This is a genomic window from uncultured Parasphingorhabdus sp., assembly GCF_963975735.1.
Lineage (GTDB): Bacteria > Pseudomonadota > Alphaproteobacteria > Sphingomonadales > Sphingomonadaceae > Parasphingorhabdus.
The window spans coordinates 512,457-568,019 of sequence record NZ_CAXBIA010000001.1; the positions used below are offsets into that span (position 1 = coordinate 512,457).

Below are 55,563 nucleotides of genomic sequence, written 5' to 3' on the forward strand. Positions count from 1 at the left end.
GTCCTGCTCGACCGTGCCGGAGCGCGCGGCGTCAAACAGGCCGTCGATATAGGCTTCCTGTTCGCCAGCGGTCAGCGCGTCGGGGGCCAGTTTGCCGCTCAATGCCTCGACCACCCGCGACTGGTCGAAGAAACGGGATTTCTCGATGCTCATCCCGATCCGCACCCAGTGGCGGACCTGTCCAGCCAAGGAGCGGCTCATCATCTCGGCCTCGCGGCCGATAACTTCCATGAGTTCGTCGTCAATTTTGATCGTCTTTGCCATGGTGTCAAAATGACACCTAAGTGACCAATTGTCAAGATGCTTGGCTTGATGCAGGATTTGTTGACATCCGCAGCCTCCCTATTAAGCTTTAGTTTAATTGAACAATTAAAATCAGGAGAGACCCGCCATGAAAGCCATCCAACTCCACGCCCCCGCATCGCTCGACAATCTCAAGCTGGTCGACCTGCCGGAACCCGTAGCGCCCGGCCCCGGCGAAATCGCGGTGCGGTTGCGGGCGTCCAGCCTCAACTATCATGATTATGCGGTGGTCAAGGGGATGATCCCTACCGGCGAAAACCGCATCCCGATGTCCGATGGGGCGGGCGAGGTCACCGCCGTGGGCGAGGGCGTCAGCGATTTTGCGGTGGGCGATCTGGTGGTCTCGACCTTCTTCCCCGAATGGATCGACGGTGCGCCGCCCGAAGGCGGTTTCAAGCGCGTGCCCGGCGATGGCATTGACGGCTATGCGGTCGAGCAGGCGGTCAGTCTGGCGACGGCGTGGACCAGGGCACCCGAGGGCTATAGCGCCGCCGAAGCAGCGACCCTGACCTGCGCCGGTCTGACCGCTTGGCGGGCCCTGTTCGTCGATGGCTGCGTGAAGCCGGGCGACACGGTGCTGGTGCAGGGCACTGGTGGTGTCTCGATCTTCGCGCTGCAATTTGCCAAGGCGGCTGGCGCGACGGTGATCGCGACGTCTTCGTCCAATGACAAGCTGAAGCGGCTGAAGGAACTCGGCGCTGACCATCTGATCAATTACAAGGAAGTCGAAGCATGGGGGCCGAAGGTGCTCGAGCTGACCGGCGGCAAGGGCGTCGATTGCGTCGTCGAAATCGGCGGGCCGGGTACGCTCGACCAGTCGATGATGGCGACGCGCATCGGTGGCCATGTCGCGCTGATCGGCGTGCTGACCGGTTTTTCCGGTCCCGTGCAGACGGCACTGCTGATGGCGAAGAACCTGCGCGTGCAGGGTCTGACCGTGGGCAGCCGGGCGCAGCAGCAGGACATGATCGCTGCAATCGAGGCCAATGGCCTGAAGCCGATACTGGACAAATCCTTCCCGCTCGCCGATCTTGGAGATGCTTTCCGTCATCAGGAGTCGGGCAAGCATTTCGGCAAGATTATCGTCGATATCTGACGACATCCGGCGAACGGAAGGAAGTGAAAATGATCTACGGAAGCTGTCTTTGCGGATCGGTCACATATGAAGCGGATTGTGACCCCGGGCTGATCCTGCACTGTCATTGCCAGACCTGCCGGAAAGCCCATAGCGCCGCCTTTTCCAGCGTCATGCCGATCGCATTTGATGCCTTTAAATGGACGAGCGGAGAGGATCTTCTCAGCCATTTCGAATCGTCGCCCGGCAAGGAACGCTATTTCTGCTCGCGCTGCGGGTCGCAACTGATCGCCGAGCGGCGGTCAGCGAATATGATCATGCTCAGGATGGGCTGTGTCGATACGGAAATCACGCAAAGGCCCGACGCCCATATCTGGCGTTCGGATGGCGCGCCATGGTATGATCCGGACCATGACATCCGCCAGCTGGCGGAAGGCTATGTGAAGGCCTAGCATCGCTATGCAGATTTCCGCCGCCACAGAGGCCGACATGGACGAGGTCATCGCGCTCTGGAAGGCCTGTGGCCTCACGCGCCCGTGGAACGATCCGGCGGCGGATTATCGTCTGGCCGTGGCGAATGAAACGTCCGTGATATTGCTTGCCCATAGTGAAGCTGAGCTGGTCGCCAGCGTCCTGACCGGTTTCGACGGCCATCGCGGTTGGGTCTATTATCTCGCGGTCGCTCCGGATGCCCGGAAACGTGGCTTGGGCAAAAAGATGATGGAAGCCGCCGAGGCCTGGCTGCGCGAACGCAATGCCCCGAAAATCCAGCTGATGGTGCGCGACGACAATGAAGCCGCCATCGGTTTTTACAAGGCGCTGGGCTATGAGGTGCAGCCGGTTGTGACCATCGGCCGCAGGCTGGGCTGATCGGGCAAGGGGCGGCGGTCGCCGGCGCCGGAGTCTTGCTACTGGCCAGTTGCTCGCCCATATTCCGCTGATGCAACTCGACCTGGGACCCGATCATCGCACGGAAATATTGCGCCGGATGCACAGCAGGCTGATCGGGCAGTTCGGCCGGGTGATCCGGTCTGTCGACAAGCGCCGCGATCCGGTGTGGACCCTGGTGCAGGGCGTTATCGGCGCGCGCGCGAAAACCGCCGTGTCCAATGCCAATGCGGATCGATTGATCGCCGAATATGGGTCGTGGGAGCGCGTCGCAGCAGCTCCCCTCGATGAATTGAAGGCCCGTCTGCAAACCGCCACTTTTCCGGCGATGGCGGCGGACCGGCTCAAAGCCTGTCTCAACGAAATTATCGCCCGGCGCGGCAAGGCCAGTCTGGATCATCTTGAGTCCATGGAGACGGCTGAAGCAATGGACTGGCTGGAGACCTTGCCCGGGATTGCGCGGAAGATCAGCGCCGGTATCATGAATACCAGCCAGTTTAATCGCAAAGCGCTGGTGCTGGATTCGGGTCACCGGCGGGTGGTGCAGCGCATGGGGCTGGTGCCGGTCAAGGCGGATACGACGCGGGCATATGACGAGCTGATGCCGCTGTTGCCGCCCGAATGGTCGGCGGAAGATCTGGACGAGCACCATCTGCTCGGAAAGCGCCTTGCCCAGACATTTTGCCGCCCGAAACGACCCGATTGTCCGTCCTGTCCGGTGCGCGCAGACTGCGAGACGGGAAGGACCTTATGATAAGCGATCAGCAGGTCGAGACCGTTTACCGCCGTCTCTCTCAAGCCATGCCGGGGCGGACGAAGGACGCCAAAGGTCCGAAGGGGCAGCCCGATGCCTTCCGGTCCTGCATCTCCTGCATGCTCTCGGCCCAGTCGCTCGACCGAAATACCGCCAGGGCCGCCCGCGCTCTATTCGCACTCGCGCAAACGCCGGAAGCGGTGCTGGAACTGGACGACCGCGATATTGCCGCAGCCATCAAACCTTGCGGGCTTTATAATATGAAAACCCGCAATATCCGGAAATTCTGCCAGCATTTGCTCGCCGAACATGGCGGTATCGTGCCCGATACGCGCGAAGGCCTGCTTTCAATGCCGGGCATCGGCCGGAAATGCGCGGATATCGTGATGAGCTTTACCTTCGGGGCAGATGTGATCGCCGTGGACACCCATGTGCACCGGGTCTGCAACCGAATCGGCTTGACCGATGCGAAAACTGCGGACAAGACCGCGCAGCAGCTGGAAGCGCGCAGTCCCGATTGGGCCTTGCACGATGGCCATTTCTGGCTAATTCAGCTCGGGAAGCGAATCTGCACTTCCCGGAACCCCAAATGTGACAGATGTCCGGTCAATGACATCTGTCTCTGGCTCGAAGCGCAGCAGAAACAGGACCAGACTCATGAGTAACGAAACCAAGATGTACGGCATTTCCAATTGCGACACCGTCAAGAAGGCGCGCAACTGGATGGAGCGCAACGGCATCAACTATGTCTTTCACGATTACAAGAAATCCGGAATTACCCGCGAGAAGCTGGAGATGTGGGTGATGATGGTTGGCTGGGAGGCGCTGGTCAACAAGCGCGGCACCACTTTCCGCAAATTGCCCGACATGGTGAAGGAAAATATCGGCGACGATACTGCGGTGATGGTGATGATGGAAAATCCCAGCATGATCAAACGCCCTGTGCTGGAACATGGCGAAGAGCTGGTCGTCGGATTCAAGGCATCGGATTATGAAGCCGTGGGACTGACCGCGCGCAACAGCTAGCGCCGACGATCCTGTTCCATGCAGCTGTGCCATGGGCTGGCACGTTGACATTGGGATGAAACAGGCTTCCTTGACCGCTGTTCGACATTTCGCTCCGCATACCCCGATTGCCGTATCGCCGATCGGCATTTCTGATTTTATCAGCGCTTGTGGCATCAAACTGTTATATTCCGGACCTATCGGGGTTTGGATATCAATGACTGGTTGCTGCCGCAGTTTTTGGTATCAGGAAAAGGACAAGCAAATGGTTCAGGCAAAATGGAATGGCACGGTGATCGCGGAAAGCGACGATATAGTGGTGGTCGAGGGCAATCATTATTTCCCGCGGGAGGCCGTCTGGTCGAAATATCTGCTGCACAGCGACGCCACCAGCCACTGTCCGTGGAAAGGCGATGCGTCTTATCACAGCCTGATTGTCGATGGCGAAACCAATGAGGATGCCGCCTGGTATTATCCGGCACCCAAGGAAGCCGCCGCCGAAATAGCCGGACGGATCGCCTTCTGGAAAGGCGTCGAGGTCGGCTGATGGTACGCGCGCGGCAGGCTTTGATGATCATGTTCGCACTGGCCGTGGCCGGATGCAGCGCGCAGAGCGAACAGGCGGGAGAAGCGACCATGAACGTCAAGACACTCACCGGGGCACCACCCGTCATTATCGCCCATCGCGGTGCCAGCGGCGAACGGCCGGAACATACGCTGGCCGCCTATCAGCTGGCGATCGAGCAAGGCGCGGATTTTATCGAGCCCGATCTGGTGCTGACCAGGGATGGCGTGCTGGTGGCCCGGCACGAGAACGAGATTAGCGAGACCACGGATGTCGCCGACAGACCCGAGTTTGCAGCGCGCAGGACCAGCAAGACCATTGATGGCCAGGAATATTCCGGCTGGTTCACCGAAGATTTCACCCTTGCCGAGCTGAAGATGCTGCGCGCCAGAGAACGGTTGCCCGAATTGCGGGCTGCGAATATGCAATATGATGGCCAGTATGAGGTGCCGACCTTCGAAGAGATTCTGCAGCTGCTGCAGAAGCATGAAAAGAAGAGCGGCAAGCGAATCGGAGTCTATCCCGAGACCAAACATCCGGGATATTTCGCGACTTTCGGGCTCGACCATGACGAACAAATGCTCAAATTGCTGAAGACATATGGCTATGATGGCCAGGATGATCCGGTGTTCATCCAGTCATTCGAGGTTGGCAATCTTCAGGCGCTCAACGACAAAACCGGGATTCGGCTGGTGCAGCTGGTCGCCAGCGAAGGCGGGCCACCGGATCGTGCCGACCTGAGCTTCGCATCGATGCTGACCGCCGATGGCCTGAAAGAAATTGCCACCTATGCCGACGGAATCGGGCCTTCCAAAGATCTGGTGATCGGCCGCAATGCGGTCGGCCTTCTTGGCAAGCCGACCGGACTGGTGGATGCAGCGCACAAGGCAGGCCTGCTTGTCCATCCCTGGACCTTCCGCCGCGAGAACCATTTCCTCCCGACCGATTTCAAGAGCGGCATCGATCCGCGCGACGCAGGCGATCTGGCAGGTGAAATCCGCGCATATGTCGCGGCCGGAGTGGATGGCCTGTTCAGTGACAATCCGGCGCAGGCGGTGTCCGCCGTCAAGCAATAATCGCGAAGCTGGCCTTATCCTGCATCGTCGCTTATCAAGGCCGGTCTTTCAACGTCACTGCTGAGGCTTGCCATGTCCACGACCTTCAAACTCGATACGTCCACCAGCCGCGCGCATCCCCGGCCACAACCGATGCGGCGTCTGTCGGTTCCCAAAATCCAGGGCCGCAAGGTTGACGGAGTGACGGCCGAGCCGGTGGTCATGCTGACCGCTTACACCGCGCGGACGGCACAATTGCTCGATGCCCATTGCGACATGCTGCTGGTCGGTGATTCGCTGGCGCAGGTGATTTACGGTCTCGATTCGACGATCCCCGTGACCCTCGACATGATGTGCAACCATGGCGCGGCGGTTGTCCGGGGCAGCTATCACAGCGTTGTCGTCGTCGACATGCCGTTCGGCTCCTACGAAGCCTCGCCGGAGAAAGCCTATGAAAGTGCAGCCCGTATCCTGAAGGAAACCGGGGCGGCTGCGGTCAAGCTCGAGGGCGGCGAAGTGATGGCCGAAACCGTCGCTTTCCTGGTCCAGCGCGGGATACCGGTGGTCGGCCATGTCGGTCTGACACCACAGGCGATCAACGTGCTGGGCGGCTATGCCGCGCGCGGACGCAGCGACGCAGAGGCGAAGAAGATCGTCGGCGACGCGGTGGCGCTGGACAAGGCCGGCGCCTTTGCAATCGTGCTTGAAGGCGTGCTGGAGCCGATCGCGATCGAAGCGACCAAGGCGGTGGACGCGATCACCATCGGCATCGGCGCGTCGGCACAATGTGACGGTCAGGTACTGGTCACCGAAGATATGCTCGGCATGTTTGACCGCACCGCCCGCTTTGTAAAACGCTATCATAATATTGCAGAGCAGATTGATCAGGCGGCCGAACAATATGCCGGAGAAGTCCGCGAGCGCAGCTTTCCCGGGCCGGACCAGCTCTATCAGCCGAAGAAATAGCGGAAATTCCGACTTTGGGGCGATCCGCCGTTCAGCCTGTGGAAATGGTCAATAGACTTTTACATTTGCTATTGCGGACGCTAAAGGACAGCCGATTGCCATGAGCGCTCGTCTGATCGGCGAAACAGGCACGTGAAACAGATTTGAGGAAGCCACATTGGCCAAAGACAAAGACCAAGCACCAGAAGAGCAACCGGATCGTCAGGAACAAGTGTTTCTGCGCGAAGTCGATGAAGCGGTGCGCGAGGACCAGCTGAAGAATTTCGCTGCGCGTTACGGACTGTGGATTGTCGCAGCCCTTGTCATCGGTCTCGGATCGCTGGCCGGCTGGATATTCTGGCAAAACAGCCAGAATGAGGATTCCGGTCTCCGCAGCGAGGAATATGTCGCTGCGATCGACAGTGTCCGCCAGAATAATCTGGACGGCGCTGCGACCGCGCTCGAACCATTGACCGAGGCCAAGCAGGAAGGGTACCGGGCTGCGGCAATATTGATGCAGGCCAATATCGCGCTGGAAAAAAATGACCCCAAAAAAGCCATCGCTGGCTATGGCAAGCTTGTTGCGGACGAGAGCCTGCCGAAGCCGTTTCGCGATCTGGCGCTGGTTCGTCAGACGGCCGCAGAATTTGATACGCTGAAACCACAACAGGTGGTCGACCGGTTGAAGCCGCTGGCGGTCCCGGGCAACCCATGGTTCGGCAGCGCTGGCGAAATGGTCGCGCTGGCCTATCTGAACATGAATAAATCCGATCTAGCGGGACCATTATTCGCCCAGCTGGCGAAAGACGAAGGCGTTCCGGCCACGATCCGGTCGCGTGCGTTGCAAATGGCGGGCGTTGAAGGCATTGACGCTGTGGAAATGGACGGCGATGACAAAAAAGCGACACCGCCGAACGCGGGCGCGGCTAAGGGAGAAGCTAAGGAATGATTTCCGGTAAGAAACTGATCACCGGCCTGCTGGCCCTGTCTTTGCTATCCGGCTGCGGCATTTTGGGCGGCGGCGATGGTGAAGACAAGAAAAACACGCCGACACTAGGCAAGCGCACGCCGATATTGAGCGGCGAAAGCGGCGCGGAAGTTGATCCGGCGCTGGCATCGATTTCTGTGATTTTGCCCGCTCCGGTCGCCAATAGCGAATGGGCACAATCGGGTGGTAATCCGAGCAAATCAATCGGCCATGTTGCGCTCGAGGGCAATCTCGCGAAAGTCTGGACCGCCAATATCAGCGGAACGACGAAACGGGAACGGCTGGCGGCAGCGCCAGTAGTGTCCGGCGGACGGCTGTTTGTCATTGATACCGAAGCCATGGTGCATGCTTTTGACGCCGTATCAGGCGCGAAAATCTGGACGACCCAGATCGAAGTCAAGGGCGACGGAGAATCGTCGCGTTTTGGCGGTGGAGCCAGTGTATTTGATAATATCGTCTACGCGACCAATGGCGTTGGCGATGTCGTCGCGCTGAACGCTGCAGATGGCAGCCAGATATGGAAAGTACGTCCGGCCGGACCTTTGCGCGGGTCGCCGACGATTTCCAATGGCAATGTCTATGTGATGACCCAGGATAACCAGATTTATGCGCTCAATATGGTGGATGGATCGGTGCAGTGGAACGAGGCGGGCACGCTTGGTCTGGCCGGAATTTTCGGCGTCGCCGCGCCAGCAGCCGGACAGGGTACGGTTATCGCCGGTTATTCCTCCGGCGAGCTGACCGCTTATCGCTATGAAAATGGCCGCAACCTCTGGAATGATGCACTCGCGCGGACCAGCATTACCACTTCGGTGGCGACATTGTCCGATATCGACGCCGATCCGGTGATCGACCGCGGTCGCGTTTTCGCGCTGGGCCAGGGTGGCCGTATGGCGGCTTATGAACTGGTGACCGGCCAGCGGATCTGGGAATTGAATATTGCCGGAATCACGACACCGGTCGTGGCGGGTGAATGGGTGTTCGTTTTGACCGATGACGCGAAGCTTCTCTGCATCGCCCGGCCGAACGGCAAGGTTCGGTGGATGAGCCAGCTGTCAGCATTCAAGAACGACAAGAAAAAGAAGAATCCGATCAACTGGACCGGCCCGATATTGGCCGGCAATCGTCTGATTGTTGCCAGCACCGAAGGTGAAGTTGTGTCGATTTCGCCTGCGGACGGAACCAGCCAAACGCTGTTTGAACTGAAAAACGGTATCTCGCTACCGCCTATTGTGGCCGGTGGCATGCTATATATTCTCGACAGCAGCGGACAGATTTCCGCATTCCGTTGAGGATTTAAACCAAAAGGACGGGACCGGCTTTATGCTGCCCAATATTGCAATCATAGGTCGACCGAATGTCGGCAAATCCACGCTGTTCAACCGTCTGGTGGGCAAGAAGCTGGCGCTTGTCGACGACACGCCCGGGGTGACGCGTGACCGCCGGGAGGGGGCTGCCAATCTTCTCGGTCTGCAATTCAATGTCGTCGATACGGCAGGCTATGAAGACGAAGATGCCAAAAGTCTGCCTGGCCGGATGCGCAAGCAGACCGAAATGGCGGTTGCCGGAGCCGAACTGGCGATATTCGTGATCGATGGCCGCGCTGGCCTTACCCCGCTCGACGAGGAAATTGCCCGCTGGCTGAGAAGCGCGAAAACGCCGGTCGTTTTGCTGGTCAACAAGGCTGAAGGCAAAGCGGCGGAATCCGGTATATTGGAAAGCTATGCGCTGGGCTTTGGCGATCCGATCCCGTTCAGCGCAGAGCATGGCGACGGCATGGCCGACCTGTTTCAGGCGATCCAGCCCTATGTAGAGAATTTCAAGGCTGCCGCATCCGAAGAACCAACAGACGCATCCGCACCGTTGAAGCTGGCGATTGTCGGTCGTCCCAATGCGGGCAAATCGACGCTGATCAACAAGATGCTGGACGAAGACCGGCTGATTACCGGTCCGGAAGCGGGTATCACGCGCGACAGCATCACGGTCGACTGGGTCTGGCATGATGATGCGCTGACCGAGGACGAGAAACTCGACGGTATAGAGCCCGACCGCCAGGTCCGGCTGATCGACACCGCCGGTATGCGCAAACGGGCCAAGGTCAACGACAAGCTAGAAAAGCTCGCAGTTGCCGATGCCCGGCATGCGGTGGATTTTGCCGAAGTGGTGGTGCTTCTGCTCGATGCGACCAAGGGTCTGGAAGCGCAGGATTTGCGCATTGCCGACCATGCCATTCAGGAAGGCCGCTGCGTTGTTATCGGCATCAACAAATGGGACGTCGCCGAGGGGCCAAGCAAATTGTTCAACGGCATTCGCGCGGCGCTGAATGACGGACTGGCGCAGGTGCGGGATGTGCCTCTGATCGCCGTGTCCGCCTTTACCGGCAAAGGCATTGACCAGTTGATCAAGGCGGCCTTTGAAGTCCGCCGGATATGGTCGCAGCGGGTTTCTACCGGCAAGCTCAACCGCTGGTTCGAAGATGCGATTACCGACAATCCTCCGCCAGCACCCGGCGGCAAGCGGATCAAATTGCGCTATATCACCCAGGCCAAAACGCGACCGCCTTCCTTTGTGATTTTCGGTACGCGGGTCGATGATCTGCCCGAAAGCTACCGGCGCTATCTGATCAACGGGATTCGCCGCGAGCTTGGCTTTGGCGGTGTTCCGGTACGGCTGATCATCCGCGCACCCAAAAACCCTTATCACGAAAAAGACTGATTTTCTGCAAATCGGCCAAGTTGAGGCCGATTTCCGCGATTTTTTTTGCTTTTGGTAACTAAGATTTCACGGGTTGGGCCTTAAGCTTCGGGTCAGCAGCATATTCTCACTATTATATTGCCGGGAGCATTAGGTGCCACCACTGGAAAGCGAATTGATTGACTGGACTGTTTCCGCCCAAACCCGGTCGGCGCTTGGGCCGGATTTCGTCCGGATACTCGGATATTTCCGCGAAGATGGCACGCAATCTGTCAGCAAAATCGAAGACGCCATGCGCGCACATGATCCCGTGGCTATGGTTGATGCTGCGCACAGCCTGAAAGGAGAGGCGCTGCAATTTGGCGCCCTGCAACTTGGCGAAACTGCTGAAACAATCGAAATGACCGCCCGTACCTGCGTCGAACATCACGAAACCCCCGAAGAGATACTTCCTCTGGTAGCCGCTTTACGGCCGATGTTTGAAGAAACACTGGCGATATTGGAACAGGGTGCCAGTCCGGTCGTACAGGAACGCAATCCTCTGGGGGCCAGTCGACGGTTCGGTTGAAACCGCCGCTAACGCCCTATTCGACCGGTTTCGACTGCAGCTGGATATAATTTTCAATACCCATCCGCTCGATCATGTCAAATTGCTGTTCGAGTGAATCGACATGATCTTCCTCGCTTTCGAGGATTTCTGCGAACAGGTCACGGCTGACATAGTCACGCACGCTTTCGCAATGTTCGATCGCATCCTTGAGCATAGGCAGCGCCTCATATTCCAGCTCGAGGTCGGCCTTGAGGATTTCCTCGACCGTTTCGCCGATTTTCAGGCGTCCGAGCAATTGAAAATTCGGCAATCCGTCGAGGAAGAAAATACGTTCGGCCAATTTGTCCGCATGTTTCATTTCGTCGATTGATTCATGCCGCTCGAATTCGGCCAGTTTTGTCACGCCCCAATTGTCGAGCATGCGATAGTGCAGCCAATATTGGTTGATTGCGGTGAGTTCGTTTTTCAGAGCTTCGTTAAGAAACTCGATGACTTTTGTATCGCCCTTCATGGCAGATTCCTTCCCGCTATTTTGCAAATCCATTGCCTGACCCATACAGTATTTTCGCGCGAAGCGAAAGCACGGCTTTTATAGAAAAGGCAGTTATTTCAATGATTTGCTAACGAGAATGCTAAGCGGTCGCAAGTTGTGATTTGATAATCGTCTGGGCGAATGCGAGACATTGTCCGCATTTTGGCTTGCGGCCGAGCTGGGCATAGACCTGGGATGGTCGGTCTGCGCCGCTACGCACGGCGGCTCTCAGGTCTTTTTCCTTGATCGCATTACAAACACAAACAACCATAACAGCTCCTTACAGCGACTCGTATATCGCTAATGAGAATAGATCGCAATAGCGAAGTGGAGATCGACTATTTTGTTTCCATCGATCGAAAATGGGTTAGATCGGATCACTGAACGAACAAAAGGTAGTCATGCGTAAAATCTCTCCCGTTTTCTTGTCCGTTGCGGCGGTTGTCGCTTTGGCTCCGGCAAATGCTTCTCCTGAAGCTGATAGCGAATGGGGTCATGCCGACGCCGAGATGGCGGAAGAAGGGCCCGCTTCCCGGCTTTTGCAGATCAAGGAGCTTTGGCAGACTCTGCCATTGGAAATGGCCGAGGAATTGCAAGAGTTTCGCGCATCGCTCGACGAGGAGTTTGCCGCGCGATTGGTCCCGACAGGAGCGGCGGAACCGGGCTGGAAAACCAAAGGTATCGACCTGCCCAAATATCTCGAATCCTTGCCGGGAGGCATTGATGACAACGCGCTGCTGACCGTCGGCGAGGTTCCGATGCTTCGGTTTTTCGGAAAAATCTCCGCCGATATACTGGCCGATTGGGAGTTTATTCAAGCGGGCTCGGAAGCTGTCGGGCCGACCGCAGCAAAAGGAGGCGATTTTCTGGCCATCAGCCCGCACCATATTATTTTCGTGGCCAACGAGGAAATACAGACGGGTAACGCCAGATGCATGAAAACAGCGGTGGAAAGAGCCGCAGACCATGCGACCGTCTACCGATATGCCGGCGTGCCGTTTGACCCCGATAGCGATGCCTCGCTGGAAGCCGAGGCAGAGGCGATCGTGCTGCATGCTTTGATTGGCGGTCTGCGTTCGCCCGTTCTCTGTTCGATCGTCGAACGGGACGGGGAGGGACAGTATAGGCATTTATCATACACGCCCAGCGGTCGCCCGCTAGCCGATATGGACGATCCGAACGATCATCTGGAATTTACGTCATCAATCGATCTGTATCAGTTGCTTAACGTAAACTATAGCAGCGAAGCTGCCGGTGATGAACCGTCGGATACAGCCGAAGAGGCTACCGAAGCCTTATGACAAGCGCATCGGTTGAGCCTGTCCTTTGGCTAGACTCCGCCAGAGCCATTCCAGCGGCCCGTAGCGGAAGCGCGTCAGCCAGGGTCGGGACCAGAGCAGCATGAGCGTCCAGGCGCCAAGGACGAAAAGCTGTAGTTCAAACCGGCCGAACTGTTCGAAATATCCCAGTCCCCAGCCATAGAATATGAAGGTCATAAGGATGCTGGTACCAAGGTAATTTGAAAAGGCAGCACGGCCTGCTGCTGCGACGCGCTGGATGGCTGCACTATGTTGAAAGCGCTGGGTGATGAAAATGAGCAGCGCGACATAGCCGATGATCATCAGCAGCCGCGGTAAGACCGACCAGGCCTGGGTGATGTTCATCATCCAGATTGTGTTGAAGCCCTGTGCGTAGGCGATACCGGCAAAGGCAATGAACAAGGGCAGGCTGACGGCCATCATCCATAGGCCAATTTTCAAATAGGTGGCTCGGCTTTCCTGCCCGAGAATGAAGCCGTTTTTATAGAGACCCATGCCGATCATCATCAACGGGATCGTCTCGATCGGGCCGAGCATGAGATTCTGCAATGGTGTCGACCATTGCTCGAACAGATTATAATTTAATATCCCGGAGAAGCTGCCCTGTAACCTTGCTGTCTCGGCCGCCACATCGGCGGGTAACGTCCCCAGATCGGCATAGATTTCCGAGATCTTGTCCAGCACTTCCTGCGGCGGATTGGCCTGTGCGGCTTCCTGTAACAGAAACAACATCGACGCCAGGCTTGTGATCAGCATGATTGCGCCGATTACATAAGCGATGACACCCCATTGTATAAGCCGTTCCGCGCTCCAGTTGCGAAACAGGAACAGCACGCAGCCTGATCCTGCGTAGAGAAATAATATGTCGCCTATCCATAAGAAGAAAAAATGGAAGAGGCCGAATATGGCGAGCCAGAACATGCGGAAGAAATGGACTTTTGCTGCCGATTGACCGCTGGCAATCGCGCGTTCGATGACCAGAGCGGTGCTGGCACCGAACAGCAGCGAGAACAGACCGCGCATCTTGCCGTCAAACAGGATGAAATTCGCCGCCCAGCTACCGAGGTCGAGACCGGAGGCATGGCTCGAAACGAGCGGATTTACAAAGGCCATTTCCGGCTGGGCGAAAGCAGCAATATTGATCGCCAATATGCCCATCACGGCAAAGCCGCGCAGCGCGTCCATAGCCAAATAGCGTTGTGACGCGCTCATCCCATATGCTCCAACTGTATTATTTGGCTACTACAGCCACGAGGCAATAGCGTCCAGCGGTTTCTTGATCGTCGCGTGGGCCGGGATCGTCGCGTCGGGAGCGGGCTTGCCGACCACCAAAACCATCATCGGCTTCTCGTTGGCCGGCCGATCGCAGAGCTGGTTGAGAAATTTCATCGGATTGGGCGTGTGGGTGAGGGTTGCGAGACCCGCGTCGTGGAGCGCGGTTATCAACATGCCGGTGGCAATGCCGACGCTCTCGTTGACATAATAATTCTGTTTCATCTCGCCCGGATTCATACCGCCTTTGCGCTGGCCGAAAATGACGATCAGATAAGGCGCGGTCTCCAGAAACGGCTTGTCGGCATCGGTACCGAGCGGTGCCAGCGCCTCCAGCCATTCTTCGCTGCCCTTGCTTTCGTAGAAAGCGCGCTCTTCTTCTTCGGCGGCGGTGCGCAGGGCTTTCTTCTTGTCCGGCGTTTCGATCACGGCAAAATGCCACGGCTGGTGATTGGCGCCATTGGGCGCGGTACCGGCGGCCAGGATCGCATTTTCGACGACCGCCCGGGGAATGGCTTCATCGGTAAAATAGCGGCAGGTGCGGCGCGTTTTGATCGCCTGGTAAAAGGCCTCTGACCGGGCGATGCGTTCGGCGTCGGAATAATCCGGCAATTCGGTATAGGGCAGGGTGTCGTGCGGTTTCAAATTTCTGTCTCCCGCGTTCAAGGTTGGTCAACATCCGGATCAAGAAGGCCCGTCTGCAGGTCAAAAGGGAATAGCGGTCCGGATAGCTGGGCAGCGGCATCTAGGAAAGTCAAAACCATATTGACACCAATGTTAGTAAGCAATATATATCGCGCATGAAAATCAAACATGACTTCTCCGCACCGAGCGATTCGCAAGCACCGTTCGTCCATCCGGAACGTCCGGCAGCCCGCTTTCGTCCCCTAAAGGCGCTCCATCATTTCCGCGAACTGATCAAGGACAAGGAAGATACCGAACAGGTATTCCATATCTTTGAATGTCTGCCGCGACCCGGCTTCCGTAAGGATGCCAAAGCCTTTGTCGAAAGCGACAAGGGCAAGGCGCTGCTCGAAAGCGAACCCGAACTCGCGGCCTTGCTCGACGACCACGAACGCCTGCGCAAAATGCCCGCCGGCAGCCTGGCCCATGCCTATTGCGATTTCATGGAAAAGGAAGGCCTGAGTGCAGCCGGCCTGATTGCCGAATATGACCAGTTCAGCCCGCGCAAATATGGCGATCTGATCGAATGGTATGGTTTCCGCCAGCGCGACACCCATGATTTGCTCCACGTGCTTACCGGCTATGGCCGAGATGCGCTGGGTGAAGCCTGTGTGCTGGCCTTCACTTATGGCCAGAACCCGTCACTGGGTAATGTTTTCATCGCTTATGCGGCGGGACTGAACATGAAGAAACAGGTCAAGAGCGACGCGCCGATATTCAAGGCGATCCGTGAAGGCCAGAAAATGGGCAAGGCCTGTCCGCGGATCAACGAAGAGAATATCGCCGAGTTGCTGGCCCAACCGCTGGACGCCTTGCGCGAGCGCCTGCACATCAGGCCGCCGCATTTCTACCACGAAGCGCACGCGAAATTCCGGGCGCGTAATGTTGATCCTTATGACATGCTGGCGCAGACGGCTTAGGCTTGTGCGTCATCCCAGCGGAGGCTGGGATCCAAGTCAGGGCCTGTTAGATGCGCCAGACGGGTTTAGACCCCAGCCTACGCCGGGGTGACAGATTCACCGAGATTGTCTGCTATCGGCGCAATTCCTTGCGGATCACCAGTTTCAGGCCGGACCAGATCTCGTTCACAGCACAGACCTTGATATCGACCAATCCCATCGGCAGGGCGACTTCGCGGATACTGTCTTCGGTGATGTCTGTTTCGACCTTGGAAGCCTTTTTCGGCCAGCTTACCCAGATTTGACCAGCGGGATCGATTATGTCGCGCAGGGTCGCGAGATGGGATTCCATGATTGCGCGTTGGCGAACGAATATATGGGCGGCATGCAGGCCGGGGGTCGGGACCTGCTCTTCCGACAGGGTGAGGCCATAGCTCTCGATTTCCGCACGAACGTCGTCGGGCATATCTGGCAACCAGACGCGCATGCCGTCCTTGAGATTGAGCTTTTTTGCCAGAGGCGTCCCGGAATATCCTGAAACCATGATCACTCTCCTGTCATTTCGTCTTCAGTAACGCACGGAGGGACGATTGGTTACAAAGGCAAATCGCAAGCTGCCAGAGGGGGCACATTGACCCCTCCGTCATCGCTACGCGATGCCACCTCCCCGTGCCTGCGGCACAGGGAGGAAGATGTTGTGACGATTCTTTCCTCCCCGTTGCGTAGCAATGGGGAGGGGGACCGCTGCAAAGCAGTGGTGGAGGGGTCTAGCCCAGGCCCTGAATATACCGTAAAATCCGGTCCGCGACATCTGCCGGATCATGCAAGACTTCCTGCGCGGATATCCTGATGGTTTCAATGCCTTGGAGAGACAGGTCCCGTTCCCGCCGTTCATCGCGCTCGGGACGACTTCCCATATTGTGTGCCATCCCGTCTACTTCGATTCCCAGTTTCGCCGACGGACAATAGAAATCCACTATATAGGAGCCGATAGGGTGCTGACGACGGAATTTGATGCCGAGCGGTTTCTTGCGGAGTTGTTGCCACAGCATGATTTCGGGCTTGCTCATGGTTTTGCGCAGTTGTCTTGCCTTCAGGACGGTCTGTCTGGTTGTTCTTGCCATGGCCCCTCCGTCATCCGCCTTCGCCAAGGCTTCGGCGAACGCCACCTCCCCATTGCTTCGCAACAGGGAGGAAAAGTGTATCACGAATGGCGCTATTCGGGGACGCCCAGGCCACAACTGTCAAACCAAACTTTTCCTCCCTGTGCCGCAGGCATGGGGAGGGGGACCGCGCGGAGCGTGGTGGAGGGGCTAGTCTTCCATCCAGTCGCGGAAGAAGCTCTCGTGCGCTTCCCGCAGATCGCTCACCGCAATCGGCTTTCCGTTGAGCACGAGCTTGTCGCCCTTCACCTGGCCGATTTTTTCGAACGGTACTTTCTCGCGATCGAGATCGTCTTCGTTGCGATAGGTGATGACATAGCGGCCCTGCGCTTCGCTGAAGGCAAAAGCGCTGGTCATCTGGTCGATTTCGGCGCCGAGATTACCGGCCAGGGCCATTTCGGCGAGCGTGACGGCAAGGCCGCCGTCGCTGATATCGTGGACGGCAGTCACCTTGCCGTCGGCAATCAGCTCGCGGACGATGCGGCCGGCCCACTCTTCATCCTTGAGATCGACTTTCGGCGGCGGTCCGTCGGTGCGGCCGTGGATTTCGCGCAGCCAGGTCGACTGGCCGAGTTCCTCATGATGAAACCCGATGGTAGCGATAAAATCGCCCTCCTGCTTGAACCCGATGGTCATCATCTTGTCGAGATCGTCGATCAGCCCGACCGCGCCAATTGCGGGGGTCGGCAGGATCGCATGGCTGACGCCGTCGGCGCCTGTGGTTTCGTTATAGAGGCTGACATTGCCCGATACGATCGGCATGTCGAGCGCCTTGCAGGCTTCGCCAATGCCTTCGATCGTACCGACAAATTGCGCCATGATATGCGGTTTTTCGGGGTTGCCGAAATTCATGCAGTCGGTGGTCGCCAGTGGTTTGGCGCCGACCGCGCAAAGATTACGATAGGCTTCTGCGATCGCCTGTTTGCCGCCTTCATAGGGGTCGGCCTTGCAGTAGCGCGGGGTGCAATCGGTGGTGATCGCCAGACCCTTGTTGGTGCCATGAACGCGAACCACTGCGGCGTCGCCGTCGGAGCGTTGCGCCGTGTCTGCGCCGACCTGGCTGTCATATTGTTCCCAGATCCAGCGGCGCGAGGCGAGGGCTGGACTGGCCAGCATCTTGAGCAGATCGGTGCCAATGTCTGTGTTTTCCGGAATGTCTCCGATCGGCTGGATATTGATATGCGCGGCATATTCTTCGCGGGTCAGATGCGGGCGGTCGTAAAGTGGCGCGTCGTCTGCCAAAGGCCCGAGCGGGATATCGCAGACGGTCTCGCCCTTGTGGGTCAGGACCATCCGGCGGGTGTCGGTGACTTCGCCGATTACCGCGAAATCCAGTTCCCATTTGGTGAAAATCGCTTCGGCCATTTCCTCGCGACCGGGTTTCAGGACCATCAGCATGCGTTCCTGCGACTCGCTCAGCATCATCTCGTAAGCTGTCATTTCGGTCTCGCGGCAAGGCACCTTGTCCATGTCGAGAATGATGCCGACTTCGCCATTGGTTGCCATTTCGACGCTGGAGCTGGTCAGTCCCGCTGCACCCATATCCTGGATCGCGACGATTGCGTCGCTGGCCATCAGTTCGAGACAGGCTTCGATCAGCAGCTTTTCGACGAAGGGATCACCAACCTGCACGGTCGGGCGCTTTTCCTCGATATCGTCGCCGAAATCTGCGCTTGCCATGGTCGCGCCGTGGATGCCGTCGCGGCCGGTCTTCGAACCGACATAGACGATCGGATTGCCGACGCCGCTCGCTGCCGAATAGAAAATCTTGTCCGCGTCGGCCACGCCAACGGTCATCGCGTTGACGATGATATTGCCGTCATAGGCGGGATCGAAATTGGTCTCGCCGCCAACCGTCGGGACGCCGACGCAATTGCCGTAGCCGCCAATGCCCGCAACCACGCCCTTGACCAGATGCTTCATCTTCGGATGGTCGGGCCGGCCGAAACGCAGCGCGTTGAGATTGGCCACTGGTCGCGCGCCCATGGTGAATACGTCGCGGAGGATGCCGCCGACGCCGGTTGCCGCACCCTGATAGGGCTCGATATAGGACGGATGGTTGTGGCTCTCCATCTTGAAGATCGCCGCCTGACCGTCGCCAATGTCGATGACGCCGGCATTTTCGCCGGGGCCGCAAATGACCTGCGGGCCGGTGGTCGGCAGTTTCTTGAGATGCAGGCGCGAAGATTTATAGGAACAATGTTCCGACCACATGACCGAGAAGATGCCGAGTTCGGTGATATTCGGCTCGCGGCCGAGCGCGTTCAATATGCGCTGATATTCCTCCGCATTGAGGCCATGCTCGCGCACGGTTTCGGTGGAGATCCGGGGCTCTGCAATCATCGTGTCTGTGCTCATGAAGACCCTTTAACGAGGCGCGGCAATTTCGCCTAGAGGGAATTGATGTTTCGGCGTGCTGCTTTAAGGATAGGTTCAAAGGAGCAACCTATGTCCGAGACCATCGAGCTGATTTTCGATTTCGTCAGCCCCAATGCCTATCTGATCTGGCAGCCGCTCAAGGCGCTGGCCGACAAACATGGCGCGACCATCGCAATCACCCCGGCCTTTCTTGGCGGGATGCACAAGCTGACCGGCAATGCGCCGCCGTTCATCCGCGATGCGGAGGTAAAGGGCAAGAATGAATATGCGATGCTCGAGATGAACCGGTTCATCCAAAAGTATGGGTTGAGCAAATTCAGGATGAACCCGAAATTCCCGTTCAACACCATCACGCTGCAACGGATGCTGGTCGCGCTCGCACCGGACAAGCGGGTCGCGTTCATTGAAACGCTGTTGCCGCCAATCTGGGAAGAAGGACTCGACGTGACCGATGGTGAAACGCTGGGCAAGATATTGCAGGACGGCGGCTTTGATGCGGCCGATCTTGTCGCGCAGACCCAGGACCCGGCGGTCAAACAGGCGTTGATCGACAATACGGAAAATGCGGTCGAGCGCGGAGCCTTCGGCATCCCGACCATCTATATTGATGGCGAGATGTATTTCGGCAAGGAACGGCTGGGCCAGATCGACGATCAGCTATCCGCGTGAAATCGCCCTGCAACGATATTTGCACCATTGATCGTCCGAGCGGTCTGTGTGTCGGCTGCGGGCGCAGTCTGTCGGAAATCGCCGAATGGGGATCGGCTTCACCGAGCCGGAAGCGCGAGATATTTTCCCTGCTGCCGGAAAGAATGCAGGCGCTAGACGAGAAGCGGAAGGGCCGCCACGAAGGCGATTAAGCCTTCACGAATTTCAGCACTAGGAATGCAGTCAGCGCTGCGGTCACGCCGGTGGCAAAGGTGCCCCAGGCGATGTCGTACAGACTGATCTTGGTCGACCACACCTTGAGCACGGCCTGGCTGGTGAGGTCATAGGTCGCATAGGCGATCCCGCCGAACAGCGCGCCGTTGAGCAGCGCAGTGGTCCACTGGCCGCTGGCCAGCGCCGGCTTGATCCCGAACCAGACGATGCCGAACAGGTAGATTGCATAGAATATCATCGCCGGCGCCTTGCGGAACTCGTCGGCCATGATCTCGCCGATGACCGGCCGGTACAGGGTCCCCGCCATATTGCTGAGCCAAAGATAGTCGAGGATGCCGAAAATGATGGCGGCGATGAAATAGGCGGCGATATATTGGGTCATGATCGATCCTGTTTTAGCGTTGCTTCAATATGCGTGTTCGTCCCACCCACCATGCCGCGAGAGAAGCGACCGAAAAGGCGAACAGGCCAGTGAGCTTCATCGCTATATCAGCGGTTTCGGGCTCTGGGCCGAACCAGTTGACCGATTGAAAGACCAGCAGCAATACGGCCAAAAGGCCAAGGGCATATTTGGACCGGCTGGAAATGGGCTGGCTCCGGATGACGTAAAAGGCCAGCGCGCCAAAGGTGATCGCCAGCTCCAGCGGCATTTCGATCATTGGATAGTTCCACAGGGCAAAACCCATTTTCGGCGGAGAACCGGCAAGCGTGAGGTCGGGCGCGTGGACCAGCAGGTCGAGAAACCAGTGCGACAGCACGACCGCGCCGCCGATAAGGGCTCTGGTCCGGTTGCGGGTGAACAGCCAGATTAGCAGCGCAAAGCCCGTGGTCCAGATCGCGCTGCCGAGCAGGCTATGGGTATAAGGCATGTCGTATAGGTCGAGCGGCACCATCTTGGTGATTCCGGGGGTGATGCGAAAATTCTCGATACCTGCCAGCGCGAGTCCGAAGAAACCGAAGTCCAACAGCTGTCCGGCGACAAACAAGGTGCCTAGCCCGGGCGCCTTGGGATGCGTCGCGGCAACCATCGCAGGTGCAAAATGGCCAATAAACATGTCTTCTCTCCCGCCTTTTCTTTGCAGGGCTACACTGGAACCTGACGATAGTGAAGCTCAAGCCCTTGACCGCAGCGCAAAGCGTCGTCATTGAATTTCGCCATGAGCGAAACCAATGAAGACCTCTCCAATCTGAACTTCGAGGATGCGCTGAAGCGGCTCGAAGATATTGTCCGCAAACTGGAGAGCGGCGATGTGCCGTTGGACCAGTCGATTGCACTGTACAGCGAAGGCGAAAAACTGCGGGGACTCTGCCAGCAAAGGCTGGAAGCCGCGCAGGCCAAGATCGAGAAGATTACGCTCGATCGCGATGGCAAACCAAATGCTGCAGTAGCTTTTGACGCGGACTGAGCCAATGGCGGCCAACAATAATGCGAACCTTTTGCGGGAAATGGAGCGGGTCGCTGCTTTGATTGACCGACAGTTTGATACGCTTTTGCAGGTTCCCGACGATGCGCGCCGCGAACTATATGAAGCGATGCGCCATGCCGCGATCGGTGGCGGCAAAAGGCTGAGACCTTTGCTGGTGATGGCGACTGCCGGACTGTTCAACGTCGATGAATCCTGCGCCATCCGGGCGGCGACGGGGATAGAGGCGCTGCACGTCTATTCGCTGATCCACGATGATCTGCCGTGCATGGACGACGACGACCTGCGGCGGGGCAAGCCGACCACCCATATTGTCTATGGCGAAGCGACTGCGGTTCTTGCCGGCGATGCGCTGCACGCCCTGGCTTTTGGTCTGCTCGCCGACGAGCGCACCCATCGTGATCCTTTTGTTCGTGCGGAAATGACCGCCTGTCTCGCCAAAGCCGCCGGGCCGGCCGGCATGGCCGGTGGCCAGATGATGGATCTGGTGGCCGAGAACTCGACCTTTGACCTGCCAACCGTGACCCGGCTGCAGCAGCTGAAAACCGGTGCATTGATCACCGCCTGCGTCGAAATCGGCGCGATATTGGGCAGGGTGTCTAACGAAGGCCGCACTAGCCTGCGCGGCTATGCCCATGATCTCGGTCTGGCTTTCCAGATTGCCGATGACATCCTCGACGTCGAAGGCGACGAGGAAAAAGCGGGCAAGGCGTTGCACAAGGATGCAAAAGCCGGCAAGGAAACATTCCTCAGCCTGATGGGGCTGGAGCGGGCCAGAGATCAGGCACAGATGCTGGTGGATCAGGCGAAATCACATCTCAACAGCTATGGCGCGGAAGCCGATTTGCTGCGCGCTATCGCCGAATATACAATTACAAGAGACCGCTAGGCGGGAAGGACAGGATATGAGAATCGGCATTTATCCGGGGACTTTTGACCCTATTACATTGGGTCATATGGATATCATCCGGCGCGGCATGCGTCTGGTTGACAAGCTTGTTATCGGGGTGACCACCAATCCTTCGAAATCGCCGATGTTCTCGGACGAAGAGCGGCTGGACATGGTGCGCCGGGAAACCGCCGAGCTGGGCGATGGCGTCGAGGTGGTCGGTTTCAATATGCTGCTGATGAAATTTGCAGAGAAACAGGGCGCCGGTGTGATCGTGCGCGGTCTGCGCGCTGTTGCCGACTTTGAATATGAATATCAGATGGCAGGTATGAACCAGCAGCTCAATGGCGATATCGAAACGGTGTTCCTGATGGCCGATGTCTCGCTGCAGCCGATCGCATCACGCCTGGTCAAGGAAATTGCCATGTTCGGCGGCGAGATCCATAAGTTCGTAACACCCATGGTAGCCGATGAAATTACCGCACGGGTCCAGAAGATCGGTCTCAAGGGCGATCAATAGGCTTCTCCAGCAATTCATTGCGGAGCAAGGTGGAATCGTTCAAAGACCAGTTTCTGTCCCAGTCCTCGATGCCAAATGAGTATGCCATGCTGCGTAAATTTTTTCTGACTTTCTCCGCCCTGTTTCTGGTTCCCTTTGCTGTGCACGCACAGGAAGCGGAGGAAAAGGCGCCGGCTCCCTCTTCGGTTCCTGCGGACGAGAATATTCTGCATCTTGACCTGTCGACCGGCGGTCGGGTGACGATCCAGCTGTTTTCGACGCTTGCCCCCAATCATGTCGAGCGGATCAAGACGCTGACACGTCAGGGGTTTTATGACGGCATTATCTTCCACCGGGTGATTGACGGATTTATGGCGCAGACCGGTGATCCTACCGGTACGGGTACCGGCGGTTCGGACCTGCCCGATCTGAAGGCGGAATTCGGCAAGTATCCGCATGTACGCGGGGTTGTCTCGATGGCCCGCTCCGCCAGCGAAGACAGCGCCAACAGCCAGTTCTTCATCGTCTTCTATCCCCGCTTTTCGCTTGATGGCAAATATACGTCTTTCGGCCGGGTTACCGCCGGCATGGAATATGTCGACGCGATTCAACGCGGCGAACCGCCCATGAACCCCAGCCGGATATTGCAGGCATCGATAGCAGCGGACCACAAGCCGCCGGTTCTGCCGGGGGCCCAGGCCAGTGTTTCCGAAGCACCGATTTCGGTGGATGACCTGAACGCGCCGATCAACCCCTAGTCCAGCCTGTGCGCGTTGATCTTTTCGACTTTGCGCTGCCGCAGGAACTTATCGCGTTGCGACCGGCGGTTCCGCGCGACAGCGCGAAGCTGCTGAGCGTCTCGGGCGACCGGCTTTCCGATCATATTGTCAGCGACCTGCCGCAATTGCTGGGTCCCAAAGACATATTGGTCTTCAACGATACCAAGGTCATTCCCGCGCAGCTGCAAGGGACGCGCGGCGAGGCCAGGATCGGTGCGACGCTGCACAAGCGGGTCGACCTTCGCCGCTGGCAGGCCTTCATCCGCAACGCCAAGCGCTTGCGCGTCGGCGAGACCGTCGATTTCGGCATGGACGTATTTGCGCAAGCGGAAGCGAAGCTGGACGACGGCAGTTTCATATTGCATTTCCTTGGCGACGAGCCGGTCGAACTGCTGCTCGATCGCGCCGGCACCATGCCGCTGCCACCCTATATCGCCAGCAAGCGTGCCATCGACGAGCGCGATGCCGATGATTATCAGACCATGTTTGCGAAGGAAAAGGGCGCCGTGGCTGCGCCGACGGCGGCGTTGCATTTCACCGACGGATTATTGGCAGGGCTGGCCGACGCCGGTGTAGGCAGTGAAATATTGACCCTGCACGTCGGGGCAGGGACGTTCCTGCCGGTCAAGGTCGACGAAACCGATGATCACCGGATGCACAGCGAATGGGGCCGGATTGACGCTAAAACTGCCGATCGCCTGAACGCTGCGCGGCAAGCGGGAGGCAGGGTGATCGCGGTCGGCACCACCAGTCTGCGCCTGCTGGAAAGCGCCACCGGCGAAGATGGCATCATCCGCCCGTTCGAAGGCGACACCGATATTTTCATCACGCCGGGCTACAAGTTCCGCGCGATCGACGGCCTGATGACCAATTTCCACCTGCCCAAATCGACGCTGTTCATGCTGGTCAGCGCACTGATGGGGATGGAGACGATGCAGGCGGTTTACGCCCATGCGATTGCGGGTGGTTACCGGTTTTATAGCTATGGCGATTCGAGTCTGTTGCTGCCGAAAGGTTGAGAAATCACAATCTAGCTGCAGCTGAAGTCCGGAACCTGAGGTTCGCTGTGGAACCAAATGCGGCTATTTCATCTGCAATAGCAGCCAGTCAGCTACCGCCCCACTAGCGGTCATTGGCAACAGTCGGATCCTATGTCCGCTTCGCGCCCTCATCTCAGCCATTCCCGCTTGCCTACCACCTTCCTGAAAGCGGAAGCAATTCTGGAAACGGCATATGACCACATGTGGACGTTGGCTAAAGGACACCCCATACAACTTTTCCCGAGACAGGGTCTAGATTCAGAGGCGACAAAAGAGGCCGCGGGCGCTATGTGTCGGTAATAATCGCTGGTGGCTTCCAAGGCCGCTGGTTCTTGGGAAAGCTTTCATTTCGTGGGGGAAGTTGACATGAAACTGCCATTTTTCACGCTATTCACAATCGGCCGTTCCGGTACAGGTCTCGCCGCTTGCGCCATTGCCACGCTTGCTGCTGCAAGTGCGCAGGCGGTTCCACTGACCAGCTTTAAGGATAAAGGCATCAATCATATCTTTGGCAGCTATGCGCCCATTGGCGACTGCTCGAAGGAACCTCGCGTCACTCTAAGCGAAACGGGCATGACGTTCCGCGCCAATGGCCGGGAGTTAAAACCACCTCGGGTAGAATATGCTCTGACCTTCATGGGCCAGAGCTATGACGGTATCACGGCTGTATTCTTTCCCTTTCCAGCAAACAGCAATGACTTTGGTCGCGTCGTCATGTTTGTGAACGACAACGAGAAAAGGGGTGTTATCCGCTTCGACGCCGACCTGCCGCCTAGCCAACGCCCCGATCCCTTCCACGCGGCCTTTACCGGCGGCGGCCTCTTTACGCTCTGCAACGGTAGCGCGCCATCTGGCACGCCCGCACCGCCACGGCCCGAAGCGGCGATGGCGGTACAAGGCATTCCGGCGGAATGGTCCAATCTCGCCAGCCTCGTCGGCAAATATCCCGGAAGCTATGCGCAGGACAATATCGACCTGTTCGACAAGGGGACTGTGGCAGCGGCCCTTAAAGCACAAATGGGACCGAAAATGGCTGTGCTGCAGACAAATCTCTCAGTCGTCACCCCATTGCAGCGGGCCGGGAACTATTACTATCTTTCCGGCAACGGACCTCATCAGGGCGGGGTGGAGCAAGCCTATCTGATGATTGACCCGAGACGCCGGTTGGTGCAGGTAGGCCTTTGGGAGCGCGGCAAGCTCACCGTCTATCCCCCTGCCACAGGCGGACGGTTGCCAGTAGCTCCGGAAATCAAAAAGATGTTGGACAACAGCCCGCCTGAAACGGCAGTGCCGCTTCCGGGTACACCTTGGGAAGTCGTTCCCGTGCAAGGCCGTGCTCCGATCGCTTTTGTGAGCGCGGCGGCATCGCCCAACATCGAAGCCCTCAGCCTGTATTGCGAAGGCGGAAAATCCTTTATGGCGATGCTGCTCAACAAGCCCTCCGGCGACAATGCGATGACGATGACGTGGAATTTTTCGGGTCGGCTCGTCAACATCCCCGTTCAGCGCGCCAATGCGGTGGGCACACAATGGATCGGAGGATTGACGGGCACACAGCTTGTTTCGCTGTTAATGCAGCAAAGCGGGACGGTGATGCTACGCATCAACGGTCGCCTCGAAGGGGAAGCCTCGCTTGACAATTCAACAGCGGTGCTGCGCAATACCATGCGGGGATGTGCGCGGCTCTGACGATCTACAAGGAAGCTGGCAGCGCCGCTATCGCCTGCGAGGGTCCGCTTACGGTAGTGCAATGGCCAAGAGACGCCATTCAGAAAACGGGCCCAAACGTGACGATTGAATTTGCAGTCTTAAATGTCCGCTCCCCACCCAAATGCTGTCGCCAAAATCGACCGAAACCAACGTCGGCTTTCGGGATGCACCAGCCCTCCCCCAACAAAAAAGGGCGGTCCAAACGAACCGCCCTTTCCGAATATCTTGTGCTTGAGGCCTAGCCTTCGGCAGGAGCCGCTACTGGCGCAACGGGTGGGTCATTGTCTGCGACTTCGGTGAGCGAGCCACCCATGGCTTCGCATTCGCCGGCGTCGGTGTTTTTCCAGGCATTGCCCTGATAATCGAGAACAGACGTGCCGGCACAGCTGGTGCCTTCTCCCGCCTTGCAGTCATTTTCGCCGGCTAGAGCGATGCCGTAGCATTTTTCTTTTTCTGCTGCGGCGACTTCGGTCACTTCGCTACCTGCTGCTTCCGCGCCTTCGCTGGTTGTTTCGCTGGTGCCGCCAGAACAGGCGGACAGGGCCGCTGCCGCGATCAGTGCGGTTGCTGCGGAACCAAGTTTGCTCGATTTTGTCATAATATACTCCCGATTTAGGTCTTTGAAAATCCGTTGCCATCCTGCACAGATGCGGATTAATTCGGACAGGACGGACAATTGGTTACACCATCGACAGACAAATACAAAACTGAAGCCGTAAAATCTGGTCTCGCAGCCGGCATCGGACAGGCACATGGCTGAGCGTTTTTCCTTTTCCATCGCCGCGACCGACGGCAAGGCACGCACCGGCACGATCCAGATGTTGCGGGGTGAAATCCGTACGCCTGCCTTCATGCCGGTGGGCACAGCGGCGACAGTGAAGGCGATGAAGCCGGAAACCGTGCGCGCGACCGGCGCCGACATCATCCTTGGCAATACATATCACCTGATGCTGCGCCCCGGCGCGGAACGGGTGGCGCGGCTTGGCGGGCTGCACAAGTTCATGAACTGGGATCGCCCGATCCTGACCGACAGCGGCGGCTATCAGGTGATGAGCCTGTCGGAGCTGACCAAGCTGAGCGAAAATGGCGTCGAATTCCAGAGCCATCTCGACGGCTCGCGCCATATGCTGACGCCGGAACGGTCGATGGAAATCCAGCGGCTGCTCGGCAGCGATATCGTTATGGCTTTTGACGAATGCACCAAAAATGGCGCAACCCGCGAGGAAGCACAGGCATCGATGGAACGATCGATGCGCTGGGCAAAACGATCGCGCGACGGTTTTGACAGCGGCAAGGATCACGCGGCGAGAGCGGCCCTGTTCGGGATCCAGCAGGGATCGCTCGACAAGGGCATGCGTGCCGCTTCGGCCAAGGCATTGATCGACATCGGCTTTGACGGCTATGCCATCGGCGGCCTGGCGGTCGGCGAGGGGCAGGAGGCGATGTTCGAGGTGCTCGACTATGCGCCGGATCAATTGCCCGCCGACAAGCCGCGCTATCTGATGGGTGTCGGCAAGCCGGACGATCTGGTCGGTGCGGTAGAACGCGGCGTCGACATGTTCGACTGTGTGCTGCCGAGCCGGTCGGGTCGAAATGGCCAGGCGTTTACCGCACAGGGCGCGCTCAACATTCGCAATGCCAAATTTGCCGAGGATCTGGCACCGCTGGACGAAAGCTGCGAATGTGCGGTCTGTAAAAATCACAGTCGCGCCTATCTGCATCATCTGATCCGGGCGAAGGAGATATTGGGCGCGATGCTGATGACCGAGCATAATATCGCTTATTATCAGGTGCTGATGGCGGGGATGCGGGCAGCAATTGCTGAGGGGGCGTTTGCGGATTTTGCAAAGGATTTCTCGCGAAATTATCTGGGCGGCGACGAAGCGGATTGATCTCCGGTTGCTCCGCTATTATTGTTGAGCGATGCACGAGACGATAGCCGAGGGGACCGTCCACAAGCTGGCGGAAGATATGCGAACTGCCGTTGCGGCGGATGCCGAGGCGCTCGCACTTTGGCAAAGCCTGACTCCGCTCGGTCGCAACGAGTTTATTTGCTGGGTCGAAGATGCCAAGCAGGCGAAGACTCGCGAGAAACGAATCGGACGAACCATCGAGGAACTGCTGGAGGGCAAGCGCAGGCCGTGCTGCTGGGCGGGCTGCATCCATCGTACGGATAAGGCGCCCAGCAAATGGCAGCAGGCCGTATTGATCGACAAGAAGAAACAATAGCTTATTCGTATGAATGTACGCGGGCGAGCGTGACAAATGCGATTGAGGCCTTAAAGCTCGTCCGATGAATATAGCTCCGCTGCCTTCTGTATCTTCGCTTGCTGAAACGCTTGTACGAGCAAGGGAAAATGCGCCTTATCTCAGATTGTCGCTCGAGGTTCAGCCCGAACTCGCGGATTTGCTGGCTTCGGAAAATCTTGAAGCAGCGTTTGAATATTCCGCTCGTGCAGGAGAAGGCGCCGAAAATGTCCGGCAGAAATTGCGCCGCGAGAAACGCGCGCTTGCGCTGACTCTGGCGATCGGTGATCTGGCCGGGCGGCTGTCGCTCACCGATGTGATCACGCAATTGTCGGATTTTGCCGACCGGGCGCTGGATGAGGCTTTGGCCGACATATATGCGACCCGCTATCCCGACGCGCCGCTGGAAGGCTTTTCGATCATCGGGCTGGGCAAGCATGGCAGCCGCGAACTCAACTATTCGTCGGATATCGATCCGATCTTCATCTATGATCCCGACAAAATCCCGGTGCGCGGCAGGGAAGATCCCAGCGACGCGGCGCGGCGGATCGGCCAGCAGCTGGTCGAGGCGCTCAACGCCCGTGATGCGGATGGCTATGTCTTCCGGGTCGACATGCGGCTGCGGCCGTCGCCGGAAGTCAGTCCGGTGGCGCTGCCGGTCGAAGCGGCGATCAGCTATTATGAATCGAGCGCCTTGGCGTGGGAGCAGGCGGCCTATATCCGCTCCCGGGCCGCCGCCGGTGACCCGGGGTTGGGCCAATATTTTCTCGAAACGATCAATCCGTTCATCTGGCGGCGGTCGCTGGACTATGGCGCGATCAAGAATATCGGCTCGGTCACCGCACAAATCCGCGATCATTATGCTGCGGGACAGAAATTCGGTCCGGGCTTCGACCTGAAGCGCGGCCGGGGCGGGATCAGGGAAACCGAATTTTACGCCCAGATGCACCAGCTGATCTTTGGCGGACGACAACCGGATTTGCGGGCGCCGGCGACGCGCGATGCGCTGGCCGCACTGGCCAAGGCCGGCCGGATCGATGGCGAAAAAGCGCGGGTGCTGAGCGAGTCTTACGAACTCTACAGGGTCATCGAACACCGGCTGCAGATGGTCAATGACCAGCAAACCCACAGCCTGCCGGATAGTGCAGAAGACCTCGACCGGGTGGCGCGACTGCACGGGATGGAAACAGGCCAGCAACTGCTTGATCTGCTCGAGCCGCATGTGGAAGCGGTCGGCAATATCTATGATGATCTGATCGAACCGGATGACGAGACCCGCCTGCCGGCGGATGAGGAGAAGCTGGCGGCAGTGATAGCCGGAAAAAACCTGCTGGAAGGGGACAGCTTTCTGCAGGCGATCAAGCGCTGGCGGAGCGGCAAGGTGACGGCACTGCGGTCAAACGCAGCGCAGGAATCCTTCGAGGCGATCCTGCCCGATCTGGTCGACGCGATTGCTACCGCACCAAATTCCACCAAGGCGCTGGCGCGGCTCGACAGTCTGATCGACAAACTGCCGACCGCGATCAACTTCTTCCGGATACTGGAAGCGCGGCCCGCTCTGCTCGACTTGCTCGGCAAGATTCTCAGCCATGCGCCGGTGCTCGCCGATGCACTGGCCCGCAGAGCGGAGCTGTTCGACGGACTGATCGATGCCACCGCGCTGGATCTGCCGCCGTCGGTAGAGAAGCTTGCGGAACAATTCGGCCGGATGGAGTCCGGCGACGATTATCAGATATTGCTCGACCGGGTGCGCGCCCGGGTCGGTGAGAAACGCTTCGCGCTCGGGGTCCAGCTGATTGAAGGTCGACATGATGCGCTGGATATATCAGCGGGCTATGCCCGGGTGGCCGAAGCCGCGATCGAGGTGCTGACCGACGCAACCATCAAGGAATTTGAAGAGACGCACGGAAAAATTTCTGGCTGCGCACTGTCGATTCTGGCGCTGGGCCGGCTGGGCGGGGAAGCCCTGACCCACGCGTCGGATCTCGATTTGATCTTTCTGTTCAGCGGTGATCATAGCGCCGAGTCCGACGGCAAACGATCATTGGGTGCGACCCAATATTATAACCGGCTGACGGCGCGGATCGTGACAGCGCTTTCGGTGCCGACCGCCGCCGGTCCACTCTACGAGGTAGATACAAGATTGCGGCCATCGGGGACGCAGGGGCCGCTGGCGGTGACGCTGGAGAGTTTTTACAAATATCAGCGGGAAAATGCCTGGACCTGGGAACATATGGCTCTGACCCGGGCGCGCCCGGTTTACGGCAACACCGAGGACCGGGCGGAACTGGAACAGCAGATTCGCGGAATCTTGCGCAAGGATCGTGAGCCGGAAGAGTTGCGCAAGGCGGTGCGGAAGATGCGTCTGGATATTGTCGAACATAAGCCACCCAAGGGCCCGCTCGATACCAAGATGATGGAAGGCGGACTGGTCGACTGGGAATTTATCATCCACTTCCTCCAGTTGAAAACCGGCGAGGCGCTCTATCCGCAACTGGGTAAAGCTGTCCGGGCTCTGGTGGCTACAGGCGATCTCGGTGAGGATATGGTGACCGCTCACGAACTGATGGCCCGCTTGCTGGTTGCCTTGCGGCTGATGTCCCCGGATTGCGACTTTCCACCGGTAACCAGCCGCGCATTGATTGCCAAATCTGCGGGGCAGGAGAGTTGGGAGGCGCTTCTGGACGGCTATGACAAGGCACGGCAATGCGTTATTGACGAGTGGAACCGGCACTTGCGGCCGGACCCCGATGAAATATTAGGAGATGTAACAAGATGATCGATGTGGGTGACAAAATTCCCGATATGGAACTGGTAGCGCCGGATGGCAGTCCGGTGAAAATTTCCGATTACGCCGGCAAGAAACTGGTGCTGTTCTTCTATCCGAAAGCGAGCACGCCGGGGTGCACGACCGAATCGAAAGATTTTTCGGCACTCCTGCCGGAATTCGAGAAAGCCGGTGCCGCCGTGCTCGGCATGTCTGCCGATTCGCCGAAGCGCCAGCAGAATTTCATCAACAAGCAGGAGCTGACCGTAGATATTGCATCTGATGAAAGCACCGCCTTTCTGGAGAAAATCGGCGTCTGGGCAGAAAAGAAAATGTACGGCAAGACCTATATGGGGATCATCCGCTCGACATTTCTGATCGGCCCCGATGGCACGATCCTCAAGGCTTGGCCGAAAGTGAAGGTCAAGGGGCACGCGGAAGAGGTTCTGGCTGCGGTACAGGCGGCATAGACCCTCAGAAATGACCGAGCAGATGACTGTCGGCGCAGCGGTTTTGCGCGTCCTGCAAACGGCCGATCCCGGCGCCAAGGTGATGGCTGCTCGATATGCTGCCCGGGAATGGCGACTGGGGCGGTTGTCTCATATATTTGCCGGGACCATGCCGGATATGCCGGCGCGGCCCGATCATCCGGTCTTGATGCGCCCGCGTGATATGCCGAGGCGGGGCAAAGGCACGTCGGTCCCGCGCCGGATCGCCCTGATCCACGCGCTGGCCCATATCGAATTCGTCGCGATTGATCTGGCCTTCGACATGATCGGCCGGTTCGGATCGCAATTTCCGCAGGACTTTACCGACGACTGGATGCGAGTCGGTGCGGAAGAAGCGATGCATTTCGCTCTGCTTGATCGAAGATTGCGGGCGCAAGGCAGTTTTTATGGCGAGCTCCCCGCGCATGACGGCCTCTGGGATAGTGCCAAAAACACGGCCTATGATGCTTCGGCGCGCCTCGCCATCGTACCAATGGTGCTGGAAGCGAGGGGGCTGGACGTCACTCCGGAGACGGTCGAGCGTTTCAAGCGGCAGGGTGACGATCTGACCGCGAAAGTGTTAAGTCGCATCTATCAGGACGAGATTCGCCACGTCTCTTTCGGCACAAAATGGTTCGAATATGCCTGCCGCAGAAGCAACAAGCCACCGCATGAGCATTGGAAACAACTTGTAAAAACCCACTTCAAAGGCGGGTTGAAGCCACCATTTAACGACTCAGCGCGCCGGACAGCCGGTCTGACCCAGGATTATTATTATGGTATTGAATTGTTAACCAGAATGAATTTACACCCGTAAACGCACAACGGGGGCGAAAGTTCCGCCACAAAATTCAAGCCATGAATTTCATGGGTCGCAAATAAAGGTTCGATCATTCTATGACCGAAAACATAGTAGTTTTGTTTAAGAAATCTGTGAGCAAGATCACAGCCATTGCTTTTCTCGGATCAGCAATGATTTTCTCCACCGCTGCATCGGCCGAAACGGCCGCCGAAGCCAGCATCCCCGTTGATGTGCTAAAAAGTCAGGACGCTGAAAGCGCGCTTGGCGAAGCAGATCCGGCCTTCCGGATGATTTTCAACAACTGGGCCGGTCAGGGCAAGCAGGAAGCGGTCAAATTGACCATCCCGTCGCGCAAGCCGGTGAAAGACTTCACTCTGACCAGTTCTTACGGTTATCGTTCCGATCCCTTCAAAGGCCGTCGCGCCAGTCACAAGGGCCTCGATATGGCCGGTCCGATCGGCACTCCCATTTATGCAACAGCTGACGGTATTGTTGGCCGTGCACAATGGCTGGGCGGCTATGGCAAATATGTTGAAATCAACCACGGTAACGGCATCCAGACCCGTTATGGCCACATGTCGCGGCTCAATGTTGATGCGAATGCGCGCGTCAAGAGCGGCGACCTGATCGGCTTCATGGGTTCTACCGGCCGTTCCACCGGCAGCCACCTTCATTATGAAGTGCGAATTGCAGGCGAAGCGGTCAATCCCATCCCGTTCATGCAGTCCAATGATTTTCTTATCGCGCAGAAGCTGAATTCGGGCGTTGCATTGGGCGGCCCAGCAGAATAAGACAGATTTTACACCTTTGGGAGAGGGTGCAAAAAGGAGCGGTTTGAGCTTAAGGCTTGCCGCTCCTTTTGATTCTCCCTATCTTGATATCATGAACCAAGCCCTTGCCACTATCGAACAGGATATCATCCTGACCCCCAATGCCGCGAAGCGGGTTGCTGCTATTGCCGAAAAACAGGGCAAAGCCGCGATTCTCAGGCTCGCCGTCGAGGGTGGCGGTTGCTCCGGTTTCCAATATCGCTTTGGCCTCGCCGACAGCATCGAAGCGGACGATATCGCGGTCGAAGAATCGGGTGTAACGCTGGTTGTCGACGAAATCAGCCTCGATCTGGTGCGCGGCAGCGCAGTCGATTTTGTCGAATCGCTTGGTGGCAGTGCTTTTCAGGTGACCAACCCCAACGCGGCTTCCGGTTGCGGCTGTGGCTCCAGTTTCTCCGTCTAAGTGAAAATAGCCAGCTACAACATCAACGGCATCAAGGCGCGCCTGCCGCGTCTGCTGGAATGGCTCGAAGAGACCCAGCCGGATGTTGCCTGCCTGCAGGAAATCAAGACACAGGACGAAGGCTTCCCTGCCGCCGAATTCGAAAAAATCGGCTATGGCGCGATCTGGCACGGCCAGAAAAGTTTCAACGGTGTGGCGATATTGGCGCGTGATCAGGTCCCGGAAGAGGTCAAACGCGGCCTCGATGGTGAACCGGAAGACGAGCATAGCCGCTATATCGAAGCCAATATCAGCGCGAAGGACGGTTCGAAAGTTCGGGTCTCCAGCATCTATCTGCCCAATGGCAACCCCCACCCGGGGCCGAAATTCGATTTCAAGCTGCGCTGGATGAAACGGTTGCGCGAGCGCGCTGCCGAAATCTGGGCCGAAGAAGTGCCAGCGGTGCTGGCGGGTGACTATAATGTCATTCCGCGCGACAATGACGTCTATTCGGTCAAGGCGATGCAGAATGATGCGCTGATGCAGCCGGAAAGCCGCGAGGGCTACCGGCGCATCTTAAACGACGGCTGGACAGACGCTTTGGGCGTCACCTATCCGGCGGGCAATATCTGGACCTATTGGGACTATCGCAGCGGCGGCTGGCAACGCGACCAGGGTTTCCGCATCGATCATCTCTTGCTCAGCCCGCTGGCGGCTGACAGCCTGAAAAGCTGCGGCGTCGACAAGGAACATCGCGGCCGCGAAAAGGCCAGTGATCACACACCTGCCTGGGTGGATCTGGAATTATAACTTATCTGACGGCGAGCGGTCAGCGAGCCGCCGCGGCGATCGCCCTGTCGTAAATCAGATATTCCCGGTTGATTTCAGCGCCAATCGCGTCGGCAATCGCGACCATTCCCTGGTTGTCATCCAATATCCAGCCGATTTCGGCATAGCAGGTACCGAAATCGGCAACCGCGTCGCGGCGGATATATTCGATCATCATGAAGGCCATCTGGCTGGCCAGGCGGCTGTTGTGCAGCTCTTTTTTGACTCCCATCAGCGGAACCCGCATCGACTGCGCTTTGGGAAATTTCAGCCACCAGAGCAGCTTGGCCCAGCCAAAAGGCCAAAGCGACCCCTTCAGACCGCGGATGACTTCGTTCATATTGGGAAGGGTCATCATGAACGCAACCGGTTCGCCGTCAAGTTCCGCGATCCGGATGAGGGCTTCGTGGACAACCGGCTTCAGGCTTTCGCCGGCGTGGGCAATTTCGTGGTCGGTCATCGGCACAAAGCCCCAGTTTCCGGACCAGGCATCGTTCAAAATACCCATGATGATCGCTGCATCGCGGTCAAAATGTTTCTTGTCCACTTTGCGGATCTTGAGCAGCTTGTTGCGCTCTCCCGAAGCAACAATGCGGTTAATCAGCTTTGGAAACCCGTCGGTTACCGGCAGGTCATAGGACACAATGCGTTTGGCGACCGTATAGCCAAGCGCTTCGATCCAGCCTTGATAGGCGGCGTTGTGATGGCCCATCATGATCATCGGACTATGGTCGTGACCCAGGGTCAACAATCCGGGCTCTTCCCAGACGGACATGCTGATCGGAGCCAGTACCCTGGTCATGCCCTGATCTTTCAGCCATGCTTCGGCCGCGCCGATCAAGGCGTGCATCACCGCTTCATCGCTGGCCTCCATCAGGCCCCAATTGCCGGTTCCCGGACCCATGCCCTGTTCCGCCGGCTGTTCCAGCGCCAGCTCGTCAATATGTGCGCTGATCCGTCCGACTACCTGTCCTTGTCGCAAAGCCAGAAAAAACTGCACCCGGGCATGTTCGAAAAACGGGTTTTTTCCTGGCGTGATCAGCTTGGTGAATTCGGACCTGAGCGGCGGTACCCAGTGCGGATCACCGGCATTGAGCTGATAGGCAATCTCGACGAACTGCTTCGTCTGGGCCTTGGTAGTCACAGGTTGAATCACTATATCCTGACCGGCCACGATATTTTATCCTTCTATATTTGCGGCTGGCTGTGGCGTTAATCGCGGCGCAATGTCAAGGGCGCGGGAGTTATTCCGGTCTTGCCCTCGCCATGTTGTCGCCACGATATGTTGCTCTATACCGCTCAACAATCATGCAGGTGTTTATGAGTTCGACGACCATCTCTCCGAATAATGTGCCGAAGGCAGAAGCAGATTCGCGCCTGAGTGCGGCGGCTGTGCCCGTTCCCGAGGATAACGAGCTGATCCGTACGGCGGCCAAGGTAACGCGTGACCTCAACGCACCCAAAGCGGCGATCTACTGGGCTGATTTCCTGGCATCCATAGCTGTCGGCTACGGATCGCTTGCTGGCGCAATCATCATTCAATCCACTGGTCTCGCCGTCTTCTTCGGATTGATCGCCGTGCTGGCGCTGTACCGCGCCGGCAGCTTCATTCATGAATTGACCCATGTCCGCCGGAACGCGCTTCCAGGCTTCCACTTCGCCTGGAACGCCCTGTTCGGGGTGCCGATGATGATCCCGTCATTCATGTACGAGGGTATTCACAGCATCCATCACCGGACCAAGAAATATGGCACGGTCGAAGATCCGGAATATTTGCCGCTGGCGTTGATGAAACCCTGGTCGGTTCCCCTGTTCGTGATCGTCGCTGCACTGGCGCCGGTTGCGCTGCTGTTCCGCTATGCCATTCTATCGCCGCTCTCGGCGATCATTCCGCCGCTGCGCAAGCTGGTGGTCGAGCGCTATTCAGGCCTGATCATCAATCCGGATTTCCGCCGCAAACCGCCCGAGGGCGATCGGAAACGCCGCTGGCTGGCTTGCGAGATCGGAGCATCCGTCTGGGCTATTGCCCTGCTGGCGATGGTTGCGACGAACGTCATTCCGATGCGCGCCTTCCTGATCTTTCTCGCAGTGATGTCGGGTAGCGTCGTGCTGAACCAGATCCGGACATTGGTCGCGCATCTGTGGGAAAATGACGGTCAGGAGATGAGCGTCACCGCCCAATATCTCGACAGCGTCAACGTGCCGCCGCCAGCGACCTTGCCGGCCTTATGGGCGCCGGTGGGGCTGCGCTATCATGCGTTGCACCATCTGCTGCCGGGTGTTCCCTATCATAGTCTGGGCGAGGCGCATCGGCGGCTGGCGGCAGAATTGCCGACCGGATCCAACTTCTACCGTGCCGATCACGGCAGTCTGTGGACTTTGATCACGGGCCTTGTACGCGGCAGCGCCGGCAGGAACTGAGTCTTTATTCCTCGGTGCGGATCAGCACCGTTTCGCCGATCAGGAAGAATAAGAGAAAGGGTGCCCAGGCCGCCAATAGCGACGGATAAGCACCGATATTGCCCATTGCGAGCGCAAAATTGTCGGCAACGAAATAGGCAAAGCCCAGTGCCATGCCGATCACGGCCCGCAGGAACAGCTGCCCCGATCTGGCCAGGCCGAAAGCGGCCACCGCACCCAATAATGGCATCAGGATCGACGACATCGGACCGGAAATCTTGTGCCACCAGCCGGCCTTGAGGCTCATCGTCGGCCGACCGGCGCGCTCAAGTTCGCCAATGGCGGTATGCAAGGCGAAAATCGACAGGCTGTCGGCGCTGACATTGGTCAGGGTGAATTGATCAGGCCGGATCGAATCGCCGACCAGCAGCTCGCTTTTCTTTTCCTCGGTCCCGGTACCGACATCGAACTGGGTGACACCGGTGAGCAACCAGCCGGAGCCGGTGAACCGGGCCTCGTCCCCTTGCAGCAGGTTTTTCAGGCCATTTTCGGTCCGGTTGTAAATCGTGATGTCCCGTAACACGACTTGCTCGCCGCGTCCGGTCACTGTTCGCGCGTTGATCAGATTATTGCCATCCTTGACCCAGACGTTGGTGCGGACGTTGCTCTCCGCCGGGATTGGCCCGAATTCGACTTTCTCCCATTGCGACAAACGGGCAGTCGACGGCGCCACCAGTGTTTCGTTGAATATGAAGGACAGCAGCGCCACGCCCATGCTGGCGACAATCAGCGGTGCCAGAATCTGGTGGGCGGACAGGCCGCCCGCCTTCATCGAAACGACTTCGCTATTCTGGTTCAAAGTAGCCAGCGTGATAATGGTCCCCAGCAGGACCGAAAAAGGCAGGAACCGTGCTATAAGTTGCGGAGCGCGCAGGGAGACATAGGTCCACAATTCGGCTTCGCCATTGCCCGCATAGGCCAGAATCTTGCCGCTTTCGCCCAGCAGATCCAGCGCCTGCAGCACCAGTACCAGCAATGCGAGCACCGCCAGGGTACGGACGATGAACATTTTCGCCATATAAATGGCCAGTGTCCGGGAAGGGAAAAAATCCATGTCCGGCTATTCCTTCATCAATGCACGTTTGCGATTAAAATTGAGCAGCCCTTTGAAGACGCCGCCGAATTTGGAAAACGCCTTCTCCAGTGCCCCGATCGGCTGGCCACCGGGCACATGGGCGGCGACATGATACATCCATATGATCAGCGCGGCGAACAGGCAAAAGGGCAGCCAGAGAGCAATGATCGGATCGACGAGGCCCAGAGATCCGACATCCTCGCCATATTCGTTGACCTTGTGATAGGTCACGATCATCACGATCGACAGAAATACGCCAAGTGCGGAACTCGATCGTTTCGGCGGCACGGCCAGCGCGACCGCCAGCAACGGCATCAGCAGCATCATCACAACCTCGACCATGCGGAAATGGAAATTGGAGCGACTTTCGTTGCGCTCCGCCTCCGGTCGCTTTTCGTCCATGCCGACCCGTACAAGCTCCGGTATCGTATATTCCAGATCCTTGCCGCCCCGCGAGCGGAAGGTTTCAATGTCGGGCAGATCGATCGGCAAATCATGGTTGGTGAAACTCAGGATGCGCGGCTTTTTATAATTGGGTGCATCATGGACCAGCACGCCATTGGTCAGGCGCAAGATGATGGTGTCGGGATCGTCGGTCGCCAGAAACTGCCCATTTTCTGCCGTTACCGAGACCGTCTGCTCCTTTTTATTTTCGGCGCGGACAAAAATCCCGCTTAATTTGGTGCCATTGTCGCGGCTTTCCTCGATCCGCAGGGTCATCCGGTTGCCCAGATTGGTGAATTCGCCGACCTTGATCGAGGCGCCGAGCGCACCCGAACGCAATTCGAATCGCAATTCCTCGTAATAATAGCGGGAGAGCGGCTGGATGAATCCGACCAGCGCGAGATTGACCAGCATCAGGGCGACCGCAAACATATAGGGAACTCTGAGCAGCCGACCGTAACCCTGGCCGACAGCCCTGAAAACATCGAGTTCCGAACTTAATGCAAGCCGACGGAACGCCAATAAGATGCCAAGCAGCAAGCCGATCGGAATGCCCAGCGACAGATATTCCGGCATCAGATTGGCCAGCATCCGCCAAACCACGCTGACGGGACCGCCTTCTGCTGCGACAAAGTCGAACAGGCGGAGCATTTTTTCCAGCACCAGCAGCATCGCCGCAATCACCAGGGTACTGAACAGCGGCAGCGCAATCAATTTCGCCAAATAGCGATCGGTGGAAGTCAGTAGTTTCAACTTGTTGTCGCCCTCTCACCATGTTTTCGCCGCAAATCAAATCCATAGCCATAGGCAGATCGGGGGCTGATTCTTGTCCGCGCCGGAGTATTGGCGCGGGTATAACGACTAGGAGTTATTACGTCATGTTGAAATTTGCGGCTTCCATCGCATTATCGACCACAATCTTGCTATCGCCCACCCCGGCTTTTGCTAGCGGGAAGGTCGTTTCCAATGATCTTGGCAAATGCAAATCTGGTGCTGGCCCCGCCGTTCTCATCAATGTCAGCGGCATCAAGGAATCCAATGGCACCATGCGGGTTCAGAACTATCGCGGTACGTCGTCAGAATGGCTGAAAACCGGCGCATGGCTTTACCGCGTAGAGGCTCCGGCCAAGACCGGGAACATGCAGTTTTGTCTGCCAGTCCCTTCCGCCGGCACATATGCGGTTGCGATCCGGCACGATATCAATGCCAACGGCAAGACCGATATATTCGGCGATGGCGGCGGCATGTCGAACAATCCGAGCATCAACATCTTCAATCTTGGCAAGCCAAGTTACAAGAAAACCGCTTTCAACGTCGGCAATGACGTCAAGTCGATCAACATCAGCATGAAATACAGATGATACAAATCTGTTCCCGGGGATAGGGCCCAATAAATGGCAAATGTCGCACTTCTTTCGAATCCCAATTCAACCGGGAACCGGGCGATTTTGCCGGAAGTGCGGTCTTATTGCGTCAAGAACAGCGACGTTTTCCATTATGAAGTCGATCATGTCGATGAAATCGCCAAGGCGCTGGAAACCATTGCCCGGGTCAAACCGAAAGTGCTGGTCATCAATGGCGGTGACGGCACGGTGCAGGCGGCGCTGACCGAATTATACCAGGGCGGGCATTTCGGGGACAATCCGCCACCGGTTGCCGTCCTGCCCAATGGCAAGACCAATTTGATTGCGCTCGATCTCGGGTCGGAAGGCAATCCGCTCAAGGCGCTCGAACGGATCGTCGAACTGGCCAAACATGATCTGCACGAACATCTGGTCGACCGCGAACTGATCGCGCTGTCCGATGGCGGCAAGGACAGCAAGGTTGTGCTCGGCATGTTTCTGGGCGGAGCAGGCTTGTCGGAGTTCATCCTCTATTGCCGCCACAAGATTTATCCGCTCGGACTGCCCAACGCGGCTGCCCATGTGCTGACGGTTTTCGCCGCGCTCGCATCGGTGCTATTTGGCATCAAGGCGAAATTTCTGCCCAAACGGTCGACACCGATCAAGATATCCCTTATCCGGGACGGCCAGTTCCAGGGCAATTTCGCCGTGCTGATCGTCACCACGCTGGAAAAGCTTCTGCTGATGAAACGATCGATGCGGAACCAAAATGCGATTGGCCGGATGCAGTTTCTGGCCATTGATCAGCGAGCCGGTGCCATTGTTCGTTTTCTGCTTTCGGTGATTTTTGGCCGGCTCGGCAAAAATGTCCAGAAGGGCATCCATCTGGAACGCGGCGACATGATCCGCATCGAGGGCGACGGCAGCAACGTCTTGATGGACGGAGAATTATTCTCCGCCCAGCCCGGCCATCCTATCGTGCTGAAATCGACCAAACCAGTGTCCTTCCTTCGGCTCGCAGCTTGAGCTAGGACGGCTCGCGTGAGCGAACTCAAGTCATTAATCGCCGAAGAACTGGCTCAACCCGTCGATCCGCGGGTTACCGCCTTTGCGGCCTCGATTGCCGAGCAATATGGCGATGCATCGCGCGCCGTGCTATTTTACGGATCCTGCCTGCGAACAACCGAACTCGACGGACAGATGCTCGATTTCTACCTGATCGTCTCGAGCTACGAGGCGGCCTATGGCAAGAGCTGGCTGGTCGGCGCGAACAAGCGGCTGCCACCCAATGTATTTCCCGCAGAACATGGCGGACTGGTCGCCAAGGTGGCGGTGTTGAGCGAGAAAGATTTTCACAGGCTGAACCGGATCACCGCCAGCGCGGTAAGCGTATGGGCCCGCTTTGCGCAACCGTCGCGGCTTGTCTGGCATGCAGATGAAGCGGCGCAGGCACATGCGATCGAGGCGATAGAAGGTGCTGCGATCACCTTGTTCGACATGAGCTTTCCGATGATGGAAATTGATCGAAAATATACGATTGCAGATCTCTGGAAACGCGGCTTTGAACTGACCTATGGCGCGGAATTGCGCGCCGAGCGCAAGGATCGTTCCGATTCCGTCGTCGATTCCGATCCCGAACGCTATGCGCGCTTTGGCCCCGCCGTCATGGCGGCGATCACCGAGCGGAATGAGACACAGGGCAAAACACTGAAGATCATCGCCTCCCGCGATGCGGTCGAGAAAAGATGGCGACAATTGCGGCGCAATGGAAAACTTCTGACCCTCGCCAGACTGGCCAAGGCATCCGCCACTTATGCCGGTGGCATCGATTACCTGGCTTGGAAGATCAACCGCCATGCGGGAACCGATTATGTGATCAAGCCCTGGCAACGCAAATGGCCGATCCTGGGCGCGCTGACGATGTTGCCGCGGTTGATTGCCGGAGGGGCGATCAAGTGAGCCCTTCATTTAAATGACCCTGTTATTTAAATGATTCCGTCATCCCGAATTTGTTTCAGGACCCCGGGCGGCTGAACCGGAAGATGGTGGCAAGAGTAACGGGGTCCTGAAACGAGTTCAGGATGACGATATCTTACCGATCCTTGTAATCCGGCTTCCGTTTCGCAAAAAATGCCTTGGCGGCCTCGCGGCTGTCTTCGGTCATAGAGAGCATCACCTGCTGCCGGTCTTCGATCGCCAGCGCCGCTTCAAAGCTTTGCGCGTCGATATTGCGATTCAGCGCATCTTTGGACAGGCGCAGGCCCATCGGGGCGGTGTCGAGCATTTCCTCGGCCAGCGACAGGCCGGCGGAGAGCAGTTTGTCCTCGTCGACCATCTCGCTGATCAGGCCATGTTTCTCTGCCCGTTCGGCATGGATGAAGCGCCCCGTCAGGATCAGTTCCGACGCAATCGACGCGCCGACCATGCGCGGCAGAAAATAGCTCGATCCCATATCGCAGCCGCCCAGACCGATCTTGATATAGGCAGCATTCATTTTGAGCGACGGCGCGCCAAAGCGGACGTCGCTGGCGAGCAGCAGCGAGAAACCGCCGCCGCAAGCTGCACCCTGGGCCAGAGCGATAATCGGCTGCGGACATTGCCGCATGAGTTGCATGACCGTGGCGATCGAACGCTGGGTGTTCCAGACATGCTGGACCTGTCCGCGCGATCCGTCATTCTTCCAGCCGCCGATGTCGAGGCCAGCGCAAAAGGCGCGGCCTTCGGCGCGGAACAGCACCACGCGCACGTCGGGGCGCGTCTGCAGTCCGCGAAAATAATCCTGCAACGCAAAGATCATCTCCTCGTTCATCGTGTTGAGCTTGTCCGGGCGATTCAGAGCCAATATTTCAATCGCGCCGCGCTGTTCGATGAGGATGGACTTGGTCATGCTAGTTAAATCGCACCCACCGCTTTGCCAGCCGCCTCAAACATGCCCAATATCTGGTCGACTTGCTCGCTCGTATGTTCCGCACAGAGCGAACAACGAAGCAAAGTCATATTGGCCGGCGTCGCCGGCGGTCTGGCTAAGTTGACATATAGCCCTTCGGCCAGCAGCGCCTGCCACATCATCGCGCCTTTTTCGAGATCGGGCATGATTACCGCGATAATCGCGCTTTGCGCCTCGGGCGTGCCGAGGGTGAAGCCGAGGTCGCGCAGACCCTTGTGCAGTTTCTTGCTATTCTCCCACAGATGCGCGCGCTTGTTGCCGCTGTGCATCAGCTTGCGGATTGATGTGCTCGCCGTCGCCATGACGCTGGGCGGAAGCGAGGCGGTGAACACATAGGGACGGCAGACCAGCCGCAAGATTTCGAATTTCGGATGGTTGGAGACACAGAAGCCGCCGACCGTACCGACGCTTTTGCTGAACGTGCCGATGATGAAATCGACATCGTCGATCACACCCTGCGCTTCGCAGACACCGCGACCGTTCTCGCCGATAAAGCCCATCGAGTGGGCTTCGTCGACCAGCACCATCGCGCCGTTTTCCTTGCAGACGCGGACCATTTCCTTGAGCGGCGCTACGTCGCCGAGCATCGAATAGACGCCTTCGAGCACGACCAGCTTGCCGGCTTCCGCAGGCAGGCGTTTCAGCCGTTTTTCGAGCGCTTCGATATCATTGTGGCGGAAGGCGACGACTTCGGCATTGCCCATCGCGCAACCGTCATAGATCGAGGCATGGCTGTCGATGTCGAGAATGACATAGTCGCCCTTGCCGGCGAGGGTGGAGATGATCCCGAGATTCGCCTGATAGCCGGTGGAAAAGACCATCGCATGGTCCATGTCGTAAAATTCCTTCAGCGCATCCTCGCAATCGCGATGCAGGCTGTAGGTTCCGTTGAGCACCCGGCTGCCGGTGGTGCCCGATCCGAATTCCTTGAGCGCTTTCAGGCCGGCCTGGCGAACATCATCGTCAAAGGTCATGCCCATATAATTATAGGTGCCGAGGAGAATGGTTTCCTTGCCGTTGCAGACGGCGACAGTGGGCGAGAGAACCTCTTCCATCACCAGCGAAAACGGGTCTTTGACGCCCGTCGCGAGGAGATTTTCACGCTCCTGAATGAGCGGGTCAAATTTACTGAGTAGATCGGTCATGCTTTACTTCCGTTAGTCCTGAGCCTGTCGAAGTACCAGCCACCCGCTCGTGCGACCCCTAGTTTATCTCAGGGCGAACGGGTGTCTGGCTCTAGTTTTCCATCAACTTTGCGACGGCGTCGGCAAGTTGACCGACGCTTTCGATCTCGGCCTGCATGTTCATGGTGATGATGATATCAAATTCGTCCTCGACGGCAGCGACAAAGTCCATGACCGTCAGGCTGTCCCATTCGAGATCGCCTTGAAACGTCGTCTCTGCCGCCAAATCGACGCCCTTGTTGTTGAACGGCCCGATCAATTCGCTGATCTTGGTCATGATGTCTTCGCGATTTGCCATATTGTGCTCTCAAAAATTGCTGTTCCTGACCTTTGCCAAGACAAGGGCACCATTGGCAAGCGAATAAGGCGGAAAAGCGGCGCAATGCGCGCCTTGTCTTGCCCGAGCACAAGCTTTCTGCCACTCTTCCGCCGTATCATATTTATCATTGCGGAGAGTAGTTTATGGATGATGCCAGCAAATGGCCTGACGAGGTTGTTTATGCGCTCGGGACCACGCAACGGCACCATGTGCAATTGAGTGTTATGGCCGATAACAAGGCGAATATGCTGATCGGCGCGACCTTCGTGGTGTTCACCCTTGCTGTCGGTCAAAGCCAGTCCGGCAATATGTCCCTGCCGCTCCTCATCCTTGCGATCTCTGCATTCGCCTCTGCGGGGCTTGCCGCACTGGCGGTAATGCCTTCGGTAACGCCTTGGAAAAACAGTTCTCCCAATATGCTGTTTTTCGGCGGATTTTCCGAGCTGAGCGAAGAGGAATTTATCGACCGGCTGTTGCAGCAAGAACTGCGCAGTCAGGAATCAACCTATCGCGCGATGCTGCGCGACATCTATCAAATGGGTCGGATTCTCGAACGCAAGAAATACCGGTTTCTGGGTTGGGCCTATCGTGTATTTCTGGCCGGACTAACGCTTACTTTTATCGCCTATGTCTACGAGCTGTTAACCGCGCCGGTCATCTGAACGGGGTTATAGCCAGTCATTCTGGCGATACCATTTCGCGGTATCCTTGAGGCCTTCACGGGTTTCGATCTGTGGTTGCCATAATCGCGCTGGCAGCCGCCTTTGCGGGTCGATCGTCCAGTCATCATGGCAAAAATAATTGACCCGGTCTTTGGTAAGCTTGGCCTTGTCGCGGCGGATCAGGCGGTCGGCCTTGGCACCGAGATGCAATAGCGATTTGGGTACGCCCACCGCAGTGATGCGTTTGCCCATCGCCCAGCCTATGGCTTTGGCAAAGCTGGCCTGGGTCCAGCCGCCCGGCTTGCCGTCATCGACCTCGAATATCCCGGCGGTAAAATCTTCCTGTTCCGGCAATAGTGCAAGCAGCGCCTCGCACAGGTCCTCGACGTGGATGACCGACAAGCGGCCGTCGGCATCGGGCGGCAGGGTGATAAAACCGAGTCGTGCCATTTTGAACAATTCCAGCATTTCGCCGTCGCCGGGGCCATAGACGGCGGGTGGCCGGATGATTGTCCAGTCGAGACCGCTGGTCGCGACAATTTTTTCAGCCTTGGCCTTGGTCTCGCCGTAGATTGATAGTTCTGGTCGGGTTGCGGCCAGCGAAGAGACGTGGACGAAGCGTTTTGTCCCGGCCTGTTTGGCGGCTTCGATGACCGCCAGAGTGCCGGCGACATTGCCGGCTTCAAACCCGTTTCTGTCCGGTGCATTGACGACCCCGGCAATGTGCAGGACCACGTCAGCGCCAGCGCACAGATTTGCGAGGCTCGCCGTATCGTCCAGCGCGCCGCGCACCCATGTCACACCCGGACGATCATCCTGCTTGCGCCGGGTCAGCGCGCGCGCCTCATATCCGTTTCGCACCACCAGATCGAGCATCCGTCCGCCGACAAAGCCGGTTGCGCCGGTGATCGCGATAGTTTTTTGCAAGTCTGCAGTCATTGTGTTTAGACCAGCACCATCTGGTTGCGGTGGACCACGGCGCTGCGTGGCGCGTAGCCCAACAGGGCCTCCAGTTCCGAACTGCGGCGGCCGATGATCTTGGCACAATCTAGCGCATCATATTCGGCGAGACCGCGCGCGATCGATTGGCCGTCCAGATCCTTGATCTCGACGACATCGCTGCGCTTGAACTGGCCTTCGATGGAAGTAATCCCGGCAGCGAGCAGGCTGCCGCCCGATTGCAGGGCTGCTATCGCGCCGCCATCGATCGTAATCGTACCGGCGGATGTCAGTCGCCCGCCCAGCCAGGCTTTGCGGGCATTGGCGCCATCGCCGGCCTTGAACAGGGTCCCGACATTGGTCAGTGCATAGCGCTCCAGCGGGTGTTCTTCGCGGCCGGAGATGATCGAAAGTTCGATTCCCGCGAGATTGGCGATTTTTGCGGCTTCCAGTTTGGAGGTCATCCCGCCGGAACCCAGTCCGGAAGAGGAGCTGCCGTCCGCCATCGCCATGATTGAATCATCGACAATTTCGACTACGCCGATAAATTGTCCGTTGGTCTGGCTGTCCGGTCTGCGGTCGTAGAGGCCGTCAATATCGGAGAGCAACAAGACCCGGTCCGCTGAGGCGGCCTGTCCGACCCGCGCCGCGAGCTTGTCATTGTCACCAAAGCGGATTTCGTCGGTGGCAACGCTATCATTCTCGTTGATCACCGGAACCGCGCGATGCTCGATCAGCTTTTCCAGCGTGGCGGTTGCATTGAGATAGCGCTTGCGATCTTCCATATCGTCTAGCGTGAGCAGCATCTGGGCGGCGGTAAGCTGATGCTCTCCCAGCAATTCCGACCATAGGCTGCTCAATGCGATCTGTCCGACCGATGCCGCGGCCTGCGCGTCGGCCAGACTGGCCCGCCCGCCTTTGTCGAGACCGAGTTTCCGCGCACCAAGGGCGATCGATCCGGATGACACGATGATGACATTGTCACCCGCCTGATGGCGTTTGGCAATATCTGAAACCAGCGTTTTGAGCCAGTCCCGTCGCGGTTGTCCGTCCTCGCCGACCAGCAGGGACGACCCGACCTTTACGACGATCGTGTCCGGCTTCGCGGCACTCACAATGGCGACCAATCCTTGGCTACTTCCTCTTTGCCCGAGGTAAGTGTTGTCTGGCCCTTGCGTTCGATCGAGCTATTCTCGCCAACCGCTTCAAGAATTTTGTCGAGCGCGGCGTCCAGGCCTTCGCCGGTGGCACCCGATACCGGGAGCACATGCTCCGCACCGGCTGCACGCAATTGATCGGCAATGTCGGCCATCAGTTCATCGTCGAGCAGATCAGCCTTATTGAGCGCTAGAATCTGGGGTTTTTCGGCAAGTCCGCCGCCATATTTCTCCAGTTCCTTGCTGACTGTTTTCCAGGCTTTCACCGGATCATCACCGGTCGCGTCGACAAGATGGAGCAAAATCTTGCACCGCTCGATATGGCCAAGAAAGCGATCGCCGATGCCCGCTCCGTCTGCGGCGCCTTCGATCAGTCCGGGAATGTCGGCGAGCACGAATTCACGGCTCTTGTGCCGGACCACGCCAAGCTGCGGATGGATGGTGGTAAACGGATAGGCACCGACTTTCGCCCCGGCGTTGGTAACCTTGTTGATCAGCGTCGATTTACCTGCGTTCGGCAGGCCGACAAGACCGGCGTCGGCAATCAGCTTCAGGCGCAGCCACACAGCCGCTTCCTCGCCGAGTTCACCGGGCTGGTGCTGGCGCGGGGCGCGGTTGGTCGAGCTTTTGTAGCTGGCATTGCCGCGTCCGCCGATTCCGCCTTCGAGGAACATGGCTTGCTGGCCCTCGTGGGTGAAATCGAGTAGCACATGTTCCTTGTCTTCCGACAATATCTGCGTGCCTACCGGTACCCTGACGATCAGATCTTCGCCGCCTGCGCCGGTACGGTTGCGACCTGCGCCGCCTTTGCCGCGCGGGGCTTTGAAATGCTGGGCATAGCGGAAGTCGATGAGCGTGTTGAGACCTTCGACCGCAAGGAAGACTATGTCGCCGCCTTTGCCGCCATTGCCGCCGTCTGGGCCGCCATATTGGATATATTTTTCGCGCCGGAAACTGACAGCGCCAGGGCCGCCCTGACCGGAGCTGACATAGATTTTGGCTTGATCGAGAAAATGCATGTTTGTGCATTTAGGGAAGGGGAGCGAGAAAGGCTAGATTAAACGCTATTCCGCCGCTTCCATCTGTTCCATTTCCGCGACGCGCGGATCGTTGGGATAGACCCATTCCTCGCCAATCACCTGTTTCACTGCGAGATTTTCCGGCACACGGTTGAGGCCGATCATCTTGTCGCAAGTCTGGTGAAAGCTGTAGATGCGCGCTTCCTGATAGCTGAGCGGTACGCTTTTGAAGCCGTCGCTCTCCATCGATTTCTGAATCATCTCGCCAAATTGCGTGTCTTCGAGGATGATCGGCGACATGTCGCGGCCATTCGGCTTGCTGTCATCGGGCACGGTCCACAGGTCCGGAGCAGGGCCATCGCCCCAGTCCATCGCCATGGTCACCAGCTCGATCCGCGTCGTATTGAGCGAAGTCGGCCAGAAAATCAGCGGCGGGACGAAATAATTGCTCAGCGGAGAGACCCAGTTGGGAAACATCGTGTAACTTTGCGTGCAGGTGCGGCCAAATTCGCCGACGCCTTCAATCTCTTGCCAGTCCGGTGGATTATCAATGGCGCGAACATGCTCGCGGTCGGTCTGTTCCGGCGCAGGGGCAAGCATCCGGGCGTGGCCGTTGGGGTAGATGGTGTTCACATTGCGCTTGCTGTCGACCAGAGGCGCGACCGTGTCGGGATGGATGAAGGGGACGTGATAGACCTCCATATTGGCCTCCATCGCCACCTTCCAGTTGCACTTCAGGTCAAAACTGTGGCGCGCCGCGAGCCTGATCTTGTCAAAGCGGAATTCCTTCCACTCATCCCAGACAGGCCCCAGCCATTGTTTGAGCGGCATCGCGTCTTCGTCAAAATTGACGAAAATCAGATTGCCCAGCATCTCGCATTTGACCGGGATCAGACTGCGGCAGGACATGTCGAAATCAGGGCCAAAGTCCTGTTTTTCCGGCACGCCGACCAGAGTCCCGTCGGTCTTGTAGGTCCAGTTGTGATAGCCGCACATCAGCCGCGGTGCCTTTCCCTTTTCCTCGGTGACGACCGGCGCCCCGCGATGGCGGCAGGTATTGTAAAAGGCGCGCATCTCGCCATCCATGCCGTGAACGATGATGATCGGATCGCCGACCTGTTCCCATTTCATGAAACATCCCGGCTCGGGCACTTCATCAATATGACCGGCGAACAGCCAGGTCTTTTTCCACAGATGCTGCTGCTCGAGGTCGTAATATTCCTGACTGGTGTAGCGACCCGCCGGCAAGTCCGGCAGGCGCGGGAAGCTTTCGGGCGGTGCCTTGCGGGCAGCCTCCCATTCCATCAGCCGCTTCATCTGATCGATATAGGCTTGGGTCATCGCCATGATGCGTTTCTCCTAAGCAATTGCAATTCGGACCGGAATCGCGCTCTGCATCGCCTGTCCGGTAATCGGGTCGAGATGATTATCGTCGACGATCAGCCGGTTGGTCGAGCCGCCCTTGGTCATCACATCGGCTTTGCCGGCCTCGCTGTCGCCGAAAGCATGGCTCATCGAGATAACGCCTTGCCGGACTTTTTCGTCCGCTTTGGCGAGGCCGAATATCGAGGCGGTGGGCGAGGTGATTTCGATGATCGCGCCATCTTCTATGCCAGCGGCCGCCAGATCAGCGGGGTTGAAGAACGCCGGATTGGTCGGCATTTTTTCGACCAGTTTCGGGAACGTATGGCCATTGCTATTATAGCGATGCTTGGACCGGCGCGAAATCAGGCGGAAATCGAAACCATCATCGACCGGGTCATAAGCGGCATAGTCGATCAGCTGGCTCGGCATCGCGCCCGCGTTCAGATCAAATTTTTCTGAAGCTTCCGGATCGGCCGGACCGACCACCGGGTGCAATTCCTCGTATGTGATTGCCGCGCCCTTGCGTTCCAGCGCCGCTGCGTCGGCTTTGGCCTTGCTGGGCTTGAGCAGCGAACCTTCGGAGATCAGATCGAGAATGGTCGCTTTATCGGGGCATGATTCCATCGAAGCCGGGCCGCCCGGAAAGTTCATTTCGATGCCCATATGCTTGGCCAGCCACCAGAGCATCTCATATTCGTCCATCGTGTCGCCGGGGGCGGGCACCATGGCTTCGGTATAATGGCCGTAAGCTTCTTCGGTGAAGGCGTCGGAGACATTGTTGATGTCTTCGCGTTCCAGACACATGCTCGGCGCAAGAATCATGTCGGCGCGTTTGGCGCTGGCCGACATCCACGGGTCGACCTGGATGAACAATTCGCATTCTTCCAGCGCACGGCGGACTTTCTGCTGGTCGGGGAAGGCGATCTCGGGATTGCCGCCGATCGAGATCAGCGCCCTGATCTGGCCCTCGCCGGGCGTCAGGATTTCGTCGGCCAGTACATTACACGGCATTTCCTTGCCGAGATGGCCTAGGCCGCGGATGCGTGATTTGGGAAAGCCTTCGCCGAAGGTCGGCATTTTTGGCGCGACCTGTGCCTTTTTCGGTCCGCCCATCAGCGGGTTGAAAACCATCGGCGCGGAAACCTTCTCGCCTTCCTGGTTGAAGCGGGCGCAGAGAATGTTGAGAGAAGCCACCAGATATTCGGTGAGCGTGCCATTGCCGGCCATTTCCGGACCGGTGCCGGTGACGACGCGCCCCTTGTTCGCGCCAGCAAACATGCGGGCAGCGGCGACAAGCTGATCCTTGTCGACCCCGGCGCGCTTGGCGGCGACATCGGGTGTCATGGATTTGACCGCGGCTTCCAGCTCTTCGACGCCATCGACATGGGCGGCGACGAAATTCTGGTCGTAGAGCTTCTCTTCAAAAATCACGTTGAGCATTCCGGCGAGCAGAGCAGGGTCTTCACCCGGTTTTACCGGCAGATAGATATCTGCCAATTTGCCCATTTCGCTCACCCGAGGGTCGGCGACGATCACCTTGAGACCGCGTTCCTTGGCATCGCGCAGGCCGCGTGATGGAGAGGATGTAGGCATGCCGCCGGAATAATGGGAGACGATCGGATTATTGCCGACAAACATCGCGACGTCGGATTCGGTGAAGGCGTTGCCGCCGCCCATCCACATGCCATAGCGCGCGGTGGTGAACACCTTGGCCGGCTGGTCGACGGTGACGCTGGTATACCAGTTGCGCGAGCCGATGCCCTGCGCGAAGGCATAGGATGTGCCGAGCACCGCGCTGTTCTGGAAGGCGTTGGTGCCGCAATAGACCGCGATGCTGTGGGGGCCGTGTTCCTCGACCATTTTCTTCATCTGCGCGCCGGCCAGCTTGAGCGCTTCGGCGGTGGAGATATCCTTGAAACTGCCATCGGGCTGGCGGATCTTGCTGGTGATCATCCGGTCGGGAAGATTGTGCATGTCGGGCAGCTGGCGGCCCTTGATGCAGGTATAGCCGTGGAACAGATGATCTTCCTTGTCGCCGCGCACGGATTTGACCTTATTGTCCTCCACCTCGACAATCATTGCGCAACTTGCGTGGCAAAAACGGCAAAAACTACGCTTGGTCTCGACAGCCATGAATCTCTCCTAATTTCGGAGAAGTCTAGGCGGGGTCAATGATGCAGGCGACTGACAAAAATGCTCGGAAGAATCGTTTTCTGCCCGCACGCAATATTTGTCTGTGCCGGCCGCCAATCCAGCTAAAAGTCAGCCACTATTGCGCAGCGCAGTCGCTATCGCGTTGAGCGACAACTGGATGCCTTCGCCGATCCGCGGGTCGTCTTCCCCGGCGCGCAAGCGTTTCATCAACTCGATCTGGAGATGGTTGAGCGGCTCGATATAGGGCAGGCGCAATTCGATACTATTGAACAGCGCCGGGCTTTTCGCCAGCAGATGCGGCTGATCGGTGATTTCCAGCAATATGTCACGCGTCTGGTACCAGCTGGACCGGATGCGGTCGAAGAACGCCTGGCCCATGTCCTGGTCTTCGACCAGTTCCGCATAGCGGGCGGCGATGCCCATGTCGGACTTGGCCAGCACCATCTCCATATTGGAGAGAGAAGCCTGAAAGAAGGGCCAGCTTTGCGCCATATCCTTCAATTTGGCCTTGTCATCGAACGCGGTGAGCGCCTGTCCGACACCATACCAGCCGGGTAGCATGACGCGGGCCTGTGCCCAGCTGAACACCCAGGGAATGGCGCGCAAATCCTCGATCTTGTCGCTTTTGGTGCGGCTGGCCGGGCGAGAACCGATCTTGAGCTTGGCGATTTCCGTCAGCGGCGTCATCTGCCGGAAGAAGGTGCGAAAACTGTCGTCGCCATAGACCAGATCGCGATATTCGGTGAACGCGACCTGCGAGATTTGGTCCATTGCCTCGGCATGGTCGGCCAGCACCTTGCTGTCGGTCTCGTCCGGCTCCAGCGAATTGATCAGCACCGCCGCGGTCATCGCTTCCAGATTGGCTTCCGCGACATCTGCCGTGCCATATTTTGCGGCGATCACTTCGCCCTGCTCGGTGATCCGGATGCGACCGGCGACGGTGCCCTTCGGCTGCGCCTTGATCGCACCGAAGGCCGAACCGCCCCCGCGACCCACGGCGCCGCCGCGTCCGTGGAAAAGCTGCATTTTGATGCCGGCCTTGGCGAATATCGGGGTGAGGGCATCGCTCGCCTTGAACAGGCTCCAGGTGGAGGTCAGATAACCGCCGTCCTTGTTGCTGTCGGAATAGCCGATCATCACTTCCTGATGGCCGCGGCCCTTTGCCAGAGCGTGCATTTCCGGAAGGGCGAAGAAATCGGTCATCACCTCGGGCGCATTTTCCAGATCGGCGACGGTCTCGAACAAAGGCACGGCCATGACCGGGCAGGACGGCGATGCGTTGTCCTCGGTCGGAGCGTGATAGAGACCCGTCTCCATCAGCAGGACATAGACTTCCAATATGTCGGAAACGCTTTCGCCGTTGCTGATATTATAATTGGTGATGACCTCGGGGCCATATTTCCGGTGCGCTTCGGCGGCGGCGCGGATGATCGACAGTTCCTTTGCGGTCTCGTCGCTATAGGTGATCCACGGGCTCGCCAGCGGCCGGTTATTGGCCAGCTCGGCGCGCAGCCGTTTGACCCGTGCCGCCTCGTCCAGCGCCAGATAGTCATCTTCAACCCCGGCCTGCTTCAGCAGCTCGGCGACCACCCGTTCGTGAACCTTGCTGTTCTGGCGCATGTCGAGGGTTGCGAGATGGAAGCCGAAAAGCTCGACCGTCCGGATCAGGCGGCCCAGTGCCCCCGATGTCGCGAAAACACCCTTGCCGGCCGACTTGAGGCCTTGTGCAAGAATGACCAGTTCCTCGCGCAATTGCTGCGGGTTGTCATAGGCCTCGGCGGTAATCGTCGATGCACGGCCGGGCACATGGCCGCAAAGCTTGAGATGGGTCGCGGACAATTTCGCGTAGATGCCGGACAAGGCGCGGCGATAGGGTTCGTCCTTGCGGCTCAGCGAGTCATCGCCACTGGCTTCGGCCAGTGCGATTACCGCTGCGGGTACATCGGCGAGTTCGGTGGAGATGGACAATTCAGCGCCCAATGTGTGCACGCACATCAGATAATAGCCGATGACGGTTTCGGCGGCCCGCGACAAGGCCTCCTCCATCGCGCCCGCGTCGACAAAGGGATTGCCATCCCGGTCGCCGCCGATCCAGCTGTTGAGTTTCAGGAAGCTCGGCAGGCGCGCGCCCAGGGTCCGTTCCCATTTTGCATAGAGTCGGGGCAGGACGGGCAGGAACACGTCTTTCATATAGCTTTGTGAAATCTGCACTTCATCGGTGACGAACAGGCGCTCGCGGCGCAGCGGGCGGGTCTGCCAGAGCAGAGCGATCTGGCGCAGGATGGCGGCGTCGAGCATATCGCCCTGCGGTGTCTCTGTTTCTCCCTCGTCCTTCATCAGCAGAAGTTCGGCAATCCGGGATTTATGGTCGATGATGCTCTTGCGCCGGACCTCGGTCGGGTGGGCGGTCAGTACTGGCGCTATCAGCGCGTCGTCGAGCAGTTTCAGGATCGCGTCGCGGTCAACGCCTTCGCTGGCGAGCAGTTCGATTGCTTCGACCACTGTGGCGCCTTTTTCAGCGGCGACGCCCTGACGATCCTCGGCCAGATTGGCGAGCAGGGAAAACAGCATGAACCCGCGGACAAAAGCCAGCGTTTCGTCGAGCGACAACGCATCCAGGCCCGGATCAATCGCATCCGCATCCGCCAGACCGCGATGGCGGTCGACGCTGGTCGAGCGGATATATTCGGTGCGCCGGTACAGTTCCTCTCCGCCATAGGAGCGAATGACATCGCCCAGCAATTTGCCGAGATATTTGATGTCGGGATTTTGGCGAACGGTGAGGGATTGGGTCATGCCGATATGCTGCACTGCGGCAGATAATCGGTCAAGCCAAACTAGAGCCGTGAACCATTAATTTTGACATCAGCCTTGGCCCAGATGATCGCAAGGGCGGCCTTTGCCTTATTTGCCTCATCCATCTTGCCTTGCCGCTCAAGCGCAGCGGCGAGTCCCGACATCGACCAGCCGTTGTGTGGATAGTCTTCGAGGTCTTTCCGGTACACCGCTTCCGCCTCGGCAAACCGCCCTCCGTCAAGCAGCGCCTGGCCCAGCGACTGCCGGGTCGGATAATACCAGAACGGCGGTTCCATATAGGGCAGGCTGTCCTGCTTCTCCACGGCCCGCTGAAAATGGCTGGCCGCCAGATCGGGATCGCCCGACTTGAGCGCTATTTCGCCCTGCAGCAGATCGTCGGCGATATTGAGTAGCACGCTGGCCGGGTAATCCGCGCTGTCGAGAAAACGTATCTGCACCGAGTCCTTTACCGCCGCGAGCTTTGCGCGTTCGGTCTGGGCAACGTCAATGTTCCCCATGTTTGCCATCGCAAGACCGCGGGCATAGCGCCAGATTGCGTTGGAATAGTCGAGATTCCCGGGCGGGGCCGGTTCGGCCATGATGTCCGGCCATTTGCCAAACTGGGCGAGCGTTTGCAGCGGAATGGTCTTGAAAAACTCCACGGTAGGAAATTGCTCTATCTGTTCCAGCCGGACATTTGCAGCGACTTTGCGCGCCGATTCCAGAGCCATTTTGCTTTGACCCGACATGCTGGTCGCTGCCCAGAGGAAATGGATATTGTGCGGATAATATAGTGCCGGATAAAATCCCTGCGCGTTGCAGGCCGCGATATATTCTTCGTCGACGGACGCCGCCCGGACATTGGCCTTGGCCGCATCGTCATAGCGCCCGACCCGCCAGAAGATGTGCGCCGGCATATGCACAAGATGCCCTGATCCGGGCACAAGATTGGCCAGCGCGTCCGCTTCGTCCTCGGCCCGTCCGGGTTGGTCGGATGCCTCGACGGCATGGATATACAGATGGAGCGCGAGCGGATGCTTCGGACTGCGGGCGATGATCCGC

At 58.0% G+C, this 55,563-nt stretch carries 60 protein-coding genes (2 of these 60 running past the window's edge); 36 read left to right on the plus strand and 24 right to left on the minus strand.

Annotation, left to right across the window (positions count from 1 at the left end):
* On the minus strand, positions 1 to 264 hold the 5' portion of the coding sequence (locus tag AACZ86_RS02485) for a hypothetical protein (protein ID WP_339689100.1). It extends 87 nt beyond the left edge of the window; 264 of the gene's 351 nt are visible here — the first part of the coding sequence; its start codon is at positions 262 to 264; its stop codon lies beyond the left edge, outside the window.
* A gap of 127 nt (positions 265 to 391) precedes the next feature.
* On the opposite strand from AACZ86_RS02485, the gene AACZ86_RS02490 reads away from it, so the two are divergent.
* From AACZ86_RS02490 to AACZ86_RS02550, 13 genes are all read left to right on the plus strand, one after another.
* Positions 392 to 1,399, plus strand: a complete 1,008-nt coding sequence (locus AACZ86_RS02490; RefSeq protein WP_339689102.1) for an NAD(P)-dependent alcohol dehydrogenase — start codon at positions 392 to 394, stop codon at positions 1,397 to 1,399.
* A gap of 29 nt (positions 1,400 to 1,428) precedes the next feature.
* Positions 1,429 to 1,830 carry a GFA family protein gene (locus tag AACZ86_RS02495; protein WP_339689103.1) on the plus strand — a complete coding sequence of 134 codons (402 nt, stop codon included), beginning with the start codon at positions 1,429 to 1,431 and terminating at the stop codon, positions 1,828 to 1,830.
* A 7-nt stretch (positions 1,831 to 1,837) separates the two neighbouring features.
* The gene (locus tag AACZ86_RS02500) at positions 1,838 to 2,248 is read left to right on the plus strand and encodes a GNAT family acetyltransferase (RefSeq protein ID WP_339689105.1); all 411 of its coding nucleotides are present in this window, start codon (positions 1,838 to 1,840) and stop codon (positions 2,246 to 2,248) included.
* 70 nt (positions 2,249 to 2,318) lie between these two features.
* Positions 2,319 to 3,020 (plus strand): endonuclease III, encoded by a 702-nt coding sequence (locus AACZ86_RS02505; protein WP_339689107.1) that lies wholly within the window; start codon positions 2,319 to 2,321, stop codon positions 3,018 to 3,020.
* Positions 3,017 to 3,685, plus strand: coding sequence for an endonuclease III (gene nth / locus AACZ86_RS02510; RefSeq protein ID WP_339689109.1), 669 nt, complete (start codon positions 3,017 to 3,019; stop codon positions 3,683 to 3,685). The genes AACZ86_RS02505 and nth overlap by 4 nt, the downstream gene beginning before the upstream one ends.
* Entirely contained in the window at positions 3,678 to 4,046 is a 369-nt protein-coding gene (locus AACZ86_RS02515) for an ArsC family reductase (RefSeq protein ID WP_339689110.1), read from the plus strand. The genes nth and AACZ86_RS02515 overlap by 8 nt, the downstream gene beginning before the upstream one ends.
* A 244-nt stretch (positions 4,047 to 4,290) precedes the next feature.
* Positions 4,291 to 4,572 carry a DUF427 domain-containing protein gene (locus AACZ86_RS02520; protein WP_339689111.1) on the plus strand — a complete coding sequence of 94 codons (282 nt, stop codon included), beginning with the start codon at positions 4,291 to 4,293 and terminating at the stop codon, positions 4,570 to 4,572.
* Positions 4,573 to 4,661: 89 nt separating this feature from the next.
* A complete protein-coding gene (locus AACZ86_RS02525; RefSeq protein WP_339689374.1) occupies positions 4,662 to 5,666 on the plus strand; it encodes a glycerophosphodiester phosphodiesterase in 1,005 nt (334 codons plus the stop codon).
* Positions 5,667 to 5,738: 72 nt separating this feature from the next.
* Positions 5,739 to 6,611, plus strand: a complete 873-nt coding sequence (gene panB / locus AACZ86_RS02530) for a 3-methyl-2-oxobutanoate hydroxymethyltransferase (RefSeq protein WP_339689113.1) — start codon at positions 5,739 to 5,741, stop codon at positions 6,609 to 6,611.
* 157 nt (positions 6,612 to 6,768) lie between these two features.
* Positions 6,769 to 7,539 (plus strand): tetratricopeptide repeat protein, encoded by a 771-nt coding sequence (locus AACZ86_RS02535; protein ID WP_339689115.1) that lies wholly within the window; start codon positions 6,769 to 6,771, stop codon positions 7,537 to 7,539.
* Positions 7,536 to 8,870, plus strand: a complete 1,335-nt coding sequence (locus AACZ86_RS02540) for a PQQ-binding-like beta-propeller repeat protein (RefSeq protein ID WP_339689116.1) — start codon at positions 7,536 to 7,538, stop codon at positions 8,868 to 8,870. The genes AACZ86_RS02535 and AACZ86_RS02540 overlap by 4 nt, the downstream gene beginning before the upstream one ends.
* 31 nt (positions 8,871 to 8,901) lie before the next feature.
* Positions 8,902 to 10,293, plus strand: coding sequence for a ribosome biogenesis GTPase Der (gene der, locus AACZ86_RS02545; protein WP_339689117.1), 1,392 nt, complete (start codon positions 8,902 to 8,904; stop codon positions 10,291 to 10,293).
* A 133-nt stretch (positions 10,294 to 10,426) separates the two neighbouring features.
* Positions 10,427 to 10,840, plus strand: a complete 414-nt coding sequence (locus AACZ86_RS02550) for an Hpt domain-containing protein (protein ID WP_339689118.1) — start codon at positions 10,427 to 10,429, stop codon at positions 10,838 to 10,840.
* A 16-nt stretch (positions 10,841 to 10,856) separates the two neighbouring features.
* On the opposite strand, the gene bfr is transcribed toward AACZ86_RS02550, so the two are convergent.
* Positions 10,857 to 11,333, minus strand: a complete 477-nt coding sequence (bfr, locus tag AACZ86_RS02555) for a bacterioferritin (RefSeq protein WP_335653457.1) — start codon at positions 11,331 to 11,333, stop codon at positions 10,857 to 10,859.
* Positions 11,334 to 11,454: 121 nt separating this feature from the next.
* Positions 11,455 to 11,625 (minus strand): (2Fe-2S)-binding protein, encoded by a 171-nt coding sequence (locus tag AACZ86_RS02560; RefSeq protein ID WP_082788199.1) that lies wholly within the window; start codon positions 11,623 to 11,625, stop codon positions 11,455 to 11,457.
* Between the two features lie 130 nt (positions 11,626 to 11,755).
* Here AACZ86_RS02560 and AACZ86_RS02565 point away from each other — a divergent pair, with 130 nt between their 5' ends.
* Positions 11,756 to 12,655, plus strand: a complete 900-nt coding sequence (locus AACZ86_RS02565) for a hypothetical protein (RefSeq protein ID WP_339689119.1) — start codon at positions 11,756 to 11,758, stop codon at positions 12,653 to 12,655.
* Here AACZ86_RS02565 and AACZ86_RS02570 read toward each other — a convergent pair.
* Entirely contained in the window at positions 12,650 to 13,885 is a 1,236-nt protein-coding gene (locus AACZ86_RS02570; RefSeq protein ID WP_339689120.1) for a DUF418 domain-containing protein, read from the minus strand. The genes AACZ86_RS02565 and AACZ86_RS02570 overlap by 6 nt on opposite strands.
* Before the next feature lie 30 nt (positions 13,886 to 13,915).
* Positions 13,916 to 14,590 (minus strand): nitroreductase family protein, encoded by a 675-nt coding sequence (locus AACZ86_RS02575; protein WP_339689121.1) that lies wholly within the window; start codon positions 14,588 to 14,590, stop codon positions 13,916 to 13,918.
* Between the two features lie 155 nt (positions 14,591 to 14,745).
* Between AACZ86_RS02575 and AACZ86_RS02580 the strand changes: the two genes are divergently transcribed.
* The gene (locus tag AACZ86_RS02580; protein ID WP_339689122.1) at positions 14,746 to 15,549 is read left to right on the plus strand and encodes a Coq4 family protein; all 804 of its coding nucleotides are present in this window, start codon (positions 14,746 to 14,748) and stop codon (positions 15,547 to 15,549) included.
* 112 nt (positions 15,550 to 15,661) lie between these two features.
* On the opposite strand, the gene AACZ86_RS02585 is transcribed toward AACZ86_RS02580, so the two are convergent.
* The 3 genes from AACZ86_RS02585 to purL form a co-directional block, all read right to left on the minus strand.
* Positions 15,662 to 16,072 carry a hypothetical protein gene (locus tag AACZ86_RS02585; RefSeq protein WP_339689123.1) on the minus strand — a complete coding sequence of 137 codons (411 nt, stop codon included), beginning with the start codon at positions 16,070 to 16,072 and terminating at the stop codon, positions 15,662 to 15,664.
* A 223-nt stretch (positions 16,073 to 16,295) separates the two neighbouring features.
* Entirely contained in the window at positions 16,296 to 16,652 is a 357-nt protein-coding gene (locus tag AACZ86_RS02590) for an endonuclease domain-containing protein (RefSeq protein ID WP_339689124.1), read from the minus strand.
* Between the two features lie 189 nt (positions 16,653 to 16,841).
* Entirely contained in the window at positions 16,842 to 19,049 is a 2,208-nt protein-coding gene (gene purL, locus AACZ86_RS02595) for a phosphoribosylformylglycinamidine synthase subunit PurL (RefSeq protein ID WP_339689125.1), read from the minus strand.
* 90 nt (positions 19,050 to 19,139) lie between these two features.
* Between purL and AACZ86_RS02600 the strand changes: the two genes are divergently transcribed.
* Both AACZ86_RS02600 and AACZ86_RS02605 read left to right on the plus strand, forming a co-directional pair.
* Entirely contained in the window at positions 19,140 to 19,739 is a 600-nt protein-coding gene (locus AACZ86_RS02600; protein ID WP_339689126.1) for a 2-hydroxychromene-2-carboxylate isomerase, read from the plus strand.
* Positions 19,736 to 19,930 carry a DUF1289 domain-containing protein gene (locus AACZ86_RS02605; RefSeq protein ID WP_339689128.1) on the plus strand — a complete coding sequence of 65 codons (195 nt, stop codon included), beginning with the start codon at positions 19,736 to 19,738 and terminating at the stop codon, positions 19,928 to 19,930. Before AACZ86_RS02600 ends, AACZ86_RS02605 begins: the two co-directional genes overlap by 4 nt.
* Here AACZ86_RS02605 and AACZ86_RS02610 read toward each other — a convergent pair.
* Both AACZ86_RS02610 and AACZ86_RS02615 read right to left on the minus strand, forming a co-directional pair.
* Positions 19,927 to 20,334 carry a DUF2177 family protein gene (locus AACZ86_RS02610; RefSeq protein WP_339689129.1) on the minus strand — a complete coding sequence of 136 codons (408 nt, stop codon included), beginning with the start codon at positions 20,332 to 20,334 and terminating at the stop codon, positions 19,927 to 19,929. The two genes, AACZ86_RS02605 and AACZ86_RS02610, sit on opposite strands and share 4 nt — an antisense overlap.
* Before the next feature lie 13 nt (positions 20,335 to 20,347).
* Complete coding sequence (locus tag AACZ86_RS02615) at positions 20,348 to 21,007, minus strand: hypothetical protein (RefSeq protein ID WP_339689130.1); 660 nt, start codon at positions 21,005 to 21,007, stop codon at positions 20,348 to 20,350.
* Between the two features lie 102 nt (positions 21,008 to 21,109).
* On the opposite strand from AACZ86_RS02615, the gene AACZ86_RS02620 reads away from it, so the two are divergent.
* The 6 genes from AACZ86_RS02620 to AACZ86_RS02645 all read left to right on the plus strand — a co-directional run bounded on the left by AACZ86_RS02620 (position 21,110) and on the right by AACZ86_RS02645 (position 26,272).
* On the plus strand, positions 21,110 to 21,358 hold the full coding sequence (locus tag AACZ86_RS02620) for an exodeoxyribonuclease VII small subunit (protein ID WP_339689131.1): 249 nt from the start codon (positions 21,110 to 21,112) through the stop codon (positions 21,356 to 21,358).
* Between the two features lie 4 nt (positions 21,359 to 21,362).
* Entirely contained in the window at positions 21,363 to 22,265 is a 903-nt protein-coding gene (locus AACZ86_RS02625; protein WP_339689132.1) for a polyprenyl synthetase family protein, read from the plus strand.
* Positions 22,266 to 22,281: 16 nt separating this feature from the next.
* Positions 22,282 to 22,785 carry a pantetheine-phosphate adenylyltransferase gene (gene coaD / locus AACZ86_RS02630; protein WP_339689133.1) on the plus strand — a complete coding sequence of 168 codons (504 nt, stop codon included), beginning with the start codon at positions 22,282 to 22,284 and terminating at the stop codon, positions 22,783 to 22,785.
* A gap of 86 nt (positions 22,786 to 22,871) precedes the next feature.
* Complete coding sequence (locus AACZ86_RS02635; protein WP_339689135.1) at positions 22,872 to 23,522, plus strand: peptidylprolyl isomerase; 651 nt, start codon at positions 22,872 to 22,874, stop codon at positions 23,520 to 23,522.
* An 8-nt stretch (positions 23,523 to 23,530) separates the two neighbouring features.
* On the plus strand, positions 23,531 to 24,562 hold the full coding sequence (queA, locus tag AACZ86_RS02640) for a tRNA preQ1(34) S-adenosylmethionine ribosyltransferase-isomerase QueA (RefSeq protein ID WP_339689137.1): 1,032 nt from the start codon (positions 23,531 to 23,533) through the stop codon (positions 24,560 to 24,562).
* 387 nt (positions 24,563 to 24,949) lie between these two features.
* Positions 24,950 to 26,272: a hypothetical protein gene (locus tag AACZ86_RS02645; protein WP_339689138.1), complete on the plus strand. Its 1,323-nt coding sequence runs from the start codon at positions 24,950 to 24,952 to the stop codon at positions 26,270 to 26,272.
* A 259-nt stretch (positions 26,273 to 26,531) separates the two neighbouring features.
* Here the strand turns inward: AACZ86_RS02645 and AACZ86_RS02650 are convergent, their stop codons facing one another.
* On the minus strand, positions 26,532 to 26,891 hold the full coding sequence (locus AACZ86_RS02650) for a DUF2282 domain-containing protein (protein WP_339689139.1): 360 nt from the start codon (positions 26,889 to 26,891) through the stop codon (positions 26,532 to 26,534).
* 154 nt (positions 26,892 to 27,045) lie between these two features.
* Between AACZ86_RS02650 and tgt the strand changes: the two genes are divergently transcribed.
* The 8 genes from tgt (at position 27,046) to xth (ending at position 34,619) form a co-directional block, all read left to right on the plus strand.
* A complete protein-coding gene (gene tgt / locus AACZ86_RS02655; RefSeq protein ID WP_339689141.1) occupies positions 27,046 to 28,185 on the plus strand; it encodes a tRNA guanosine(34) transglycosylase Tgt in 1,140 nt (379 codons plus the stop codon).
* Between the two features lie 31 nt (positions 28,186 to 28,216).
* Complete coding sequence (locus AACZ86_RS02660) at positions 28,217 to 28,522, plus strand: YdeI/OmpD-associated family protein (protein WP_339689142.1); 306 nt, start codon at positions 28,217 to 28,219, stop codon at positions 28,520 to 28,522.
* A gap of 64 nt (positions 28,523 to 28,586) precedes the next feature.
* Positions 28,587 to 31,319: a bifunctional [glutamine synthetase] adenylyltransferase/[glutamine synthetase]-adenylyl-L-tyrosine phosphorylase gene (locus AACZ86_RS02665; RefSeq protein ID WP_339689143.1), complete on the plus strand. Its 2,733-nt coding sequence runs from the start codon at positions 28,587 to 28,589 to the stop codon at positions 31,317 to 31,319.
* Positions 31,316 to 31,777 (plus strand): peroxiredoxin, encoded by a 462-nt coding sequence (locus AACZ86_RS02670; RefSeq protein ID WP_339689144.1) that lies wholly within the window; start codon positions 31,316 to 31,318, stop codon positions 31,775 to 31,777. The genes AACZ86_RS02665 and AACZ86_RS02670 overlap by 4 nt, the downstream gene beginning before the upstream one ends.
* A gap of 10 nt (positions 31,778 to 31,787) precedes the next feature.
* Positions 31,788 to 32,612 carry a ferritin-like domain-containing protein gene (locus AACZ86_RS02675; protein ID WP_339689145.1) on the plus strand — a complete coding sequence of 275 codons (825 nt, stop codon included), beginning with the start codon at positions 31,788 to 31,790 and terminating at the stop codon, positions 32,610 to 32,612.
* A 116-nt stretch (positions 32,613 to 32,728) separates the two neighbouring features.
* Positions 32,729 to 33,388, plus strand: a complete 660-nt coding sequence (locus AACZ86_RS02680) for a M23 family metallopeptidase (protein ID WP_339689146.1) — start codon at positions 32,729 to 32,731, stop codon at positions 33,386 to 33,388.
* 91 nt (positions 33,389 to 33,479) lie between these two features.
* Positions 33,480 to 33,830 carry an iron-sulfur cluster insertion protein ErpA gene (gene erpA, locus AACZ86_RS02685; RefSeq protein WP_339689147.1) on the plus strand — a complete coding sequence of 117 codons (351 nt, stop codon included), beginning with the start codon at positions 33,480 to 33,482 and terminating at the stop codon, positions 33,828 to 33,830.
* Entirely contained in the window at positions 33,831 to 34,619 is a 789-nt protein-coding gene (gene xth / locus AACZ86_RS02690; protein WP_339689148.1) for an exodeoxyribonuclease III, read from the plus strand.
* A 19-nt stretch (positions 34,620 to 34,638) separates the two neighbouring features.
* Here xth and AACZ86_RS02695 read toward each other — a convergent pair whose 3' ends face one another.
* Positions 34,639 to 35,811, minus strand: coding sequence for an N-acetyltransferase (locus AACZ86_RS02695; protein ID WP_339689149.1), 1,173 nt, complete (start codon positions 35,809 to 35,811; stop codon positions 34,639 to 34,641).
* A gap of 146 nt (positions 35,812 to 35,957) precedes the next feature.
* Here AACZ86_RS02695 and AACZ86_RS02700 point away from each other — a divergent pair, with 146 nt between their 5' ends.
* Positions 35,958 to 37,058, plus strand: coding sequence for a fatty acid desaturase (locus AACZ86_RS02700; protein WP_339689150.1), 1,101 nt, complete (start codon positions 35,958 to 35,960; stop codon positions 37,056 to 37,058).
* Between the two features lie 4 nt (positions 37,059 to 37,062).
* Here AACZ86_RS02700 and lptG read toward each other — a convergent pair whose 3' ends face one another.
* Positions 37,063 to 38,151 carry an LPS export ABC transporter permease LptG gene (gene lptG, locus AACZ86_RS02705; RefSeq protein WP_339689152.1) on the minus strand — a complete coding sequence of 363 codons (1,089 nt, stop codon included), beginning with the start codon at positions 38,149 to 38,151 and terminating at the stop codon, positions 37,063 to 37,065.
* Positions 38,152 to 38,157: 6 nt separating this feature from the next.
* Positions 38,158 to 39,369: an LPS export ABC transporter permease LptF gene (gene lptF / locus AACZ86_RS02710; RefSeq protein ID WP_339689154.1), complete on the minus strand. Its 1,212-nt coding sequence runs from the start codon at positions 39,367 to 39,369 to the stop codon at positions 38,158 to 38,160.
* A gap of 125 nt (positions 39,370 to 39,494) precedes the next feature.
* On the opposite strand from lptF, the gene AACZ86_RS02715 reads away from it, so the two are divergent.
* From AACZ86_RS02715 to AACZ86_RS02725, 3 genes are read left to right on the plus strand one after another with little or no spacing between them, the layout of a single operon-like run.
* Positions 39,495 to 39,977, plus strand: a complete 483-nt coding sequence (locus AACZ86_RS02715; protein WP_339689155.1) for a DUF2141 domain-containing protein — start codon at positions 39,495 to 39,497, stop codon at positions 39,975 to 39,977.
* 33 nt (positions 39,978 to 40,010) lie between these two features.
* A complete protein-coding gene (locus AACZ86_RS02720) occupies positions 40,011 to 40,985 on the plus strand; it encodes an acylglycerol kinase family protein (RefSeq protein WP_339689156.1) in 975 nt (324 codons plus the stop codon).
* A gap of 15 nt (positions 40,986 to 41,000) precedes the next feature.
* Positions 41,001 to 41,918, plus strand: coding sequence for a hypothetical protein (locus AACZ86_RS02725; protein ID WP_339689157.1), 918 nt, complete (start codon positions 41,001 to 41,003; stop codon positions 41,916 to 41,918).
* 133 nt (positions 41,919 to 42,051) lie between these two features.
* Here the strand turns inward: AACZ86_RS02725 and AACZ86_RS02730 are convergent, their stop codons facing one another.
* The 3 genes from AACZ86_RS02730 to AACZ86_RS02740 form a co-directional block, all read right to left on the minus strand.
* Positions 42,052 to 42,846: an enoyl-CoA hydratase-related protein gene (locus AACZ86_RS02730; RefSeq protein ID WP_339689158.1), complete on the minus strand. Its 795-nt coding sequence runs from the start codon at positions 42,844 to 42,846 to the stop codon at positions 42,052 to 42,054.
* 5 nt (positions 42,847 to 42,851) lie between these two features.
* Positions 42,852 to 44,051, minus strand: coding sequence for an aminotransferase class I/II-fold pyridoxal phosphate-dependent enzyme (locus AACZ86_RS02735; protein ID WP_339689159.1), 1,200 nt, complete (start codon positions 44,049 to 44,051; stop codon positions 42,852 to 42,854).
* Positions 44,052 to 44,142: 91 nt separating this feature from the next.
* A complete protein-coding gene (locus AACZ86_RS02740; RefSeq protein WP_339689160.1) occupies positions 44,143 to 44,388 on the minus strand; it encodes an acyl carrier protein in 246 nt (81 codons plus the stop codon).
* A gap of 164 nt (positions 44,389 to 44,552) precedes the next feature.
* Here AACZ86_RS02740 and AACZ86_RS02745 point away from each other — a divergent pair, with 164 nt between their 5' ends.
* A complete protein-coding gene (locus tag AACZ86_RS02745; protein WP_339689161.1) occupies positions 44,553 to 45,071 on the plus strand; it encodes a Pycsar system effector family protein in 519 nt (172 codons plus the stop codon).
* A gap of 6 nt (positions 45,072 to 45,077) precedes the next feature.
* On the opposite strand, the gene AACZ86_RS02750 is transcribed toward AACZ86_RS02745, so the two are convergent.
* The 7 genes from AACZ86_RS02750 to AACZ86_RS02780 form a co-directional block, all read right to left on the minus strand.
* Positions 45,078 to 46,010, minus strand: coding sequence for an NAD-dependent epimerase/dehydratase family protein (locus tag AACZ86_RS02750; RefSeq protein WP_339689163.1), 933 nt, complete (start codon positions 46,008 to 46,010; stop codon positions 45,078 to 45,080).
* Positions 46,011 to 46,015: 5 nt separating this feature from the next.
* Entirely contained in the window at positions 46,016 to 47,125 is a 1,110-nt protein-coding gene (proB, locus tag AACZ86_RS02755) for a glutamate 5-kinase (protein ID WP_339689164.1), read from the minus strand.
* Positions 47,122 to 48,186 carry a GTPase ObgE gene (gene obgE, locus AACZ86_RS02760; RefSeq protein WP_339689165.1) on the minus strand — a complete coding sequence of 355 codons (1,065 nt, stop codon included), beginning with the start codon at positions 48,184 to 48,186 and terminating at the stop codon, positions 47,122 to 47,124. Before obgE ends, proB begins: the two co-directional genes overlap by 4 nt.
* Before the next feature lie 45 nt (positions 48,187 to 48,231).
* Positions 48,232 to 49,533 (minus strand): SRPBCC family protein, encoded by a 1,302-nt coding sequence (locus tag AACZ86_RS02765; protein ID WP_339689166.1) that lies wholly within the window; start codon positions 49,531 to 49,533, stop codon positions 48,232 to 48,234.
* Positions 49,534 to 49,545: 12 nt separating this feature from the next.
* Positions 49,546 to 51,684, minus strand: a complete 2,139-nt coding sequence (locus AACZ86_RS02770; protein ID WP_339689167.1) for a molybdopterin-dependent oxidoreductase — start codon at positions 51,682 to 51,684, stop codon at positions 49,546 to 49,548.
* Between the two features lie 129 nt (positions 51,685 to 51,813).
* Entirely contained in the window at positions 51,814 to 54,501 is a 2,688-nt protein-coding gene (gene ppc, locus AACZ86_RS02775; protein WP_339689169.1) for a phosphoenolpyruvate carboxylase, read from the minus strand.
* A gap of 41 nt (positions 54,502 to 54,542) precedes the next feature.
* A protein-coding gene (locus AACZ86_RS02780; protein WP_339689170.1) for a tetratricopeptide repeat protein crosses the window boundary here: on the minus strand, positions 54,543 to 55,563 show its 3' portion. Its footprint extends 683 nt past the window's final position; only the last 1,021 of its 1,704 coding nucleotides appear in the window; its start codon lies beyond the right edge, outside the window — the gene reads right to left on this strand; the stop codon is at positions 54,543 to 54,545.

Bases quoted from the DNA above. Each gene is read 5' to 3' on its own strand.
- AACZ86_RS02490 (WP_339689102.1), top strand. From the start codon at position 392: ATGAAAGCCATCCAACTCCACGCCCCCGCATCGCTCGACAATCTCAAG.
- AACZ86_RS02495 (WP_339689103.1), top strand. From the start codon at position 1,429: ATGATCTACGGAAGCTGTCTTTGCGGATCGGTCACATATGAAGCGGAT.
- AACZ86_RS02500 (WP_339689105.1), top strand. From the start codon at position 1,838: ATGCAGATTTCCGCCGCCACAGAGGCCGACATGGACGAGGTCATCGCG.
- AACZ86_RS02505 (WP_339689107.1), top strand. From the start codon at position 2,319: ATGCAACTCGACCTGGGACCCGATCATCGCACGGAAATATTGCGCCGG.
- nth (WP_339689109.1), top strand. From the start codon at position 3,017: ATGATAAGCGATCAGCAGGTCGAGACCGTTTACCGCCGTCTCTCTCAA.
- AACZ86_RS02515 (WP_339689110.1), top strand. From the start codon at position 3,678: ATGAGTAACGAAACCAAGATGTACGGCATTTCCAATTGCGACACCGTC.
- AACZ86_RS02520 (WP_339689111.1), top strand. From the start codon at position 4,291: ATGGTTCAGGCAAAATGGAATGGCACGGTGATCGCGGAAAGCGACGAT.
- AACZ86_RS02525 (WP_339689374.1), top strand. From the start codon at position 4,662: ATGAACGTCAAGACACTCACCGGGGCACCACCCGTCATTATCGCCCAT.
- panB (WP_339689113.1), top strand. From the start codon at position 5,739: ATGTCCACGACCTTCAAACTCGATACGTCCACCAGCCGCGCGCATCCC.
- AACZ86_RS02540 (WP_339689116.1), top strand. From the start codon at position 7,536: ATGATTTCCGGTAAGAAACTGATCACCGGCCTGCTGGCCCTGTCTTTG.
- der (WP_339689117.1), top strand. From the start codon at position 8,902: ATGCTGCCCAATATTGCAATCATAGGTCGACCGAATGTCGGCAAATCC.
- bfr (WP_335653457.1), bottom strand. From the start codon at position 11,333: ATGAAGGGCGATACAAAAGTCATCGAGTTTCTTAACGAAGCTCTGAAA.
- AACZ86_RS02560 (WP_082788199.1), bottom strand. From the start codon at position 11,625: ATGGTTGTTTGTGTTTGTAATGCGATCAAGGAAAAAGACCTGAGAGCC.
- AACZ86_RS02565 (WP_339689119.1), top strand. From the start codon at position 11,756: ATGCGTAAAATCTCTCCCGTTTTCTTGTCCGTTGCGGCGGTTGTCGCT.
- AACZ86_RS02570 (WP_339689120.1), bottom strand. From the start codon at position 13,885: ATGAGCGCGTCACAACGCTATTTGGCTATGGACGCGCTGCGCGGCTTT.
- AACZ86_RS02580 (WP_339689122.1), top strand. From the start codon at position 14,746: ATGAAAATCAAACATGACTTCTCCGCACCGAGCGATTCGCAAGCACCG.
- AACZ86_RS02585 (WP_339689123.1), bottom strand. From the start codon at position 16,072: ATGGTTTCAGGATATTCCGGGACGCCTCTGGCAAAAAAGCTCAATCTC.
- AACZ86_RS02590 (WP_339689124.1), bottom strand. From the start codon at position 16,652: ATGGCAAGAACAACCAGACAGACCGTCCTGAAGGCAAGACAACTGCGC.
- purL (WP_339689125.1), bottom strand. From the start codon at position 19,049: ATGAGCACAGACACGATGATTGCAGAGCCCCGGATCTCCACCGAAACC.
- AACZ86_RS02600 (WP_339689126.1), top strand. From the start codon at position 19,140: ATGTCCGAGACCATCGAGCTGATTTTCGATTTCGTCAGCCCCAATGCC.
- AACZ86_RS02610 (WP_339689129.1), bottom strand. From the start codon at position 20,334: ATGACCCAATATATCGCCGCCTATTTCATCGCCGCCATCATTTTCGGC.
- AACZ86_RS02615 (WP_339689130.1), bottom strand. From the start codon at position 21,007: ATGTTTATTGGCCATTTTGCACCTGCGATGGTTGCCGCGACGCATCCC.
- AACZ86_RS02620 (WP_339689131.1), top strand. From the start codon at position 21,110: ATGAGCGAAACCAATGAAGACCTCTCCAATCTGAACTTCGAGGATGCG.
- AACZ86_RS02625 (WP_339689132.1), top strand. From the start codon at position 21,363: ATGGCGGCCAACAATAATGCGAACCTTTTGCGGGAAATGGAGCGGGTC.
- coaD (WP_339689133.1), top strand. From the start codon at position 22,282: ATGAGAATCGGCATTTATCCGGGGACTTTTGACCCTATTACATTGGGT.
- AACZ86_RS02635 (WP_339689135.1), top strand. From the start codon at position 22,872: ATGCTGCGTAAATTTTTTCTGACTTTCTCCGCCCTGTTTCTGGTTCCC.
- AACZ86_RS02645 (WP_339689138.1), top strand. From the start codon at position 24,950: ATGAAACTGCCATTTTTCACGCTATTCACAATCGGCCGTTCCGGTACA.
- AACZ86_RS02650 (WP_339689139.1), bottom strand. From the start codon at position 26,891: ATGACAAAATCGAGCAAACTTGGTTCCGCAGCAACCGCACTGATCGCG.
- tgt (WP_339689141.1), top strand. From the start codon at position 27,046: ATGGCTGAGCGTTTTTCCTTTTCCATCGCCGCGACCGACGGCAAGGCA.
- AACZ86_RS02660 (WP_339689142.1), top strand. From the start codon at position 28,217: ATGCACGAGACGATAGCCGAGGGGACCGTCCACAAGCTGGCGGAAGAT.
- AACZ86_RS02665 (WP_339689143.1), top strand. From the start codon at position 28,587: ATGAATATAGCTCCGCTGCCTTCTGTATCTTCGCTTGCTGAAACGCTT.
- AACZ86_RS02670 (WP_339689144.1), top strand. From the start codon at position 31,316: ATGATCGATGTGGGTGACAAAATTCCCGATATGGAACTGGTAGCGCCG.
- AACZ86_RS02675 (WP_339689145.1), top strand. From the start codon at position 31,788: ATGACCGAGCAGATGACTGTCGGCGCAGCGGTTTTGCGCGTCCTGCAA.
- erpA (WP_339689147.1), top strand. From the start codon at position 33,480: ATGAACCAAGCCCTTGCCACTATCGAACAGGATATCATCCTGACCCCC.
- AACZ86_RS02700 (WP_339689150.1), top strand. From the start codon at position 35,958: ATGAGTTCGACGACCATCTCTCCGAATAATGTGCCGAAGGCAGAAGCA.
- lptG (WP_339689152.1), bottom strand. From the start codon at position 38,151: ATGGATTTTTTCCCTTCCCGGACACTGGCCATTTATATGGCGAAAATG.
- AACZ86_RS02715 (WP_339689155.1), top strand. From the start codon at position 39,495: ATGTTGAAATTTGCGGCTTCCATCGCATTATCGACCACAATCTTGCTA.
- AACZ86_RS02720 (WP_339689156.1), top strand. From the start codon at position 40,011: ATGGCAAATGTCGCACTTCTTTCGAATCCCAATTCAACCGGGAACCGG.
- AACZ86_RS02730 (WP_339689158.1), bottom strand. From the start codon at position 42,846: ATGACCAAGTCCATCCTCATCGAACAGCGCGGCGCGATTGAAATATTG.
- AACZ86_RS02735 (WP_339689159.1), bottom strand. From the start codon at position 44,051: ATGACCGATCTACTCAGTAAATTTGACCCGCTCATTCAGGAGCGTGAA.
- AACZ86_RS02740 (WP_339689160.1), bottom strand. From the start codon at position 44,388: ATGGCAAATCGCGAAGACATCATGACCAAGATCAGCGAATTGATCGGG.
- AACZ86_RS02745 (WP_339689161.1), top strand. From the start codon at position 44,553: ATGGATGATGCCAGCAAATGGCCTGACGAGGTTGTTTATGCGCTCGGG.
- AACZ86_RS02750 (WP_339689163.1), bottom strand. From the start codon at position 46,010: ATGACTGCAGACTTGCAAAAAACTATCGCGATCACCGGCGCAACCGGC.
- obgE (WP_339689165.1), bottom strand. From the start codon at position 48,186: ATGCATTTTCTCGATCAAGCCAAAATCTATGTCAGCTCCGGTCAGGGC.
- AACZ86_RS02765 (WP_339689166.1), bottom strand. From the start codon at position 49,533: ATGGCGATGACCCAAGCCTATATCGATCAGATGAAGCGGCTGATGGAA.
- AACZ86_RS02770 (WP_339689167.1), bottom strand. From the start codon at position 51,684: ATGGCTGTCGAGACCAAGCGTAGTTTTTGCCGTTTTTGCCACGCAAGT.
- ppc (WP_339689169.1), bottom strand. From the start codon at position 54,501: ATGACCCAATCCCTCACCGTTCGCCAAAATCCCGACATCAAATATCTC.